The 56,195-nt window shown below is 69.8% G+C and carries 52 protein-coding genes (1 of these 52 running past the window's edge); 34 read left to right on the forward strand and 18 right to left on the reverse strand.

Features of this window, described 5'->3' with window-relative positions; genetic code table 11:
- Positions 1-245: hypothetical protein (locus PIQ37_RS04995; RefSeq protein WP_342072622.1), on the reverse strand; the 245-nt coding region annotated here is incomplete at its 3' end.
- A 49-nt stretch (positions 246-294) separates the two neighbouring features.
- On the opposite strand from PIQ37_RS04995, the gene thrC reads away from it, so the two are divergent.
- Entirely contained in the window at positions 295-1,596 is a 1,302-nt protein-coding gene (gene thrC / locus PIQ37_RS05000) for a threonine synthase (protein WP_342072623.1), read from the forward strand.
- 39 nt (positions 1,597-1,635) lie between these two features.
- Here thrC and PIQ37_RS05005 read toward each other — a convergent pair whose 3' ends face one another.
- Together PIQ37_RS05005 and PIQ37_RS05010 are read right to left on the reverse strand one after the other, a co-directional pair.
- Positions 1,636-1,950, reverse strand: coding sequence for a hypothetical protein (locus tag PIQ37_RS05005; RefSeq protein WP_342072624.1), 315 nt, complete (start codon positions 1,948-1,950; stop codon positions 1,636-1,638).
- Positions 1,951-2,250: 300 nt separating this feature from the next.
- Positions 2,251-3,006, reverse strand: a complete 756-nt coding sequence (locus PIQ37_RS05010) for a Crp/Fnr family transcriptional regulator (protein ID WP_342072625.1) — start codon at positions 3,004-3,006, stop codon at positions 2,251-2,253.
- A 111-nt stretch (positions 3,007-3,117) separates the two neighbouring features.
- Between PIQ37_RS05010 and hisS the strand changes: the two genes are divergently transcribed.
- Positions 3,118-4,518 (forward strand): histidine--tRNA ligase, encoded by a 1,401-nt coding sequence (hisS, locus tag PIQ37_RS05015; RefSeq protein WP_043091906.1) that lies wholly within the window; start codon positions 3,118-3,120, stop codon positions 4,516-4,518.
- Between the two features lie 118 nt (positions 4,519-4,636).
- Here the strand turns inward: hisS and PIQ37_RS05020 are convergent, their stop codons facing one another.
- Positions 4,637-5,860, reverse strand: a complete 1,224-nt coding sequence (locus PIQ37_RS05020; protein WP_342072626.1) for a thioredoxin domain-containing protein — start codon at positions 5,858-5,860, stop codon at positions 4,637-4,639.
- A gap of 208 nt (positions 5,861-6,068) precedes the next feature.
- On the opposite strand from PIQ37_RS05020, the gene PIQ37_RS05025 reads away from it, so the two are divergent.
- The 10 genes from PIQ37_RS05025 (at position 6,069) to PIQ37_RS05070 (ending at position 15,187) form a co-directional block, all read left to right on the forward strand.
- Positions 6,069-6,395: a YerC/YecD family TrpR-related protein gene (locus tag PIQ37_RS05025; RefSeq protein ID WP_017908286.1), complete on the forward strand. Its 327-nt coding sequence runs from the start codon at positions 6,069-6,071 to the stop codon at positions 6,393-6,395.
- Positions 6,396-6,404: 9 nt separating this feature from the next.
- Positions 6,405-7,319: an ATP phosphoribosyltransferase gene (gene hisG, locus PIQ37_RS05030; RefSeq protein WP_017908285.1), complete on the forward strand. Its 915-nt coding sequence runs from the start codon at positions 6,405-6,407 to the stop codon at positions 7,317-7,319.
- Complete coding sequence (gene hisD, locus PIQ37_RS05035) at positions 7,316-8,611, forward strand: histidinol dehydrogenase (protein ID WP_342072627.1); 1,296 nt, start codon at positions 7,316-7,318, stop codon at positions 8,609-8,611. Before hisG ends, hisD begins: the two co-directional genes overlap by 4 nt.
- Complete coding sequence (hisC, locus tag PIQ37_RS05040; protein WP_342072628.1) at positions 8,608-9,708, forward strand: histidinol-phosphate transaminase; 1,101 nt, start codon at positions 8,608-8,610, stop codon at positions 9,706-9,708. The genes hisD and hisC overlap by 4 nt, the downstream gene beginning before the upstream one ends.
- The gene (gene hisB, locus PIQ37_RS05045) at positions 9,705-10,778 is read left to right on the forward strand and encodes a bifunctional histidinol-phosphatase/imidazoleglycerol-phosphate dehydratase HisB (RefSeq protein WP_342072629.1); all 1,074 of its coding nucleotides are present in this window, start codon (positions 9,705-9,707) and stop codon (positions 10,776-10,778) included. The genes hisC and hisB overlap by 4 nt, the downstream gene beginning before the upstream one ends.
- A gap of 31 nt (positions 10,779-10,809) precedes the next feature.
- Positions 10,810-11,412, forward strand: coding sequence for an imidazole glycerol phosphate synthase subunit HisH (gene hisH / locus PIQ37_RS05050; protein ID WP_342072630.1), 603 nt, complete (start codon positions 10,810-10,812; stop codon positions 11,410-11,412).
- Positions 11,409-12,143, forward strand: a complete 735-nt coding sequence (hisA, locus tag PIQ37_RS05055; protein ID WP_342072631.1) for a 1-(5-phosphoribosyl)-5-[(5-phosphoribosylamino)methylideneamino]imidazole-4-carboxamide isomerase — start codon at positions 11,409-11,411, stop codon at positions 12,141-12,143. The genes hisH and hisA overlap by 4 nt, the downstream gene beginning before the upstream one ends.
- Positions 12,137-12,913: an imidazole glycerol phosphate synthase subunit HisF gene (gene hisF / locus PIQ37_RS05060; protein WP_184448029.1), complete on the forward strand. Its 777-nt coding sequence runs from the start codon at positions 12,137-12,139 to the stop codon at positions 12,911-12,913. The genes hisA and hisF overlap by 7 nt, the downstream gene beginning before the upstream one ends.
- On the forward strand, positions 12,903-13,526 hold the full coding sequence (gene hisIE / locus PIQ37_RS05065) for a bifunctional phosphoribosyl-AMP cyclohydrolase/phosphoribosyl-ATP diphosphatase HisIE (RefSeq protein WP_152238864.1): 624 nt from the start codon (positions 12,903-12,905) through the stop codon (positions 13,524-13,526). Before hisF ends, hisIE begins: the two co-directional genes overlap by 11 nt.
- Before the next feature lie 77 nt (positions 13,527-13,603).
- Positions 13,604-15,187 (forward strand): calcineurin-like phosphoesterase family protein, encoded by a 1,584-nt coding sequence (locus PIQ37_RS05070; RefSeq protein WP_342072632.1) that lies wholly within the window; start codon positions 13,604-13,606, stop codon positions 15,185-15,187.
- A gap of 225 nt (positions 15,188-15,412) precedes the next feature.
- On the opposite strand, the gene PIQ37_RS05075 is transcribed toward PIQ37_RS05070, so the two are convergent.
- From PIQ37_RS05075 to PIQ37_RS05105, 7 genes are all read right to left on the reverse strand, one after another.
- Positions 15,413-15,886 carry an STY0301 family protein gene (locus PIQ37_RS05075; protein ID WP_342072633.1) on the reverse strand — a complete coding sequence of 158 codons (474 nt, stop codon included), beginning with the start codon at positions 15,884-15,886 and terminating at the stop codon, positions 15,413-15,415.
- A 337-nt stretch (positions 15,887-16,223) separates the two neighbouring features.
- The gene (locus PIQ37_RS05080) at positions 16,224-17,303 is read right to left on the reverse strand and encodes a C13 family peptidase (RefSeq protein ID WP_407136531.1); all 1,080 of its coding nucleotides are present in this window, start codon (positions 17,301-17,303) and stop codon (positions 16,224-16,226) included.
- 34 nt (positions 17,304-17,337) lie between these two features.
- The gene (gene mtnC, locus PIQ37_RS05085) at positions 17,338-18,036 is read right to left on the reverse strand and encodes an acireductone synthase (protein ID WP_342072635.1); all 699 of its coding nucleotides are present in this window, start codon (positions 18,034-18,036) and stop codon (positions 17,338-17,340) included.
- A 3-nt stretch (positions 18,037-18,039) separates the two neighbouring features.
- Positions 18,040-18,606: a 1,2-dihydroxy-3-keto-5-methylthiopentene dioxygenase gene (locus PIQ37_RS05090; RefSeq protein WP_342072636.1), complete on the reverse strand. Its 567-nt coding sequence runs from the start codon at positions 18,604-18,606 to the stop codon at positions 18,040-18,042.
- A gap of 93 nt (positions 18,607-18,699) precedes the next feature.
- Complete coding sequence (locus tag PIQ37_RS05095) at positions 18,700-19,341, reverse strand: methylthioribulose 1-phosphate dehydratase (RefSeq protein WP_017912143.1); 642 nt, start codon at positions 19,339-19,341, stop codon at positions 18,700-18,702.
- A gap of 302 nt (positions 19,342-19,643) precedes the next feature.
- Positions 19,644-21,077, reverse strand: a complete 1,434-nt coding sequence (locus tag PIQ37_RS05100; protein WP_342072637.1) for an amino acid permease — start codon at positions 21,075-21,077, stop codon at positions 19,644-19,646.
- 85 nt (positions 21,078-21,162) lie between these two features.
- Complete coding sequence (locus PIQ37_RS05105) at positions 21,163-22,635, reverse strand: amino acid permease (protein WP_017912141.1); 1,473 nt, start codon at positions 22,633-22,635, stop codon at positions 21,163-21,165.
- Between the two features lie 169 nt (positions 22,636-22,804).
- Here PIQ37_RS05105 and PIQ37_RS05110 point away from each other — a divergent pair, with 169 nt between their 5' ends.
- Positions 22,805-23,386, forward strand: a complete 582-nt coding sequence (locus PIQ37_RS05110) for an NUDIX hydrolase (RefSeq protein ID WP_342072638.1) — start codon at positions 22,805-22,807, stop codon at positions 23,384-23,386.
- A 206-nt stretch (positions 23,387-23,592) separates the two neighbouring features.
- Here the strand turns inward: PIQ37_RS05110 and serA are convergent, their stop codons facing one another.
- Positions 23,593-24,834, reverse strand: coding sequence for a phosphoglycerate dehydrogenase (gene serA / locus PIQ37_RS05115; RefSeq protein WP_342072639.1), 1,242 nt, complete (start codon positions 24,832-24,834; stop codon positions 23,593-23,595).
- A 261-nt stretch (positions 24,835-25,095) separates the two neighbouring features.
- Here serA and PIQ37_RS05120 point away from each other — a divergent pair, with 261 nt between their 5' ends.
- The 3 genes from PIQ37_RS05120 to PIQ37_RS05130 all read left to right on the forward strand — a co-directional run bounded on the left by PIQ37_RS05120 (position 25,096) and on the right by PIQ37_RS05130 (position 28,839).
- On the forward strand, positions 25,096-26,484 hold the full coding sequence (locus tag PIQ37_RS05120) for an FAD-binding oxidoreductase (RefSeq protein ID WP_342072640.1): 1,389 nt from the start codon (positions 25,096-25,098) through the stop codon (positions 26,482-26,484).
- A gap of 118 nt (positions 26,485-26,602) precedes the next feature.
- Positions 26,603-26,920: a DUF2388 domain-containing protein gene (locus PIQ37_RS05125; RefSeq protein ID WP_010341821.1), complete on the forward strand. Its 318-nt coding sequence runs from the start codon at positions 26,603-26,605 to the stop codon at positions 26,918-26,920.
- Entirely contained in the window at positions 26,917-28,839 is a 1,923-nt protein-coding gene (locus PIQ37_RS05130) for a DUF4105 domain-containing protein (RefSeq protein WP_342072641.1), read from the forward strand. Before PIQ37_RS05125 ends, PIQ37_RS05130 begins: the two co-directional genes overlap by 4 nt.
- Positions 28,840-29,372: 533 nt before the next feature.
- On the opposite strand, the gene PIQ37_RS05135 is transcribed toward PIQ37_RS05130, so the two are convergent.
- The 6 genes from PIQ37_RS05135 to PIQ37_RS05160 form a co-directional block, all read right to left on the reverse strand.
- Positions 29,373-29,810, reverse strand: coding sequence for a hypothetical protein (locus PIQ37_RS05135; RefSeq protein ID WP_342072642.1), 438 nt, complete (start codon positions 29,808-29,810; stop codon positions 29,373-29,375).
- A gap of 4 nt (positions 29,811-29,814) precedes the next feature.
- The gene (yeiP, locus tag PIQ37_RS05140; protein WP_017912214.1) at positions 29,815-30,381 is read right to left on the reverse strand and encodes an elongation factor P-like protein YeiP; all 567 of its coding nucleotides are present in this window, start codon (positions 30,379-30,381) and stop codon (positions 29,815-29,817) included.
- Between the two features lie 109 nt (positions 30,382-30,490).
- Entirely contained in the window at positions 30,491-31,261 is a 771-nt protein-coding gene (locus PIQ37_RS05145; RefSeq protein WP_342072643.1) for an SDR family oxidoreductase, read from the reverse strand.
- A 112-nt stretch (positions 31,262-31,373) separates the two neighbouring features.
- Positions 31,374-32,270 (reverse strand): hydroxymethylglutaryl-CoA lyase, encoded by an 897-nt coding sequence (locus PIQ37_RS05150; protein ID WP_342072644.1) that lies wholly within the window; start codon positions 32,268-32,270, stop codon positions 31,374-31,376.
- 136 nt (positions 32,271-32,406) lie between these two features.
- Complete coding sequence (locus PIQ37_RS05155) at positions 32,407-32,811, reverse strand: VOC family protein (RefSeq protein ID WP_342072645.1); 405 nt, start codon at positions 32,809-32,811, stop codon at positions 32,407-32,409.
- Positions 32,808-33,596: an enoyl-CoA hydratase-related protein gene (locus PIQ37_RS05160; RefSeq protein ID WP_342072646.1), complete on the reverse strand. Its 789-nt coding sequence runs from the start codon at positions 33,594-33,596 to the stop codon at positions 32,808-32,810. Before PIQ37_RS05160 ends, PIQ37_RS05155 begins: the two co-directional genes overlap by 4 nt.
- A gap of 124 nt (positions 33,597-33,720) precedes the next feature.
- Between PIQ37_RS05160 and PIQ37_RS05165 the strand changes: the two genes are divergently transcribed.
- From PIQ37_RS05165 to PIQ37_RS05250, 18 genes are all read left to right on the forward strand, one after another.
- Positions 33,721-33,972 (forward strand): FeoA family protein, encoded by a 252-nt coding sequence (locus tag PIQ37_RS05165; RefSeq protein ID WP_026144392.1) that lies wholly within the window; start codon positions 33,721-33,723, stop codon positions 33,970-33,972.
- Entirely contained in the window at positions 33,969-35,828 is a 1,860-nt protein-coding gene (gene feoB, locus PIQ37_RS05170) for a ferrous iron transport protein B (RefSeq protein ID WP_342072647.1), read from the forward strand. The genes PIQ37_RS05165 and feoB overlap by 4 nt, the downstream gene beginning before the upstream one ends.
- A gap of 1 nt (position 35,829) precedes the next feature.
- On the forward strand, positions 35,830-36,084 hold the full coding sequence (locus PIQ37_RS05175) for a DUF6587 family protein (protein WP_342072648.1): 255 nt from the start codon (positions 35,830-35,832) through the stop codon (positions 36,082-36,084).
- Positions 36,085-36,158: 74 nt separating this feature from the next.
- Positions 36,159-37,367 carry an aminotransferase-like domain-containing protein gene (locus PIQ37_RS05180; protein ID WP_267124316.1) on the forward strand — a complete coding sequence of 403 codons (1,209 nt, stop codon included), beginning with the start codon at positions 36,159-36,161 and terminating at the stop codon, positions 37,365-37,367.
- 21 nt (positions 37,368-37,388) lie between these two features.
- Entirely contained in the window at positions 37,389-38,105 is a 717-nt protein-coding gene (locus tag PIQ37_RS05185) for an MOSC domain-containing protein (RefSeq protein ID WP_342072649.1), read from the forward strand.
- A gap of 578 nt (positions 38,106-38,683) precedes the next feature.
- Positions 38,684-39,400 carry a 4-hydroxy-tetrahydrodipicolinate reductase gene (gene dapB, locus PIQ37_RS05190; protein ID WP_081613344.1) on the forward strand — a complete coding sequence of 239 codons (717 nt, stop codon included), beginning with the start codon at positions 38,684-38,686 and terminating at the stop codon, positions 39,398-39,400.
- Between the two features lie 162 nt (positions 39,401-39,562).
- On the forward strand, positions 39,563-40,717 hold the full coding sequence (gene carA, locus PIQ37_RS05195; RefSeq protein ID WP_342072650.1) for a glutamine-hydrolyzing carbamoyl-phosphate synthase small subunit: 1,155 nt from the start codon (positions 39,563-39,565) through the stop codon (positions 40,715-40,717).
- A complete protein-coding gene (locus PIQ37_RS05200) occupies positions 40,717-41,142 on the forward strand; it encodes a four helix bundle protein (RefSeq protein WP_342072651.1) in 426 nt (141 codons plus the stop codon). The genes carA and PIQ37_RS05200 overlap by 1 nt, the downstream gene beginning before the upstream one ends.
- Before the next feature lie 3 nt (positions 41,143-41,145).
- Positions 41,146-44,388, forward strand: a complete 3,243-nt coding sequence (gene carB, locus PIQ37_RS05205) for a carbamoyl-phosphate synthase large subunit (RefSeq protein ID WP_342072652.1) — start codon at positions 41,146-41,148, stop codon at positions 44,386-44,388.
- A gap of 8 nt (positions 44,389-44,396) precedes the next feature.
- Positions 44,397-44,861: a transcription elongation factor GreA gene (gene greA, locus PIQ37_RS05210; protein WP_026143501.1), complete on the forward strand. Its 465-nt coding sequence runs from the start codon at positions 44,397-44,399 to the stop codon at positions 44,859-44,861.
- Between the two features lie 4 nt (positions 44,862-44,865).
- Positions 44,866-45,786 (forward strand): phosphoglycerate mutase, encoded by a 921-nt coding sequence (locus PIQ37_RS05215; RefSeq protein WP_342072653.1) that lies wholly within the window; start codon positions 44,866-44,868, stop codon positions 45,784-45,786.
- Positions 45,783-47,519, forward strand: coding sequence for a single-stranded-DNA-specific exonuclease RecJ (gene recJ, locus PIQ37_RS05220; protein WP_342072654.1), 1,737 nt, complete (start codon positions 45,783-45,785; stop codon positions 47,517-47,519). The genes PIQ37_RS05215 and recJ overlap by 4 nt, the downstream gene beginning before the upstream one ends.
- A 563-nt stretch (positions 47,520-48,082) precedes the next feature.
- Positions 48,083-51,004 carry a VIT domain-containing protein gene (locus PIQ37_RS05225; RefSeq protein ID WP_342072655.1) on the forward strand — a complete coding sequence of 974 codons (2,922 nt, stop codon included), beginning with the start codon at positions 48,083-48,085 and terminating at the stop codon, positions 51,002-51,004.
- Positions 51,005-51,054: 50 nt separating this feature from the next.
- Positions 51,055-51,951 carry a LytTR family DNA-binding domain-containing protein gene (locus tag PIQ37_RS05230; RefSeq protein ID WP_342072656.1) on the forward strand — a complete coding sequence of 299 codons (897 nt, stop codon included), beginning with the start codon at positions 51,055-51,057 and terminating at the stop codon, positions 51,949-51,951.
- 68 nt (positions 51,952-52,019) lie between these two features.
- A protein-coding gene (gene prfB / locus PIQ37_RS05235) for a peptide chain release factor 2 (protein ID WP_100224025.1) occupies positions 52,020-53,145 on the forward strand; the annotation gives its coding sequence in 2 pieces (ribosomal slippage) (positions 52,020-52,094 and positions 52,096-53,145; 1,125 coding nt in all).
- A 94-nt stretch (positions 53,146-53,239) separates the two neighbouring features.
- A complete protein-coding gene (lysS, locus tag PIQ37_RS05240; RefSeq protein ID WP_017917554.1) occupies positions 53,240-54,757 on the forward strand; it encodes a lysine--tRNA ligase in 1,518 nt (505 codons plus the stop codon).
- 147 nt (positions 54,758-54,904) lie between these two features.
- A complete protein-coding gene (locus tag PIQ37_RS05245) occupies positions 54,905-56,041 on the forward strand; it encodes a response regulator (RefSeq protein WP_043086876.1) in 1,137 nt (378 codons plus the stop codon).
- 1 nt (position 56,042) lies between these two features.
- On the forward strand, positions 56,043-56,195 hold the 5' end (the start) of the coding sequence (locus tag PIQ37_RS05250) for an ATP-binding protein (RefSeq protein ID WP_342072657.1). It continues 2,031 nt past the right edge of the window; the window shows 153 of its 2,184 coding nt (coding positions 1-153); it begins with the start codon at positions 56,043-56,045; the stop codon falls past the right edge of the window.

The following is a 56,195-nucleotide window of genomic DNA, read 5'->3' on the forward strand; positions in this document are numbered from 1 at the left end:
CACGACGGGCATTTTTCGACGGCACATCCATGTGCCGGCGAAAAACGACGCGCATCCTGCGCGTCGCCCTTCGGGTATTCGCCCGCCGTGGCTGCCGCGCCGAGGGGACCCCGGGTGAAGCAAAACAGCCAAAGCAAAAGCCACAGCCACAGCCACAGCCACAGCCAAAGCCAAAGCCAAAGCCAAAGCCAAAGCCAAAGCCAAAGCAACAGCCAAAGCAACAGCCAAAGCAACAGCAACAGCAACAGCTAAGAACGACAGTGCGATCGAATTCCCCCTGTTAACGGAACCACCATGAACTTCATCTCCACCCGTAACGCCGCTCCCGCCGTGTCGCTCAGCCAGGCCATCGCCGCCGGGCTCGCCCCCGATGGCGGCCTGTACGTCCCCGAGCGCCTGCCCGCCGCCCGCGACCTGCGCGCCGGCGCCAGCCTCGCCGAGACCTCCGCGGACCTGCTGGCGCCGTTCTTCGATGGCGACGATCTGGCTGAGGAACTGCCGGCCATCTGCGGCGAAGCCTTCGACTTCGCCGCGCCGCTGCAGCCGCTGGCCACGCCTGGCGATCATGCATTGGAGCTGTTCCATGGCCCGACCGCCGCGTTCAAGGACTTCGGCGCCCGCTTCCTGGCTGCCTGCCTGACCCGGCTGCGGCGGGGGGCGCAAACGCCGTTGACCATCCTCGTCGCCACCTCCGGCGACACCGGTGCCGCGGTCGCGGCCGCGTTCCATCGCCAGCCCGGGCTGCGCGTGGTGGTGCTGTATCCGGACGGGCGCGTGTCGCCGCGGCAGGCGCACCAACTCGGCTGCTTCGGCGACAACATCCACGCCCTGCGCGTGGCCGGCTCGTTCGACGATTGCCAGGCGCTGGTCAAGCAGGCGCTGAACGACGCCGACCTGCAGGCGCAGGCGCCGTTGAGTTCGGCCAACAGCATCAGCCTGGGGCGCTTGCTGCCGCAGATGAGCTACTACGCGCATGCAGCCCTGCAGCACCATGCCGCGCATGCGCAGCCGCTAAACCTGGTGGTGCCCACCGGCAACCTGGGCAATGCGCTGGCCGCGATCCTGGCGCGTGCGCTGGGCGTGCCGCTGGGCCAGATCGTGCTGGCGACCAACGCCAACCGCGTGCTGCCGGACTTCTTCGCCGGCGCCGATTACGTGCCGCAGCCCAGCGTGGCGACCCTGGCCAATGCGATGGACGTCGGCGCGCCGAGCAATGTCGAGCGCCTGCGCTGGCTGTACCAGGGCGACGATGCCACGCTGCGCACCCAGTTCCAGGCGTACTCGGTGGACGATGCGCAGATCCGCCAGACCATCGGCGAGCGGTTCCGCCGCTACGGCGAGGTGCATTGCCCGCACACTGCCACCGCGCTGCACGTGCTGCAGCAACTGCGCGCCGAGGGCGCGGAGGCCGACGCCGGCGACTGGGCGGTGGCGGCCACCGCGCATCCGGCCAAGTTCGAAGGGGTGGTGGAGCCGCTGATCGGGCAAGCGGTGGCGGTGCCACCGGCCTTGGCGGCGCTGCTGCAGCGGCCGGCGCAGGCCGAGCCGATCGCGCCGGACTACGCGGCGCTGCGCGCGCGGCTGCTGGCCGGCTGAGCGGCACGGGCCGGGGCGCGCGCGAGCGCGTCCGACGGCTCAGTCGGACGGCTGCAGCCGCTGCCAGGCGGCCAGGACGATGCCGCGTACCTGCAGCCAGTCCAGGCGCGAGCGCGGATGGTCGCGCAGGAACACGTCGCGCAATTGCGCGACCACCTCTTCCACGCGCTGGCCGTGGTACTTGAGGTAGGCGTCGTAGGCCAGCTTCAGCGCCGGCTCGTAGTCGTGGAACGCGTAACCGGGCTGATGGAAGCTGCTGTGTGCGTAATGCGCCTTCCAGAACTCCAGTTCGCGCTCGCGGTCCAGCATCACGCAGGCGCGCGAGGCGTGTTGCATCTCGATGGCGACGGCCATGTTGGCCCTCCGAGTGGTCCCCCCCACCGGCACCGCGGCGGCGCCGCAGGTGTGTTGCGCACTCAGTCTATGCCGGTCGGGCGTCGCCGCCGCGATGGCCTGCTGAAGCGTTCAGAGCTGGCGGTGCGGCAGTGCTGCACGCGGCAGTAAACCGGTGATCGGTTGGCTGCCAGCGGTCGCTGCACGGTTGTCCACACGCGATGTGGAGCGTTGCTCTGGAATCCTGTGGATAAGTGGCCGGGCACCGCATGGCGTCAGTGCCTGGAGCGGCATGGCGAAAAAATCGCCACGCCGGTCCGCTCAGTCTTCGTCCGACGCCAGCCGGTGCAGCGCGGCGAAGTCGCGGATCTCCACCACGTGCAGTTGCGGCAAGGCGATCAGGCCCTGCTGGCGCAGCTTGGTGAAGGTGCGGCTGACCGTCTCCATGGTCAGGCCGAGATGGTCGGCGATGTCGCCGCGGCCCATCGGCAGCACCACCTTGTTGCCGGCATCGCCCTGGCGCGCCGCGCGGGCCGCCAGCTTGAGCAGGAAATCGGCCAGTTTCTCGGCCGGCTGCAGCCGCGCCAGCGACAGCGCCGCGTCCTGCGCCGCATCCAGCTCCAGGCAGGCGCGTTGCAGCAGCTTGCGCTCCAGGTGCGGGAACTGCGTGCGCAACTGCTGCATCTGCGCCACCGGCACCCGGCACACCCGGCTGTCGGCGATGGCTTCGATATCGTGGCGGTGCCTGGCCGATTCGCTCAGGCCGACGTAATCGCCGGGCAGGACGAAACCGGCCACCTGGCGGCGTCCGTCGGCGAGGGTGCGGACCAGGCGCAGCGCGCCGGCGGTGACGGTGTAGACCGCCTGCCGCGCCTCGCCGGTGCGCGCCAGGGTGGCGCCGGCGGCGTAGTGCAGCGAGGTCGTGGCCCGTTCCAGCGCCTGCACCTCGTCGCAGGCCAGCGCCGAGCAGATCGCCAGGTGGCGGACCGCGCAACGCAGGCACTCGTTGCCGCGCGGTTCGCGCGGGGCGGACGCGTCGGCGTAGGGCAGGGCGAATCCGGAAGGAGGCCTGTTCATGGGCGTGGCAGCGGCTTCGGCACCGGCGAATGATACGCCGATGCGGCCGCGCGTGGCCGGTGCGGCTAGAATTGGCGTCCCGCTCGCCCCCGAATCGCAGGAGTTCCGCACGTGATCAAGCCCCGTACGCCGCCCGGCATCATGGAATTGCTGCCACGCGAGCAGATCGCGTTCCAGCGCATGCTGGACGTCATCCGCCGCAATTACGAGCGGTTCGGGTTCCTGCCGGTGGAGACGCCGGTGTTCGAGCTGTCCGACGTGCTGCTGACCAAGTCCGGCGGCGAGACCGAGCGCCAGGTGTACTTCGTGCAATCCACCGGCGCGCTGGCCAATGCCGCGGCCGAGGGCGGCGAGGGCGGGCTGCCGGAGCTGGCGCTGCGCTTCGACCTGACCGTGCCGCTGGCCCGCTACGTGGCCGAGCACGAACACGAGCTGAGCTTCCCGTTCCGGCGCTACCAGATGCAGCGCGTGTACCGCGGCGAACGCGCCCAGCGCGGCCGCTTCCGCGAGTTCTACCAGTGCGACATCGACGTGATCGGCAAGGATGCGCTGAGCATCCGCTACGACGCCGAGGTGCTGGCGGTGATCCACGCGGTGTTCGCCGAGCTGGGCATCGGCGATTTCGCGGTGCAGTTGAACAACCGCAAGCTGATGCGCGGTTTCTTCGAGAGCCTGGGCGTGGCCGAGGGCGAGCGCCAGCTCGCGGTGCTGCGCGAGGTCGACAAGCTGGACAAGCGCGGCGCCGACTATGTGCGCGAGACGCTGGCCGGCGAGGGCTTCGGCATTCCCGCCGAGCAGGTGCAGCGCATCCTCGACTTCGTCGCGGTGCGCTCCAGCGGCCACGACGACGCGCTGGCGCGACTGCAGGCGCTGGAGGCCGATGCGGCGTCCAGTGCGACCCTGCGCGAGGGCGTGGCCGAACTGCGCGAGGTGCTGGCCCTGGTCAAGGCGCTGGGCGTGCCGGAAACCGCCTACTGCCTCAATTTCTCCATCGCCCGCGGCCTGGACTACTACACCGGCACCGTCTACGAGACCTTGCTGACCGACTACCCGCAGATCGGCTCGATCTGCTCGGGCGGCCGCTACGAGGACCTGGCCAGCCACTACAGCAAGTCCAAGCTGCCCGGCGTGGGCATTTCCATCGGCCTGACCCGGCTGTTCTGGCAGTTGCGCGAGGCCGGGCTGATCGATGGCATCGCCTCCAGCAGCGTGCAGGCGATGGTGGCGCTGATGGACGAGGCCAAGCTGGACGACGCGCTGGACATCGCGCGGCGCCTGCGCGCCGGCGGCATCAACACCGAAGTGCAGATGGAGCCGAAGAAGATCGGCAAGCAGTTCCAGTACGCGGCCCGTGCCGGCATCCGCTTCGTGGTGCTGGCCGGCGACGACGAACTGGCGCGTGGCGTGGTCGCGGTCAAGGACCTGCTGCGCGAGCAGCAGTTCGAGATCGCCCGCGACGAACTGGCCAGCACGCTGCAGGTGGAACTGGAGCAGGCCAAGGTGATGGCCTGAGTCTGGTGGCGGCGGCCGGCGACGGCCGCCGCGCTGTGCGAGATCTTGGTAGGAGCGGCTTCAGCCGCGACCGGCATGGCCGGTAACCCCGGCCACGGCTGATCCCAAAAACGCAAACTTACAGCAGGCCCGCACCCTGCAGCATCGCCTTGAGCGCACGCCGCTGCGCGCCATCGTCCGCCGGCCAGCCCTGCACTTGCGCGACGACCTTGCCGTCGCGCACCAGGAAGAACGTCGGCATGCGCCACTCGCGCGGCAGCAGCGGCCACTCTTCCACATCGTAGAGCGGATGCAGCGGCGTCTGCGGATGCGTGCGGTTCCAGGCGCGCAGTGCGTCCAGGTTCTCGCTGCCGGGCGGCAGGCTCAGCCATAGGGCATGGCGGCGGAACACCGGCCCAAGCTCGGGATCGGCGGCGATGGCGGCTGCGGCGTCGGCGGCGAAATGGCAGCCGGCGGTGACCAGGAGTTGGGTCGGCCGCAGATCGATCCGCTGGCGGCGCAGGGTGCGGCCATCGGTGTCCAGCGACCATAGCGTCGGTCCTTGCGCGCCCGTGTCCAGGCGGTCGTCGATGCGCAGCCAGTGGGGCCAATCCGCACTGCCGCCCGCGGCAACGAGCGCCCTGGCATCCTCGACGCGGTGCGCCAGCAGCAGTGCGTTGCCGGCAGCCTCCAGTTGCGTGGCAGTGGCCTGGCCGCGCAGGCGCAGCTGTGCCAGCAGTTGCAGTTGCGCGTCCAGTCCGGCCGGGATCGGGCGCAGCGCGTAGGCGGCGGCCACGGCCCGATACAGCAGTTCCAGCGCAGCAGCGTCCAGGTGGGTGATGGCGGTGGGGTCGAAGGCTTCGGGCAAGGCGCTGCGCAATACCGGCCACGGGTCGCCCTGCGTGTGGCGTGCGCCGCGCGGATCCCGGTTGTAGCGGTTGTAGCGGCGCTCGAGGTCGCCGATCGGGGCGGCGGGATCGCTGACGCGCGGTTGCGTCGCCCAGTGCGGCAAGCTTTCCGCGTAGCGCTCGACCCCGAACAGCGCCAGCAGCGCCCGGCCCTGCGTGCGGGTCAGCTGCGGCAGGTCCTGCGTATCGAATCCACCCAGGCCATTGCGGCCGAACACCAGGCCGTCGAGGAAGCGTTCGTGGGCGCCGGGCGTGAGCGCGTCCAGCGGCGTGCGTTGGCCGGCGTGGGCGCGCAGGTAGGCGGCGAGCTGGGCGCTGGAGCGGATCGGCAGGCCTGCCGCAGCAACGGTGTCGCCACTTGCGGCCACCTGGGCAGGTGGTGTCGGAGACGGAGGCTGCGCCAGCGCATGCGTCGCCAGGCACAGGGCAACACTGGCAAAACATGCGTAACGCATGCGGCGCTCCTGCGGCGGCGGGTGAGCCGATGCTAGCGGTCATCGGACGGCGCTGCCAAAGGCTGAAGCCGCCATCTTCCGCGATGGGGTCGCGACTGGGGCGCCTGGGCAGCGTGGGCATCCAGCGCGGACGCCGAATGGCTGAACCGCGGACCAGCGCAACCTGCACAAGCTTGACCTTGTAATAGCGTGCTATTACATTAGCGCAATGAAACAACGTCCCGTCCCTGCAGAAGACCGCGACAGCGACGCCTCGTTCAAGGCGTTGGCGCGTACCCTGGCCCAGCTCGGCAAACCGCAGGAAGTGGCGGCGTTCCTGCAGGACCTGTGCACGCCGGCCGAGCTGGAGGCGATGGCGGACCGCTGGCGCGTGGTGCCGCTGCTGCTCAAGGGCGTGCCGTACCGCGAGATCCACGACCTGACCCAGGTCAGCGTCACCACCATCGGCCGTGTCGCACGGACCCTGGAATACGGCGCCGGCGGCTATGCCGCGGCGCTGCGCCGGCAGACGGCGCGCCCCTCCGATTCCCACTGAGATGTCCTGATGAGTGCTTCCCTGGCAGCACCGGCCCGCGACCGGCTGCGTATCGCGATCCAGAAGAGTGGCCGCCTGGCCGAGCCGGCCCGCGCGGTGCTGGCCGCCTGCGGGCTGAGCTGGCGCGAGAGCCGCGACAAGCTGTTCTGCTACGGCGAATCGTTGCCGGTCGACCTGCTGCTGGTGCGCGACGACGATATTCCCGGGCTGATCGCCGACGGCGTGTGCGATTTCGGCATCGTCGGCCGCAACGAACTCGAAGAGCAGGCCGGCGAGCGCCGCCGCAATGGCCTGCCCGAGGCCTATCGCGCCCTGCGCGGGCTCAACTTCGGACAGTGCCGGCTGATGCTGGCGGTGCCGGACAGTTGGGAGTGGAGCGGCCCGCAGCAGGTGCAGGGATTGCGCATCGCCACCAGCTACCCGGCGGTGCTGGCCGACTGGCTGGACGCGCGTGGCATCGCTGCGCAGGTGGTGGAGCTGTCCGGCTCGGTGGAGATCGCGCCGCGCCTGGGCACCGCCGACCTGATCTGCGATCTGGTCTCCAGTGGCGCCACCCTGGCCGCCAACCAGCTCAAGCCGGTGGAGACGCTGCTGGAGAGCGAGGCGGTGCTGGCCGGTCCGGTGCGTGAACCGGCCGACGCCCGCGCCGGCCTGGCGGCGATGCTGCTGCGCCGGCTCGACGGCGTGCTCAAGCTGCGCGACAGCAAGCTGCTGATGTTCCGCGCCGCGCGCGAGCGCGTCGCCGACCTGGCGCGCTTGCTGCCCGACGCCGAACCGCTGGTGCAACTGCCCGGCGATGCCGATGGCCCGCTGCAATTGCAGACCATGTGCCACGGTGCGATCACCTGGCAGCGCATGGAGGAACTGGAGCGCGCGGGCGCGCAGGGCTTGATGGTGTTGACGGTGGAGCGGTCGCTGGCATGAATCGATTGGAATGGAGCGCGCTCGACGCGCAGGAGCGCAGCCTGGCGCTGACCCGGCCGGTGCAGCGCGTGGCCGAGCAGACCCGCAACGCGGTGGCGCAGGTGCTCAATGACGTACGTAGCCGCGGCGACGTCGCGCTGCGCGAGCTCACCGCGCGTTTCGATGGCGTGGTGCTGGAGACCTTCGAAGTGAGCGCCGCCGAGTTCGCCGCCGCTGAGGCTGCCGTGCCGGCGCCGCTGCGCGCGGCGATGGCCGAGGCGGCGGCGCGGATCGACACCTTCCACCGCGCTGGCATGGCGCAGCCGTATGCGGTCGAGACCGCGCCGGGCGTGGTCTGCGAGCGCGTGGTCCGGCCGATCGGCCGGGTCGGCCTGTACGTGCCGGCGGGCAGCGCACCGCTGCCGTCGACCGCGCTGATGCTGTGCGTGCCGGCGGCGCTGGCCGGCTGCCGCGAGGTGGTGCTGTGCACGCCGCCGCGCGCCGACGGCTCGGCGGATCCGGCGGTGCTGGTCGCGGCGACGTTGTGCGGGGTGGACCGGGTGTTCAAGCTCGGCGGCGCCCAGGCGATCGCGGCGATGGGCTTCGGCACCGAGACCGTGCCGTCCTGCGACAAGCTGTTCGGCCCCGGCAACAGCTACGTCACCGAGGCCAAGCAACAGGTCGCCCAGGCCGGTGCGGCGGCGATCGACATGCCGGCCGGTCCGTCCGAAGTCTTGGTGATCGCCGACGCCGGTGCCGATGCGGCCTTCGTCGCCGCCGACCTGCTGTCGCAGGCCGAGCACGGTCCCGACTCGCAGGTATTGCTGCTGTCCGACAGCGTTGCGCTGATCGAGGCGGTCGAGAACGAACTGGAGCGGCAGCTGGCGACGCTGCCGCGCGCGGCGATCGCCCGGCAGGCGCTGGCCGCGTCGCGGCTGATCCGCGTCGATAGCCTGGAGGACGCCTTCGCCATCAGCAACCGCTACGCCCCGGAACACCTGATCCTGGCGCTGCGTGCGCCGCGCGACTGGCTGGACCGGGTCGAGGCCGCCGGTTCGGTATTCCTCGGCGACTACACGCCCGAGGCGCTGGGCGACTATTGCAGCGGCACCAACCACGTGCTGCCGACCAGCGGTGCCGCGCGTGCCTACAGCGGCGTGAGCGTGGCCAGCTTCCAGAACTTCGTCAGCGTGCAGAGCGCCAGCGCGGCCGGCATCGCCGCGATCGGCGGTTGTGCGGTGTTGATGGCGCGCGCCGAGGGCCTGGACGCGCACGCCAACGCGGTGGCGCTGCGCATGGAGAAGGCCGCATGAGCCAGACTCCAGACGCACGCGCCGTGCTGGCGCTGGTCCGCCCGGACCTGCGCGAGTTCGCCGGCTATTCGTCCGCGCGCAGCAGCGCGCTGCAGGGCGAGATCTGGCTCAATGCCAACGAATCGGCCTGGGCCAACGCCGCCGACGGCGACGCCGGCAACCGCCGCTATCCCGATCCGCAGCCGCCGGCGTTGCGCGCCGCACTGGCGCAGCTGTATGCCTGCGCCCCGGAACAACTGCTGCTCGGCCGTGGCAGCGACGAGGCCATCGACCTGCTGCTGCGCGCCCTGTGCGAGCCGGGCCGCGACGCCATCGTCATCACCCCACCGGTGTTCGGCATGTACGCGGTGTGCGCGCGGCTGCAGAACGCGCGCGTGGTCGAGGTGCCGCTGCGCGATACGACCGACGGCCTGCTGACCGACGTGGACGCGGTGGTGGACGCCGCATTGAGCCAGATGGCCAAGCTGGTGTTCCTATGTTCGCCGGGCAACCCAGGCGGTGCGTCGATCGCCCTGGCCGACATCGCTCGCGCTGCCGAGCGCCTGCAGGGACGTGCGGTGCTGGTGGTGGACGAAGCCTATGGCGAGTTTTCCGACGAAGCCTCGGCCACCAGCTTGCTCGCGCGCCACGCCAACCTGGCGGTGCTGCGCACGCTGTCCAAGGCGCATGCGCTGGCGGCGGCGCGGATCGGCTGCGTGATCGCCGATCCGGCGCTGATCGCGGTGCTGCGCCGCTGCCAGGCGCCGTATCCGATTCCGGCGCCGTGCACGCAACTGGCGCTGGCCGCGCTGCAGCCCGAACCGCTGCGGCAGACCGCGGCGCGGGTGCAGGAGGTGCGGGCAGAGCGTGCGCGCATGCAGGCGGCGCTGGCGGCGTTGCCGGGCGTGCGCCAGGTATATCCGTCGCAGGGCAATTTCCTGCTGCTGCGCTTCGACGACGCCGAGGGCGCGTTCCAGGCGCTGCTGGCCGCCGGGGTGGTGGTGCGCGACCAGCGCGCCGCGCCGGGCCTGGGCGATGCGCTGCGCATCACCCTGGGCACGCCGGCGCAGAACCAGCGCGTGCTCGGCGCCTTGCAGGCGTGGAGGGCGGCGGCATGACCCCGATCCTGTTCGTGGACCGCGACGGCACCTTGATCGAAGAGCCGGCCGATTTCCAGATCGATGCCTACGAGAAGCTGCGCTTCGTGCAGGGCGTGATCCCGGCGATGCTCAAGCTGCGCGACGCCGGCTACCAGTTCGTCATCGTCACCAACCAGGACGGCCTCGGCAGCGAGGCCTACCCGCAGGCCGCCTTCGACGGCCCCAACGACCTGATGCTGCAGATCTTCGCCAGCCAGGGCATCGTGTTCCGCGAGGTGCTGGTCGACCGCAGCTGGCCGGCCGACAACGCGCCCACGCGCAAGCCCGGCATCGGCCTGATGCTGCCGTACCTGCAGGACCGGAGCATCGACTGGGCGCGCTCGGCGATGGTCGGCGACCGCGTCACCGACATCCAGTTCGCCGAGAACCTGCGCATCCGCAGCTTCCAGTTGCGCACCGCGCAGTTCGGCGGCGAGTGGGACTGGGCCGGCATCGCCCACGAACTGGCCGATGCGCCGCGGCGCGCGCGGGTGCAGCGCGACACCAAGGAAACCCGCATCGCGGTGGAGCTCGACCTGGACCTGGCGCGCGACCCGCACTGCGCCACCGGCCTGCCGTTCTTCGACCACATGCTCGAGCAGATCGGCAAGCACGGCGGTTTCGCCCTGGACGTGCGCGCCGAGGGCGACCTGCACATCGACGAACACCACACCATCGAGGACACCGGCCTGGCCTTGGGCCAGGCGTTGCGTCATGCGCTGGGCGACAAGCGCGGCATCGGCCGCTACGGCTTCACCCTGCCGATGGACGAGACCCTGGCCAGCGCCGCGCTGGACTTCAGCGGGCGCCCGTACTTCGTGTTCGAAGGCGAGTTCAAGCGCGAGCGGGTCGGCGACATGCCCACCGAACTGGTGCCGCACTTCTTCCGCTCGTTGTGCGATGCGGCCGGGCTGAACCTGCACCTGAGCGTGCGCGGCGACAACGACCACCACAAGGTCGAGGCCTGCTTCAAGGCGCTGGCCCGCGCCTTGCGCCAGGCGCTGAAGCGCGAGGGTGCGGCGCTGCCCTCGACCAAGGGCGTGCTGTGAAGCGGCGCGTCGTGGATACGCGGAGGCTGCGATGAGCACGGTGGCCTTGATCGACGCCGGCGGCGCCAACCTCGGTTCGGTGCGCTATGCGCTGCAGCGGCTCGGCGTGGAGCCGCGGCTGGTGCGCGACGCGGCCGGTCTGCAGGGCGCGGAGCGGGTGATCCTGCCGGGCGTGGGGGCGGCGCCAAATGCGATGGCGCGGCTGCGCGAGCAGGGCCTGCTCGAGCCACTGCGCGCGCTACAGGTGCCGCTGATCGGCATCTGCCTGGGCATGCAATTGCTGTTCGAGCATTCCGAGGAAGGCGATGTCGACTGCCTGGGCCTGCTGACCGGCGTGGTCCGGCGCATGCCGGCGGCGCTGGGCATCCGCGTGCCGCACATGGGCTGGAACCGGCTGCTGCCGCTGCGGCCGTCGTCGCTGCTGGCGGGCGTGCCGGATGGCGCCAGCGCCTATTTCGTGCACGGGTATGCCGCGCCGGTCACCGCCGACACCGTCGCCGCCTGCGATCATGGCGGCCTGTTCACCGCGGTGGTGCAGCGTGGCCGCCGCTGCGGCGCCCAATTTCATCCCGAGCGCTCGGCGGACACCGGCGCGCGCATCCTGCGCAACTTCCTCGAGACCGACTTCCCATGAGCTTCGTCGTCTATCCCGCCCTGGACATCCGCGACGGCCGCGTGGTGCGACTGGCGCAGGGCGACTACGCCCGCGAGACCCACTACGGCGACGATCCGCTGCGCCGCGCGCAGGCCTTCGCCGAGGCCGGTGCGCAGTGGATGCACCTGGTCGACCTGGATGCGGCCCGCGCCGGCGGCTATACCCTGGCGCCGCTGCTGCAGCGGATCCGCAACGAGACCGGGCTGCAGGTGCAGACCGGCGGCGGCGTGCGCTCGCGCGCCGACGTGCAGCGCCTGCTCGATGCCGGCGCCAGCCGCGTGGTGATCGGTTCGCTGGCGGTGCGCGATCGTGAGTCGGTGCTGGAGTGGCTGGCCGAGTTCGGTCCCGACCGCATCACCGTGGCGCTGGACAGCCGCCAGGACGCGCACGGCGTCTGGCGCTTGCCCGTGCATGGCTGGACCGAAACCTCGTCGCTGAGCCTGGACGCGCTCGCCGGCGAATACGCCGCGGCCGGGCTGATCCACCTGCTGTGCACCGACATCGCCCGCGACGGCATGCTGTCCGGGCCGAACCTGGCGCTGTACGCGCACCTGCGCCAGCTCGCGCCGGCGTTGGCGGTGCAGGCCTCCGGCGGCATCCGCAACGCCGCCGACGTGCGCGGTGCGCGCGAGGCCGGCTGCGCCGGTGCCGTGCTCGGCAAGGCCTTGCTGGAAGGGCGGCTGCGCCTGGACGAGGCGATGGCATGCTGAGCCGGCGCATCATTCCGTGCCTGGACGTGCGCGAGGGGCGCGTGGTCAAGGGCGTCAAGTTCCGCGACCACGTGGACATGGGCGACATCGCCGAGCTGGCGCTGCGCTACCGCGACCAGGGTGCCGACGAACTGGTGTTCTACGACATCGGCGCCAGCCCGGAAGGACGCTCGGTGGACTACGCCTGGGTCGAGAAGGTGGCGCGGTTGCTGGACATCCCGTTCTGCGTGGCCGGCGGCATCCGCGACGTCGCCACCGCGCGCGCGGTGCTTCACGCTGGTGCCGACAAGATCTCGATAAATTCGCCGGCGCTGGAGCGGCCGGCGCTGATCGCCGAGCTGGCCGAGGCGTTCGGCGTGCAGTGCGTGGTGGTCGGCATCGATTCGATCCGCGAGGACGACGGGCAGTGGCGCGTGCGCCGCTTCACCGGCGACCCCAGCAAGACCCAGGCGCTGCGCATGCGCACCCTGGACTGGGTGGTGGAGGCGCAGCGCCTGGGTGCCGGCGAGATCGTGCTCAACTGCATGGACAGCGATGGCGTGCGCCGTGGCTACGACATCGCGCAACTGCATGAGGTGCGCGCCCTGTGCAAGGTGCCGCTGGTGGCGTCCGGTGGCGCTGGCGAGATGCAGCACTTCGCCGACGTGTTCGAGCGTGCCGACGTGGACGGCGCGCTGGCCGCCAGCGTCTTCCACAGCGGCGCGATCGCCATTCCCGAACTCAAGCGCTTCCTGCGCCAACAACAGATCGAGGTGCGCGATGGCGCATGAACACTCCCACGACGCGGATGCCGCCGACGCGGCGCTGGACTGGGGCAAGGGCGACGGCCTGCTGCCGGTGGTGGTGCAGGACGCCGCGACCCTGCGCGTGCTGATGCTGGGCTACATGAACCAGGAGGCGCTGGCGCAGACGCGCCGCAGCGGCCAGGTCACCTTCTACAGCCGCAGCAAGCAGCGCCTGTGGACCAAGGGCGAAAGCTCCGGCAACGTGCTGGACGTGGTGGCGATCGACACCGATTGCGATCGCGACACCCTGCTGGTGCTGGCGCATCCGCGCGGGCCGACCTGCCACCTCGGCCGCGACAGCTGCTTCCCGCAGGCGCCGGGCCAGTTCCTGGGCGCGCTCGACCGGCTGGTCGCGCAGCGCGAGCGCGAACGGCCTGCGGGCAGCTACACCACCCAGCTGTTCGAGAAAGGCACGCGGCGCATCGCGCAGAAGGTGGGCGAGGAGGGCGTGGAGACCGCGCTGGCCGGTGTCGCCCAGGGCGACGAGGAGTTGCTCGGTGAGTCCGCCGATCTGCTCTACCACCTGACCGTGCTGCTGCGCGCACGCGGCCTGGGCCTGGCCGACGCGGTGGCGGTGCTGGAAGCGCGACACCGCTGAGCCTGTCCGGCGCGGTCATCGTCGCGTCGATGTCGTTGGATACAATCGGGGGCCCTCGGCTTCTCCGGATGTTCCGCATGCTGCGCACCGTCGTCCTTGCCTGCCTGTTGGCCACCGCCGCTCCCGCCGTGGCGCAGACCGCGACGATCAGCGGCAGCGTCTACCAGGAACGCGACAACGCCCTGGGCCGCGGCCCGGGCGATGCCGGCATCGCCGGCGTGCAGGTGTCCGACGGTGTGCACATCGTCCGCACCGACGCGCAGGGTCGCTACCGCTTGGACGTGGAACCCGGCCGCACGGTGTTCGTGATCAAGCCCGACGGCTACAGCTTCGCCAGCGCCGGCAACGGCCTGCCGGACTACTGGCGGCATTACGCGCCCGCCGGCTCGCCCAAGCTCAAGTATCCGGGCATCGCGCCCACCCGCGGCGCCACCGACCACTGGGACTTCGCGTTGCGCGCGCAGCCCAAGGCCGACAGCACCGAGGTGCTGGTGTTCGCCGATACCCAGACCGCGTCGATGACCGATGTCGGCTACTACGCCCGCGATATCGTCGCGCCCTTGCGCGGCAAGACCCATGCGCGCATCGGCACCACCCTGGGCGACGTGGTCAGCGACGACCTGTCGCTGTATCCGGCGCTGAATGCGGAAACCGCAAAGCTTGGTGTGCCGTGGTTCCATGTGCCGGGCAACCACGACCTCAACTTCGACGCGACCGACGACGTCGATTCGCTGTCGAGCTGGCGTGCGGTCTACGGTCCCGACACCTACGCGGTGGAAGAGGGCGGCGCCAGCTTCGTGTTCCTGGACGACGTGGTCTACCAGCCGACGCAACAGCCCAAATACATCGGCGGCCTGCGCGCGGACCAGTTCGCGTTCCTGCAGGCCTACCTGGCCAGCGTGCCCAAGGATCGACTGGTGGTGTTGGGCCTGCACATCCCGCTGTTCGATGCGGCGCCGGGCAAGGAGACCTTCCGCCATGCCGATCGCGCGCGGCTGTTCGCGCTGCTGCAGGCGTTCCCGCATGTGCTGGTGCTCAGCGGCCACAGCCACACCCAACGCCACTATTACCACGGTGCCGACGAGGGCTGGCACGGTGCGCAGCCGCTGCACGAATACAACGTCGGCGCGGCCTGCGGCGCGTTCTGGTCCGGGGTCAAGGATGCCGAGGGCATTCCCGCCGCGACCATGGCCGACGGCACCCCGAACGGCTATGCACTGTTGACCGTGCGCCGCGACGGCGGCTATGCGCTGGCCTACCACGCCGCGCGTGCCGCCGACGACACCCAGATCGGCCTGCATGCGCCGAAGGTGTTGCGCCGCGGTGCCTATCCGGCCTGGGGCGTGTACGCGAACGTGTACATGGGCGAGGACGACACGCGCGTCGAGTACCGCGTGGACGACGGCGCCTGGAAGCCGATGCAGCGGGTCGAACAGCCGGATCCGACCCTGCTCGCCGAGAACGCGCGCGACGATGCCGCCGACGCGTTGCGCGGCTACGATCGGTCGCCGGAAGCGATTCCGTCGCAACACCTGTGGCGCGGCGCCTTGCCGACCGATCTGAGCGTGGGCGCGCACCGCATCGAGGTCCGCGCGTTCGACCGCTGGCGCGGCGAGCAGCACGCCAGCGGCAGCTATCGATTGCAGGACGCCTCTCCCTGATCGCGCCGCGGTTGCGACGCTGGCGTCGCGTCTCGGCGACGCCAGGTCAGTCGCGATCTAGGTTCTTTTGATCGCCGCCTGGGCTGTGCCCGGCGCACGCGCTGGGCGAAGTAGAACCGGCTGTTGTCGTTGGCGATGACGCCGATGAGCCGATCGGCGCCGGCATTGGCGAATGTGCCGCCGTTTGTCCAGTTCGGCGCGCCGTCCCAGGAGCCGTGCCAGCTTTCATCTGCAAGTTACTTGAAGGACATGCTTTGCATTGATTGAATAACTGCACTGCTCCACACGGTTCGCCAGTTTGACGTCATGCGTTTGCTTGTCCGCGTACCTGCAGCGTACGGTAACGAATCGGCCCTCATCGTAGATGTAGCCCAGAACCCAGTGGCCGTATCGCTCCTTTGCCACGTCGGGCTCAAGAGTTGCGAGATCCTGTGGTTCTCCATCGAATGCATCGATGGAGCGAAGTGGCTGATCCTGTCGAATGGGGCAGACTGAAGGCGCGGCGAGCACGGTACTCCAGCCAAAAAGGCAAAGTAGAAGAGCGGCAACTCGCTTGCTCAATGACATAGACGTTGTTTCCATTGTTTGCCGCTCGTATCTGCGCTGCCGTGCCTGCGGATCCGTCAGTATCAAGTCGGGTGCGGCGAAGGCCCATTCTTCATCGGATACGTCGGTTGGATAGAGGCGTGGTGGCTTCATCGCCTACGATAGCCGACGGTTGTGGACCATCGCCGCGGCGCGGTCCGGCGTACTACCGGTCTGGAGTCGGCATGAAACAAAAAAACCTCCATGAAGGAGGCCTATAAAACGCGAGGATCCTGGCTGGCGAGCGAAGGCTGGCGGGCGGGCGGATCGGTGCGCAGCTGGCTGGCGAAAGGCTGGCGGGCTTGCTGCGGGACGGAGTGTAACGGCTGCATGCGATTGGCGATCGAATGCGAATTACTCTCATCTATGGGGTTGCTGCGAATTCCTGCTCCAGGCCCCAGGCGCACCGAGTGTGGGGTCTTACGCGCATTGCTCGACGGAGCAGGGCGGCTCACTGCGTGGGAGTGGCAGTCGATGGCGGTAGCGCCCGTTTTGCGGGCGTCGGGGGAACAGTGGTTTGCGTGGTCCCGGGCGCGTGGTCCGGTTCGCCATCGGTCGCAGTCACTGCGTCGTCCGCATCGGGTTCCGGATACGGATAGACCGGTGCGGCGGCGTTCGGCAACTGCGCACGCCAGTGCTGCAGCCACGCGCCGATGCGCGCACCCACGTACAGCTGCGGGTACGACGGCGCCTCGCCTTCGGCCTGCTCGCGTGCGCTGATCTCGGCGCTGGCCAGGCGATAGCTGTCGACCAGGTCGGTGGTGCGCGCCAGCGCGTCGATCAGCCAGGCGCGGCCGAAATAGGTGGCGCTGGCGGTGTTGCCGCAGCCGAACGATGGCCGGTCGCGACGCGCGGCGGTGATCACCAGGGTGTCGGCGGTCTTCAGTGCGGGCACGAAGCCGCCCGAGTAGCAGGCGGAGATCACGATGATGCGGTTGCGGATTCCGGTGTCGTCGAGCAGGCGGCGCAGTTCCTGCGGCGTGATGGTGTCGTACTCGGCATCCTCGCCGGGGCCGAACTGCAGATACAGCTCGTGCTGGTCGGTGCCGTGGCTGGTCAGGAACAGCAGCAGCGCGTCCTCGCGCTTGTCCATCAGCTTGCCGATGCGGTCCAGCGTATCGGCCAGGTTGTCGTACGAGGCCTGCGGCGCGTAGGCGTGCGCGCCGAGATTGTCGCCGTGGTTGATCAGGATGGCGATGCGCCCGGCCGCGCCGAAGCGCTGCGCGAACATCTGCCGCAGGTACAGCACTTCGTTGCGGAAGACGTCCTCGCTGGCGTCGCCGGCGAAGCCCACCACGTACAGGTCGGGGATGCCCGGGCGCTGCGCCTGCAGCGACCCCAGCGCCTGGCGCAGCTGCGCCTGGTCGACCGGATCCTGCGCCGCCTCGTCCTGCGCGGTGTCGGCCGCGCCGGCCGGCATGGCGCCGGCATCGGAATGGCAGGCGGGCAGCGCCAGCGCCAGCAGCGCGGCGGGCAGCAGTCGGCCGCGCACCACGGCAAGCGGGCGCCGCATCGCCGCCAGGGCGGCCATCAAGGCAGCGACAGGCCTGCGCATGCGCGGGGACTCAGAAGCCCAGGTCGGCGAAGCTCTCCGCGCGGCGGTGGCCGTTGCAGGCCTCGCCCTGGCGCGGTTGCGGGTAATCGTCGCGGCGGTCGATCAGCACCGTGTCCAGGCCGGCGGCGCGGGCCGCATCCAGTTCGGCCACCACGTCGGACAGGAACACGATCTGCGCCGGCGCCATGCCGATCGCCTCGGCGATGCGCGCGTAGCTGGGTTGCTCGCGCTTGCCGCCGATCTCGGTATCGAACCAGCCGGAGAACAGGCCGCGCAGGTCGCCGGCGTCGCTGTGGCCGAAGAACAGTTTCTGCGCCGGCACCGAGCCGGACGAGTACACGTACAGTGCCCGGCCGTCGGCATGCCAGCGGCGCAGCGCCGGCGCGGCATCGGGATAGATGTGTGCGGTGAAGTCGGCATCGCGGTAGCCGGCTTCCCAGATCATGCCCTGCAGCGCCTTCAGCGCGGTGTGCTTGCGGTCCTCGTCGATCCAGCCCTGCAGGGTCTCCACGATCACCGCATCGGTGCAGATGCCGCCGCATTCGCTGGCGACCGCATCCAGCCACTGCCGCACCTGCGGCTGCTGGCCGTGCTCGCGCACGAAGCCGGGCAGGGCGCGGCGCGCATAGGGGAACAGCACGTCCTTGACGAAGGAGATGCTGCTGGTGGTGCCTTCGATGTCGGTGAGTACGACGCGCGGATCGGTCATCGCTCAGTGCGCCTCGCCGCGCAGCTTCGCCTCGTAGCGCGGGAAGCGCTGGGCGATGTCGGTGCCGGTGAAGTGGCCGACCCAGCCGTCCGGCTCGGTGAAGAAGCGGATCGCGACGAAGCGCGGCTCCGGCCCCATGTCGAACCAGTGGTGGGTGCCGTCGGGCACGGCGATCAGGTCGTCCTGCACGCATTCGATCTCGTAGACCTTGCCGTCCACGTGCAGGGTGAACAGGCCGGAGCCGGCGACGAAGAAGCGCACCTCGTCTTCCTTGTGGAAGTGCTCGTCGAGGAACTTCCTGCGCATCTCCTCGCGCTGCGGGTTGTCCGGGGCGATGCTGACCACGTCCACGGTCTTGAAGCCGTTGGCGGCGACCAGGCGGTCGATGTCGGCCTTGTAGGCGGCCATGACCGCGTCCGGCGAGGCGCCGGGCTCGATCGGCTGGTTGGCCTGCCAGCGCTCGAAGGTGACGCCGATCTTGCGCAGTTCGGCGGCGATCGCGTCGCCATCGCGGCTGTCGAACAGCGGCGTGTCGGGAGTGGTGTCGGCGAAGATGCGGAGTCGGCTCATGGCGGCGGGCGAAAGCGTCAGGGGGACGAAAAGGGTAGCAGGTGCGCGGCCGGCGGCCGTTGCGGCGCTGGAACGCTGTCGCGCCGGGACCGGTCAGCCGGCGGCGCGCAGCTTGCGCAGCTCCAGCTCGCAGTGCAGCAGGAACTCGAAGGCCTCCAGGTGGCGGCGCGCCTCGGCCATGTCGCGGCCCCAGGCGTACAGGCCGTGGCCGTCGATCAGGTAGCCCCACAGCGGCGTGCGGTCGAGCAGGGCGTCGACCTGCGCCGCCAGCACGGTCATGTCCTGGGTGTTGGCGAACACCGGCAGGTCCACCGCGGTCTCGTGGGTCTGGTTGCCGTGCAGCGCCTTCAGCAGCTCGTAGCCTTCCAGGCGGATATGGCCCTGCGGCGCATACAGGCGCGAGGCGATGGTCTGCACCGGCGAGTGCGTGTGCAGAATGCAGCCGACCTCGGGGAAGCGCCGGTACAGCTGGGTGTGCAGCAGGGTTTCGGCGGACGGGCGCAGCGGCCGGCCGACGGCCTGGCCGTCGAAGTCCACCACCATGATGTCGTCCTCCACCAGCCGGCCCTTGTCGCGACCGGACACGGTGATCGCGGCATGGCGATCGTCCAGGCGGTGCGAGAAGTTGCTGCTGGTGGCAGGCGTCCAGCCGGCCTGCGAGAGCTCGCGGATGTTGTCGATCAGCAGGTGCGCCAGCGTGCGCAGGCGCTCGGAATCGTAGGGCAGTGCGTTCATGCGCGTAGTGTAGGGCTTGGGGGTTGGATTGGGATGACAGGTGGCTGCACCCAGGAGCATCTCCTCATGCCGTAGCCTCACACAAACCTCTCTCCAGACGGATCACGAGCGGTCGGACCCTCACCCCAACCCCTCTCCCGGAGGGAGAGGGGCTTTGGCTGTTCCCTTCTCCCGCCGGGAGAAGGTGCCCCGCAGGGGCGGATGAGGGTCCGGGCGCAGCCTCGTGTTGCCAGATGGGTGCAGCGCTTCGCGCTCCGTACCCCCACCCCAACCCCCTCCCGGCGGGAGAGGGGCTCTAAGGCTCAGCCTTGGCTGCGGCGCAGGCGGCTGTGGCGGTAGCCGTAGCCGAAGTAGATCCCCAGGCCGATCACCGTCCAGCCGGCCATCAGCATCCAGTTGTGCGCGGTCATCGCCGACAGCAGCGCCAGGCAGCTGAGCACGCCGGCGATGCAGATCGGCCAGGCGAACGGGATGCGGAACGGGCGCGGCAGGTCCGGCTGGGTGCGACGCAGGATCAGCACGCCGGCGCAGACCGCGGCGAAGGCGATCAGGGTGCCCATCGAGGTCAGTTCGCCGAGCACGTCCAGCGGGAACAGCGCCGCCAGCAGGGCGATGCCGATGCCGGTGATCACGGTGTTGACGTGCGGGGTGCGGTAGGTCGGGTGGATCTTGGTGAACACCGGCGGCAGCAGGCCGTCGCGGGCGATGATCATGAAGATGCGTGGCTGGCCGATGATCATCACCAGCACCACCGAGGACAGGCCGATCAGCGCGCCGATCTCCACCACCACGCGCAGCCAGGCCAGCTGCGGATGCGCCGCCACCGCGGTCACCACCGGCTCGTCGGTGCCCAGTTGGGTGTACGGCAGCAGCCCGGTCATCACCGCGGCCATGGCGATGTACAGCACGGTGCAGATCACCAGCGACAGGATCATGCCGATCGGCAGGTCGCGCTGCGGTCGGTGCGATTCCTGCGCCGCCACCGACACCGCCTCGAAGCCGATATAGGCGAAGAACACCATCGCCGCGCCGCGCAGCACGCCGTCCAGGCCGTACTTGCCCGGGCCTTCGTTGGCGGGGATGAACGGGTGCCAGTTGGCCGGGTCCACGTACTTCCAGCCGGCGGCGATGACCAGGACGATCAGGCCGCTCTTCAGCACCACCATCGCCATGTTCATCGCCGAGGACTTGCGGATGCCGACGTAGCACAGCCAGGTCAGCAGCAGCACGATGCCGGCGGCAGGCAGGTTGGCGATCGCGCCGGTCGGCTGCAGCTTGCCGTCCAGTGGCGCGTTGACCAGGGCCGCGGGCAGATGGATGTCGAAGTGGTCGAGCAGGCTGAGGAAATAGCCGGTCCAGCTCACCGCCACCGCGGAGGCCGACACGCCGTACTCCAGCACCAGCATCCAGCCGATGAACCAGGCCGCCAGCTCGCCGAAGGTGGCGTAGGTGTAGGTGTAGGCGCTGCCGGAGACCGGCACCATCGCCGCGAACTCGGCGTAGGCCAGCGCGCAGAACGCACAGCACACCGCGGCCAGCACGAACGAGAGCATGATCGCCGGTCCGGCGTGGTTGGCCGCCGCCTGCCCGGTGATGACGAAGATGCCGCCGCCGATCACCGCGCCGATGCCGAGCGCGGTCAGGCCCCAGGGGCCGAGCGCACGTTGCAGGCCCAGCCCGCCGGCGTCCTCGTGGCTGGCATGGGGGTGTTTAGTGGCCAAGAGTTGTTTGAGCATCGAGCGGTTCCAGCCGGGCGCGGCGTGCGAGGAAGAGGGGACGAACGCGAAGACCGGCGCGGACGCCGGTCTTCTGGGGGACGGATCAGGCCTTGGCGGCCAGGCGGCTGTTGCGGATGCCGTAGAAGAAGTAGATGCACAGGCCGATCAGGGTCCAGCCGACGAACACCTTCCAGTGTTCCTGGAATGCCTGGAAGAACAGGCCCACGCAGAACAGCGCGCCCAGCGGGCACACCGCCCAGAACAGCGGCACCCGGAACGGACGCGGCAGATCGGGACGGGTGAAGCGCAGCACCATCACGCCGACGCACACCGTGGCGAAGGCCAGCAGGGTGCCCATCGACACCAGTTCGCCGAGCACGTCCAGCGGGATCAAGCCGGCCAGCAGCGCGGCCAGCACGCCGACCACCACGGTGCCGACGTAGGGCGTGTGGAAGCGGCGATGGACCTTGCCGAACAGCTTCGGCAGCAGGCCGTCGCGCGCCATGGTGTAGAAGATGCGCGGCTGCGCCATCAGCATCACCAGCACCACCGAGGACAGGCCGGCGATGGCGCCGATCTCGACGAAGGTCTTCAGCCAGGCCAGCTGCGGGTAGTGCTCCAGCGCGGTGGCCACCGGCTTGGCGGTGCCGAGCTGGGTGTAGGGCAGCAGGCCGGTCAGCACCGCGCAGACGATGATGTAGATGACGGTGCAGATGGCCAGCGACACCAGGATGCCGATCGGCATGTTCTTCTGCGGGTCCTTGGTTTCGCCGGCGGAGGTGGAGACCGCATCGAAGCCGATGTAGGAGAAGAACACGATGGAGGCGGCGCGGAAGATGCCGCTCCAGCCGAATTCGCCCGGGCCGGTGTTTTCCGGGATGAACGGGTGCCAGTTGTCCGGGTTGATGTAGAAGATGCCGACGCCGACGAACAGGCAGATCACCAGCACCTTGATCGCCACCACGATGGCGTTGACGAAGGCCGACTGGGTGACGCCGACGTAGCACAGCGTGCTGACCGCGGCCACGATCAGCACCGCCGGCAGATTGACGATGTTGCCGGAGGCGACGAAGGCGTGGCCGGTCCAGGTCAGCGGCGCGCTGGCCAGTTCCGCGGGGAAGGGCAGGCCCAGGGTGCCGGTGACGAAGCTGATCAGGTAGGCCGACCAGCCCACCGCGACGCTGGAGCCGGCGAACAGGTATTCCAGCACCAGGCACCAGCCGATGAACCAGGCCACGCCTTCGCCGAGCGTGGCGTAGGAGTACGAGTAGGCGCTGCCGGAGACCGGCAGCATCGCCGCGAATTCGGCGTAGCACAGGCCGGCGAAGGCGCAGGCCAGGCCGGCGAACACGAACGACAGCATCACCGCCGGGCCGGCATGATTGGCCGCGGCCTGGCCGGTGAGCACGAAGATGCCGGCGCCGATCACCGCGCCGATGCCGAGCAGGATCAGGTGTCTGGCGGTGAGGGTGCGTTTGAGGGTGGCTTCGCCCTCCAGACTGCCTTCGAACGGTTCGCCGGCATCGACGTGACCGGCCGGTTCGATCGGCTTGACCCTCAGCAGAGACTTGAGCATTCGGTGCATCCCCAGGTGGCGGTACGGGGCAAGTGGCCCCGGCAATGGCGAAGCGCCGGGCCCGCAGCGGGCGACGCAAGCGTCGTACCATGCCAAAGCCGGCCGGCCGCCACAAGCCGCGCTGCACCGTGGACGGCGATAATGGCCACCCCCGAATGCGAGAACGCCGATGCCGGAGTCGTCCCTACGCCAGCAGTTGCAGGCCCATGCCGGGCAGTGCCCGGACCAGGCCGAGGTCGCCGCGCAGTTCCTGGCCTTGCTCGACGATGCCGCCGATCCCTTCGTGCGCGCCCGCCTGGACGGCCATTTCACCGGCTCGGCCTGGCTGGTCAGCGCCGACGGCACGCGCACCTTGCTGACCCATCACCGCAAGCTGCAGCGCTGGCTGCAACTGGGCGGCCACGCCGACGGCGACCGCGATCTGGCGCGGGTGGCGTTGAAGGAGGCCGAGGAAGAATCGGGGCTGCCCGGCCTGGCGCTGGAGGATGGCGCGATCTTCGACCTGGACCGGCACTGGATTCCCGCCCGCGGCGAGGTGCCGGGGCACTGGCATTACGACGCACGCTACGTGGTCCGCGCCGGCGCCGATGAAGCCTTCGCGATCAGCGCCGAGTCGCTGGCCCTGGCCTGGCGCCCGATCGCCGAATTGCTGGACGAAGCGGATCTGGATCCGTCGCTGCGGCGCATGGCGCAGAAGTGGTTGAAGCGCAGCGCATCAGCCCCTCTCCCCCCGGGAGAGGGGTTGGGGTGAGGGTGCGGGCGCGCAGCGCATGCGATGTTTCAGCTGCACGAGGCTGCGCCCGAACCCTCATCCGCCCCTTCGGGGCACCTTCTCCCGAGGGGAGAAAGAAAAGCCGGCTCCGGCTGGATGGCTTAGCCCCTCTCCCCCCGGGAGAGGGGTTGGGGTGAGGGTCCGGGCGCGCAGCGCCCCCACGAATCCCCAATCCCCAATCCCCGCTAGTAAAGAATGCGCGTCCGCAACGTCCCCGCCACCTGCGCCAGTTCGTCCTTCAGCACCGCGGCCAGTTCCTCGCTGGCGGCGACGTCGATCACCACGTAGCCGACCTTGGGGTCGGTGCGCAGGAACTGGCCGTCGATGTTGACGTTGTGGCGCGAGAACAGTTCGTTGATCTGCGACAGCACGCCCGGCACGTTGCGGTGGATGTGCAGCAGGCGCAGGCTCTCGGCATGCTCGGGCAGGGTGACTTCGGGGAAGTTCACCGCCGACAGGGTGCTGCCGTTGTCGCTGTAGCGCACCAGCTTGGCCGCCACTTCCACGCCGATGTTGTCCTGCGCCTCCAGCGTGCTGCCGCCGACGTGCGGGGTCAGGATCACGTTGTCGTGCGCGGCCAGCGGCGATTCGAACAGGTCGCCGTTGCCCTTTGGTTCGATCGGGAACACGTCCACCGCGGCACCGCCGATGTGGCCGCTGCGCAGCGCCGCGTCCAGGGCGTCGATGTCGATCACCGTGCCGCGCGAGGCGTTGATCAGGTGCGCGCCCGGCTTCATCTGCGCCAGTTGCGTGGCGCCGATCATGTTGCGGGTGGCCGCAGTTTCCGGCACGTGCAGGGTGACCACGTCGGCGCGCGCCAGCAGGTCGTCCAGGTCGGTGGCGGTGCGGGCGTTGCCCAGCGACAGCTTGGTCTCGATGTCGTGGAAGATCACCTGCATGCCCAGCGACTCGGCCAGCACGCCGACCTGGGTGCCGATGTGGCCGTAGCCGACGATGCCCAGCACCTTGCCGCGCGTCTCGTGGCTGCCGGCGGCCGACTTCGACCAGCCGCCGCGATGGCATTCGGCGTTCTTCTGCGGAATGCCGCGCAACAGCAGGATGGCCTCGGCGATCACCAGCTCGGCGACGCTGCGGGTGTTGGAGTAGGGCGCATTGAACACCGGAATGCCGGCCAGTTCGGCGGCGTCCAGGTCGACCTGGTTGGTGCCGATGCAGAAGCAGCCGACCGCGATCAGGCGCTTGGCGTGGGCCAGCACCTCGGCGCTGAGCTGGGTGCGCGAGCGGATGCCGACGATGTGCGCCTCGGCGATGCGCTGCTTGAGCTCGTCTTCCGGCAGCGATTTGGCGTGCAGTTCGATCTGCGAGTAGCCGGCCGCGCGAAACACGTCGACGGCGGTCTGGCTGATGCCTTCGAGCAGCAGCACGCGGATATCCTGCTTCGGAAACGAGGTCTTCTTGGGCGACATTGCGGCGAGGGAGCGATGGCCAACGGGCCGGTCACTATGCCAGATGGCTTCGCGCTTTGGTGCGCCGCAATAGGATGCCGGGAGACCGTGGATGCAACGCCGATGGACGGTTTCAGCTGCATCGATTGGCGGCGGCCGGTGGTGGATTCGGGAGTGGGGAGTGGGGATTCGCGAAAGCAGCGGCCTGCTGGCAGCGAACTGGACGCCGTTGCACAACGCTGGCACGCTTGAACGATTGTCTACGCTTCGACCTCTCCACTTATGACCGACCCGCGCCTGGATGCCCTGGCCCTTGCCGTTCCCGGCCTGCGCCTGAAGACCGATCCCGCCGACCTGGAGCACTACGGTCGCGACTGGACCCGGCGCTGGACCCCGGCGCCGCTGGCGATCGCGCTGCCGGCGACGGTGGAGGAGGTGCAGGCGGTGCTGCGCTGGGCCAACGACCACGCGGTGGCGGTGGTGCCCTCCGGCGGTCGCACCGGCTTGTCCGGCGGCGCGGTGGCCGCGCACGGCGAACTGGTGCTGAGCCTGGAGCGGATGAACAAGGCGCTGGCCTTCGATCCGGTCGACCGCACCCTCACCGTGCAGGCCGGCATGCCGCTGGAAGCGGTGCACAACGCGGCGCGCGAGCAAGGTCTGCTGTATCCGGTGGACTTCGCCGCGCGCGGGTCGTGCTCGATCGGCGGCAACATCGCCACCAATGCCGGCGGCATCCGCGTGATCCGTTATGGCAACACCCGCGAGTGGATTGCCGGATTGAAGGTGGTCACCGGCAGCGGCGAGCTGCTCGAGCTCAACCGCGGGCTGATCAAGAATTCCAGTGGCTACGATTTCCGCCAACTGCTGATCGGCTCCGAAGGCACCCTCGGCATCGTGGTCGAAGCCACCCTGCGGCTCACCGACCCGCCGCCGCCGAGCAACGTGATGTTGCTGGCGCTGCCCTCGTTCGAGGTGCTGATGCAGGTGTTCGCCGCGTTCCGCAGCCGGCTGCAGCTGGAGGCGTTCGAGTTCTTCACCGACCGCGCGCTGCAGCACGTGCTCGCGCATGGCGCGCAGGCTCCGTTCGACACGGTGTATCCGTACTACGTGGTCACCGAGTACGCCAGCGGCAACGAGGCGCAGGAGGCCGCGGCGCTGGCCGCATTCGAGGCCTGCATGGAGCAGGGCTGGGTGCTGGACGGGGTGATCAGCCAGAGCGAGGCGCAGGCCGCGCAGTTGTGGCGCCTGCGCGAAGGCATCACCGAAGCGGTGGCGCGCTACACCCCCTACAAGAACGACGTGTCGGTGCGGATCTCGGCGATGCCGGCGTTCCTGGCGCGGACCCAGGCGCTGCTCGGCGAGGCCTACCCGCAGTTCGAGGTGGTGTGGTTCGGCCACATCGGCGACGGCAACCTGCACATCAACGTGCTCAAGCCCGACGCCACCACACCGGCAGATTTCATCGCCGCCTGCGAGCAGGTGACCAAGCTGCTGGCGCAGGTGCTGGCCGAGCACGGCGGCAGCATCTCCGCCGAGCACGGCATCGGCCTGGTCAAGAAGCCGTATCTGGACAGCACCCGCAGCGCCGAGGAGATCGCGCTGATGCGCGCGGTCAAGCGCGTGTTCGATCCGTCCGGGTTGCTCAATCCGGGCAAGCTGTTCGATCCCTGAGCGCGGCCGTGCACCGCTGCCGCGCGGCCCGTTCAGGCGCTGCGCGGGGCGGACCGCTAGGCTATGCGGCGCGGCGCTGGCCGTCCCCTTTTTCACGATCCCGTTTGGAACGATTGCAATGACCCGAGTGACCGCGCGCTGCGCCCTGCTGTTCGCCCTGATCCTGCCCGCGTTCGCGCAGGCGTCCAGCTTCGCCGGCAGCTCCGCCGGTTCGGCCTCGGCCGGCTCGGCCGGCAGCTCGGCGTCCTCGGACAGCAGTTCCAACAACGACAAGGTGGTGCTGCAGGCGCGCGACGACGCGGCCGGCTTCGTCGCCAGCGCCGGCCGCATCCGCGGCGTGCAACTGGAAGCGGCGCTGCGCGTGCTGCGCGAGCGCAACCCGCAGGCGCAACAGGCCAGTGATCTGGAACTGGCGCAGGCGATCCTGGCGCTGTGATCCCGCGCCGGCCACGGCGCCTGCGCGCGCGGTGGCTGGCGTTGCTGGCGCTGGCCGCTGCGGTGCACGCAGCGGCCGCGCCGCTCGCTGTCGATGAGACAGGGCTGAGCCCCGCCGAGCGTACGGCCAGCGAGGCCGTGCTGAGCGTAGCGCAGGCGCGACTGCCGCCGGCCTGGACCGCGGCGCTGCCCGCAGGGCTGCCGCTGCAGTGGCGCGACGATCTCCCCACGCAGGTGCACGGGCGCGCGCAGGCCAGGCGCCTGCTGTTGAACAAGCGCTTGCTGCGCGACTGGATGGCGGCGCCAGGCAGCGACACCGATCCGGTCGCCGACCCGGCACGGCGCCCGGCACTGGCCGCCTTGCTGCACGAACTGGCGCACTTCTACGACCGCTCCACGGCCGGGCATCTCTCGTCCGATCCGCGGCTGCTGGATCTGGCCGGCTGGCAGGTCAGCCCGATGCGCCTGGGCCTGCGTCGCGGCCAGAACCGGTTCACCGAGCGCAGCCCGGATCCCTACGAATTGCAGTCGCCGGCCGAGTTCGTGGCGGTGAATCTCGAGCACTTCCTGCTCGATCCGGACTACACCTGCCGGCGGCCGGCGCTGGCCCGCTACTTCGCCGCACGTCTGGCATGGACGCCGCCGTCGAACGCATGCGCGCCCGGCCAGGTCTTCGTGCAGGATCCGCTGGCCGACGCCGCCGCCTTGCTGCAGGTGGATCCGGCGCGGATCTACGCGGTGGACTACCTGCTGGCCGAAGGCAATGCGCAGCCGATGAGCCACTGGGGCCACAGCATGCTGCGCCTGGTGATCTGCGCGCCGGGGCGGCCGCTGGGGCCGGCATGCCGACTGGATCTGGCCGAGCACCGGGTGCTGTCGTTCCGCGCCTTCGTCGACGACGTGCAGATTTCCAACCTGCGCGGGCTCACCGGCTCCTACCCGTCGCGGTTGTTCGTGCTGCCGCTGCGCCAGGTGGTGGACGACTACACTCAGGTGCAGTTGCGCGGCCTGCAGTCGCTGCCGCTGCGGCTGTCGCGCGAAGAGATCGCCGCGCTGCTGGAGCGCGCCGCGCAACTGCACTGGAGCTACGACGGCCGCTACTACTTCCTCAGCAACAACTGCGCGGTGGAGACCTACGCCTTGCTGCACGACGGCGTGCCGCGGCTGGCGGCCGCGCATCTGTCCGGGATCAGCCCGACCGGCCTGCGCCGGCGCCTGGTACGGGCCGGCATCGCCGATGCGTCGGTGTTCGACGACGCCGATGCGGCGGTGCGCAATGGCTACTTCTTCCCGGCGGCGAGCGCGCATTTTGAGGAGATGTTCGCGGTGGCACGCGGTTCCTTGGCGCTGCCTGCCCGCAATGCCGACGCGTGGCTGGACCTGCCGGCCGCACAGCGTGCGCCGTGGCTGCAGCGTGGCGACCTGCGTGCCAGTGCCGCCTTGCTGCTGCTGGAGAACGCCGCCCGCCGCCGCGCCGAGCAGCGTGGGCGCGAAGCCTTGAAGCGGCGCTATCTGGGCAAGCCGTTGCCGTCCGCGATGGCGGGTGCGAGCGAGCGCGATGCGGGTGCCGATACGCGCGATGCTGCCAGCGCTGTGCGTGCGGTGCTGGCCGAGCAAGGGCTACTGAGCCAACCGGCGAGCCTGCTGCAGGGGCAGCCGGGCTATGGCCTGCCGCAGGCGCAGGAGCGCGCCTGGCTGCAGGTGCAGGGACAGGCACGGATCGCGGCGCTGCACGACGACGGCGCTGCGCTGCAGACGCGCCTGCGCGGGTTGCTGCCGGCGTCGCTGCAGGCGGACCTGGCGCAGATCGATGCCAACCTGGCGACGCTAGGCGCACGTCTGCGTACGCTCAATCGCGAAGGCGGTGGGTTGCAGTTGCGGTCGCCTTCTGTGTTGCAGCCGCGTGGTGAGCAGCCGTAGTGCGGCATGCGGGTTTGCTAGGCGAAGCTATCGAAGGCAGATGTATCGCGCGTGCGGTAGACGGCGGCGCGGTCGCGGCTGAAGCCGCTCCTACGGCGCTGCTCGCGGGGTGAGTCCGCAGCACCTGTTTGCCGCAGGCGCAGCCGTGTCGGCGTGAAGCAAGACCGATAGCTCCATGCGTCGGGACTGAAGTCCTTCCCACAGAAACGCGGCGCCGCTCCCATGTATCGCACGTGCGGTAGACGGCGGCGCGGTCGCGGCTGAAGCCGCTCCTACGGCCGCTGCTCGCGGCGAGTCCGCAGCACCTGTTTGCCGCAGGCACAGCCGTGTCAGAGTGAAAGAAGACCTATAGCTCCATGCGTCGGGACTGAAGTCCCTCCCACAGAAACGCGGCGCCGCTCTCAACCCAATCATGTAGGATCGGCTTCAGCCGCGACGAACGAAGGCGCGAAGCCGGCAGATGTCGACGGCCGTCAGGGCCGACGCCCATCCTCGCAAGGGCACCACCCAACCTACCCGCCGGCAAACCGCCATCACGGCAGCTCGAGGCCGACATCCTTGCCGTAGCGGCGCAGCCAGGCGTCGCGTGGTGGGTCCTGGCGGTACTGCGCGCGCAGCTTCGCCCAGGTCTGTTCATTGCCGTCGCAGTACTTGGCCATTGCCTTTTCCAGTTCGCGCCGTCGCGCCGCGTCGTAGGCCTCTTCGCCGGCGAAGTGGTTGCAGGTGTCCTGGCGCGCAACGAAGGCGCGGATCGGCTCGGGCAGCGTGCAGAAACCGTCGTGGTGCTCGGGATCGACCGCGTCCGGAATCGTGCATGCGGGCTTGGCCGCGGCCGCCTTGGTCGCCGCGGCCGGCGTCACCGGCGCGGCGAGCGCCAGCACCGGCAAGGCCAGCAGGCCGAGGCAGGCGCGCCGTGGCGCATGCGCGGCGCTGCCTGTGCGGGAGACGTGGGTGACACGGCGCCCGCGCATGGGCTCAGTCGGCGCGACCGGCGAACTCGCCGGTGGTGGTGTTGACCAGCACGCGCTCGCCGTTGCCGATGTACTCCGGCACCATGATCTCGATCCCGGTGTTGAGCTTGGCCGGCTTCGGGCGCTTGGTGGCGGTGCCGCCCTTGAGCTCCGGCGGGGTTTCGATCACTTCCAGGGTCACGCTCTGCGGCAACTGGATCGCCACCGGCTGGTCGTCGATGACCTGCACGTAGATGCCGCTGAGGCCGTCGGTGATGTAACCCGCATCGGTGCCGATCGCATCGGCGTCCAGGGTGTAGGGGGTGTAGTCCTCGTCGTCCAGGAACACGAAGGCCTCGCCGTCCTTGTACGAGAAGGTGGACTGGCGGCGCATCAGCTCGACTTCGCGCAGGTCGTCGTCGCCGTCGAAGCTGGCATCGAGCTTGTTGCCGCCCGGCACGCTGTACATCACGAAGCGGAAGCGCACGTTGCCGCCGCGGCCCTGCGGCGAGCTGCGCTCGATGTCGCGGATCTGGTACACGCCGTTGTTGTACTCGACGACGTTGCCTTTCTTGATTTCGTTGGCTTTCATGGGTGTGGGGCCGGGATTGGGGATTAGAGATTGGGGATTGGAAAGCGCCGGGCAGGGACGCGGGACGGGGAGCGCTTGCGAATCCCCAATGCCGAATCCCCAATCCCGGCTACTTCGGCGCCAACCGCACCGCGCCGTCCAGGCGGATGGTTTCGCCGTTGAGGTAGCGGTTGCGCAGCAGGAACATCACCGTGTCGGCGAATTCGTCCGGGCGGCCGAGACGCGAAGGATACGGGATCGAGGCGGCCAGCGACTGCTGCACGGCCTCGGGCATGCCGTCGACCATCGGGGTCCAGAAGATGCCCGGGGCGATGGTGTTGACGCGGATGCCGAAGCGCGCCAGTTCGCGGGCCATCGGCAGGGTCATCGCCACCACGCCGCCCTTGGACGCGGCGTAGGCGGCCTGGCCGATCTGGCCTTCGTAGGCGGCGACGCTGGCGGTGTTGACGATGACGCCGCGCTCGTCGTCCTCGCCCGTGGCGTTGTGCTGCATCAGGTCGGCGGCGGCCTTGGCGACGTTGAAGCTGCCGACCAGGTTGACCATCACCGTGCCCTGGAAGGTGGCCAGCGGCATCGGCGCCTCCTTGCCCAGCACGCGGCCGGCGCCGAGGATGCCCGCGCAGTTGATCGCGGCATTGAGGCCGCCGAGGAAGCCCTGCGCTGCGCCGAGCTGCGCGGCCACCTGGGCCTCGTCGCTGACGTCGGTGCGTAGGTAGCAGGCCCGGTCCGCGCCCAGGGCGGCGACCGCGGCCGCGCCCTTGTCGTCGTTCAGATCGAACAGCGCGACCTTGCCGCCTTCGGCCACGATGCGTTGCGCCACCGCCAGGCCGAGGCCGGACACGCCGCCGGTGACCACCGCTTTCAGATCGGCAAGCTGCATGGATGTTCCCTCCCAGGAAAACGCCCAGTTTAGAGGCTGCCGCCCCATCGCGGCGAGATCGGCGACGGGCCGCGGCGCGCAGGTCTGTCGCCGGGTGAGTAACTGCTGCGGCTCAGGCCTCGGCGGCCAGCGCCTGGCCGACCTTGCTGCCGGTCGGCCGGCCCAGTTTCTGTGCCAGCCAGCGGCCGGTCGCGGCCAGCGCGGGCAGGTCGATGCCGGTCTCCACCCCATTGCCGTGCAGCAGGTAGACCACGTCCTCGCTGGCCACGTTGCCGCTGGCACCCTTGGCATACGGGCAGCCGCCGGCGCCGGACACCGCGGCATCGACCACGCGCACGCCTTCTTCCAGGCAGGCGGCGATGTTGGCCAGGGCCTGGCCGTAGGTGTCGTGGAAGTGCACCGCCAGCGCCGCCATCGGCACCGCCGCGGCGACCGCGCGCAGCATCGCCCGCGCCTTGCCCGGCGTGCCCACGCCGATGGTGTCGCCCAGCGAGATCTCGTAGCAGCCCATCGCATGCAGCCGCTGCGCTACCCGCACCACGTCGGCCAGGGGGACGTCGCCCTGGTAGGGACAGCCGAGCACGGTGGACACGTAGCCACGCACCTTGACCCCATCCGCCGCCGCGCGCTCCAGCACCGGCGCGAAGCGCGCCAGCGATTCGTCGATGCCGGCATTGGTATTGGTGCGGTTGAAGGTCTCCGAGGCGGCGGTGAACACGGCCACCTCGCGCACGCCGACCGCGGCCGCGCGCTCGTAGCCCTGCAGGTTCGGCACCAGTACCGGATAGTCCACGCCCGGCACCTGCGCGATGCCGGCGTAGACCTCGGCCGCATCGGCCAGCTGCGGGACCCATTTCGGGCTGACGAAGCTGGTCGCCTCGATGCTGCGCAGGCCGGTGCGCCCCAGTCGCGCGATCAGCTCGATCTTGTCTTCCGTGGCGACCCAGGCCTTCTCGTTCTGCAGGCCGTCGCGCGGGCCGACTTCGACGATGCGCACGCGGTCGCTCATTCGCGGGATTCCTGCGCTGTTGGCCGGGCGCTGCGCACGAAGCGGGAAGCAAAGAGGGTCATGGGATTCCTGATGAAGAGAGGCGGTGAAACAGCCGCAGGCAGGGTCGGCGCCAGGTGCGCCGGGGCAGCGCGGATCAGCCCGCTGCTGGGCGGTGGCAGACCGCTTCGATGTTGTGGCCGTCCGGATCCAGCAGGAAGGCGCCGTAGTAGTCGGGGTGATAGTGCGGGCGCAGGCCCGGTGCGCCGTGCTCGCGGCCGCCGGCGGCCAGGCCGGCACGATGGAACGCGTCCACCTGCGCGCGGCTGGCGGCGACGAAGGCCACGTGCACGCCATTGTCGCCGGCGTCGCGGCCGCCGTCGGCGATCCAGAAGCTGGGCTTGCCGTCGCGACCGAAACCGACATGGCGCTGGCCGCCGCTTTCCTCGGCGCTCACCTGCATCACCACGTCCAGCTCCAGCGCGGCCAGGGCGGCACGGTAGAAGGTCAGGCTGCGGTCGAGGTCGCTGCAGCGCAGGCCGAGATGGTCGATCGGGTTCATGGGCTGGCCCTCCAGGCCGGTTCGCGTTTCTCCAGAAACGCATTCAGCCCTTCCTGGCCTTCGGCCGAGACCCGCAACTGCGCGATCAGGGCGGCGTTGGCCTGGTCCAGCGCATCGCGCTCGCCGCCGGCGGCGACCCGCCGCACCAGCGCCTTGGCGCCGGCGGCGGCCAGCGGCCCGGCCTGGCAGAGCAGGGCGACCTGGCGTTGCACCGCCGCGTCCAGCGCCTCCGGCGCCACCGCCTGGTGGACCAGGCCGATCTGCGCCGCGGTGGCGGCGTCGAAGGTTTCCGCACTGGCGAACCAGCGCCGCGCCTGGCGCGCGCCGATCGCCGCGATCACGTATGGCGAGATCACCGCCGGCAGCAGGCCCAGCCGGCTTTCGCTGAGCGCGAAGCGCGCATCGGTGGCGGCCACGGCGATATCGCAGCAGGCGACCAGGCCCACCGCGCCGCCGAACGCGGCACCCTGCACCCGCGCCACCGTGGGCTTGGGCAGTTCGTCCAGCAGGCGCATCAGCCGCGCCAGGGCCAGCGCATCGTCCAGGTTCTCCTGTTCGCCGGCGCCGGCCATCGAGCGCATCCACTGCAGGTCGGCGCCGGCCGAGAACGCCGCGCCCGCACCGGCCAGGACCAGCACCTGCACCTGCGGATCGGCGCCGATCTGCAGCAGGGCGTCGCTGAGCTGGGCGATCAGCGCGGCGTCGAAGGCGTTGCGGACCTCGGGTCGGTTCAACTGCAGGGTCAGGACCTTGCCGGATCGTTGCAACAACAGGGCATCGCTCATCGAACACGCTCGTACAAAGGGGAAACGGCAGCCATACGGCGATCATAGCCGGCCGTGCCCGCGCCGCCATGACGCGCCGCGGCGATGCTACAATTGATAACCATTCTTATCGACGGAACGTGCTGTGACGTTGTCCGACATGCCGTTGCGCAGCAGCGCCCTCGTGGAATCCGTGCACGACCGCCAGGCCAACGACGCCATTGCGCGGCGTCTGCGCGAGCTGGGCTTCGTCGCCGGCGAACAGGTGCAGGTGCTGGCCAGCGGGCCGATCGGTGGCGAACCGCTGCTGGTGCAGGTGGGCTATACGCGCTTCGCGCTGCGGCGCAGCGAGGCGGCGCGGGTGCAGGTGAGCGCACTGGACGAGGTGCGCTCGTGAGCGCGGTGGCCGCACCGCTGCGCCTGGCCCTGGTCGGCAACCCGAACTGCGGCAAGACCGCGCTGTTCAACCAGTTGACCGGCAGCAAGCAGAAGGTCGCGAACTACGCCGGCGTCACCGTCGAGCGCAAGGAGGGCCGCTTCCGCGCGCCGTCCGGGCGCGAGTTCGCGGTGCTGGATCTGCCAGGCGCCTACAGCCTGCAGCCGGCCAGCCTGGACGAGGCGATCACCCGCGACCTGTGCCGCGGCTTCTACCCGGGCGAGCCGGCGCCGGACGTGCTGGTCTGCGTGGTCGACGCCACCAACCTGCGCCTGCACCTGCGCTTCGCGCTGGAACTGCGCGAGCTGGGCAAGCCGATGCTGGTGGCCTTGAACATGGTCGACGCGGCGCAGCGCCGCGGCATCCAGATCGACCGCCAGGCGCTGGAACAGGCGCTGGGCGTGCCGGTGATCGAAACCGTGGCGGTGCGCCGCAACGGCGCCCGCGCTCTGGTCGAGCGGCTGGATGCGCTGGCGCCGGCATTGCCGCCGGCGGTGGCGCCGAGCGAGGGGCAGGGCGACTACCACCAGCAGGTGCGCGCGATCCTGGCGGCGGCGGTGTCGATGCCGACCCGCACCTCGCGCGTCGACGACGCACTGGACCGTTGGTTGCTGCACCCGGTTGCCGGCCTGCTGACCCTGGTGCTGGTGATGTTCCTGATCTTCCAGGCGGTTTTCGCCTGGGCGCAGCCTGTGATGGACCTGATCGACGGTGGGACCAAGGCGCTGGGCGCCTGGGTCGGCGGAACCCTGCCGGAGGGACCGTTGAGCAGCCTGCTGGTGGACGGCATCATCGCCGGCCTCGGCGGGGTGGTGGTGTTCCTGCCGCAGATCCTGATCCTGTTCGCCTTCATCCTGGCGTTGGAGGAATCCGGCTATCTGCCGCGCGCGGCCTTCCTGCTCGACCGCATGATGGCCGCCGCCGGTCTGTCCGGGCGCTCGTTCATCCCGCTGCTGTCCAGCTTCGCCTGCGCCGTGCCTGGGATCATGTCCACGCGCAGCATCCAGGACCCGCGCGACCGCCTGGCGACCATCCTGGTGGCGCCGCTGATGACCTGTTCGGCGCGCCTGCCGGTGTATACCTTGCTGATCGCCGCGTTTGTGCCGCAGAAGCAGGTGTGGGGCGTGCTCAATCAGCAGGGCCTGGTGTTGTTCGGCCTGTACGTGGCGGCGATCGTCAGTGGGTTGGCGGTGTCGTGGACGATGAAGAAGTGGCGCCGCGACAAGGGCGAGCATCCGCTGCTGCTGGAGCTGCCGTCCTACCGCGTGCCGCACCTGCGCGATCTGGCGCTGGGGCTGTGGGAGCGCGCGGCGATCTTCCTCAAGCGCGTCGGCGGCATCATCCTGGCGCTGACCATCCTGCTGTGGTTCCTGCTGAACTTTCCGGCGCCGCCGGCCGATGCCACCCTGCCGGCGATCGACTACAGCTTCGCCGGCCGCATCGGCCACGCCATGACCACGGTGTTTTCGCCGCTGGGCTTCAACTGGCAGATCTGCATCGCGCTGATCCCCGGCCTGGCCGCGCGCGAAGTGGCGGTGTCGTCGCTGGCGACGGTGTACGCGCTGTCGGCGGCCGACGACGATGCCGCCGCGCAGGCGCTGTCGCCGCTGATCCACGACGGCTGGTCGCTGGCCACCGCGCTGTCGCTGCTGGTCTGGTACATCTACGCGCCGATGTGCATTTCCACCCTGGCCACGATCAAGCGCGAGACCAACTCGTGGAAGCAGATGAGCTTCGCCGCGTTCTACCTGTTCGCGCTGGCGTATCTGGCCTCGCTGGTCACCTACCAGGTCGCGGTGGCGCTGGGAGCCGGCTGAGATGAGCGCCTCGCTGCTGCTGCAGTACCTGGTGATCGCGCTGGCGGTGCTGGTCAGTGCCTGGGTGGTGCTGAAGAAGCAGTTCCCCGGCACCGCGCGCAAGCTGTGCAGCGGCATCGCCGTGCGCCTGCTCAAACCGGGCCGCGCGGCGTGGCTGCAGGCCCTCGGTCGCCGTATCGCGCCTGCGCCTACCGCGGGCGCGGGCGCCTGCGGCGGTTGCGACAGCTGCGGGCCGACGCCGCCGCGGCGGCACTGAGCCGCGGCGCCCGTTGCCGGCCGGCGCACCGCTTGTGCGCCGCACATGCGCGCCGCGATGGCGGCGACTATCCTATGCCGATGACCAGCCCATTCCAGTTCTCCCGCCGTGCGCAGGCGCTGACCAGTTCGGCGATCCGCGAAATCCTCAAGGTCACCGAACGCCCGGAAGTGATCTCCTTCGCCGGCGGCCTGCCGTCGCCGGATACCTTCCCGGTCGAGCGCATGCGCGAGGCCTGCGACAAGGTGCTGCGCGACGCACCGCAGGCGGCACTGCAGTACGGCCCGACCGAAGGCTATCTGTTGCTGCGCGAATGGGTCGCGGCGCGGCTGAGTCGCGACGGCGCCCACATCCGTCCCAGCCAGGTGCTGATCACCACTGGTTCGCAGCAGGGCCTGGACCTGCTCGGCAAGGTGTTCATCGACGAAGGCAGCAAGGTGTTGGTGGAAACGCCCAGCTATCTCGGCGCGCTGCAGGCGTTCTCGCTGTTCCAGCCGGCGTTCGCGGCGATGCAGTCGGACGACGACGGCGTGGTGGTGGACGCGCTGGACGATGCGCAACTGGCCGGCGCGCGCTTCATGTACGTGCTGCCGAACTTCCAGAATCCGACCGGGCGGCGCCTGCCGCTGCACCGGCGCCAGGCGCTGGTGGCGCGTGCGGCCGCGGCCGGCGTGCCCATCGTCGAGGACGATCCCTACGGCGAGCTGTGCTACAGCGGCGACACGCTGCCGAGCCTGCTGTCGATGAACCCGGACGGCGCCATCTACATGGGCTCGTTCTCGAAGGTGTTCGCGCCCGGCCTTCGCCTGGGCTACCTGGTCGCGCCGGAGGCGGTGCACGCCAAGCTGGTGCAGGCCAAGCAGGCGGCGGATCTGCACACGCCCTCGTTCAGTCAGCGCATCGTCTACGAGGCGGTGCAGGACGGTTTCCTGGATGCGCATATCCCCGGCATCCGCGCGCTGTACGCCAGCCGTTGCGAGCAGATGCTGGCCGCCCTGGCCAAGTATTTCCCGGCGCAGGTGCGCTGGAACCGCCCGGCCGGCGGCATGTTCATCTGGGTCGAACTGCCGGAGGGCATGGACGGCGGCGCGCTGCTGAGCAAGGCGATCGAGCGCAACGTGGCCTTCGTGCCGGGCGCGCCGTTCTTCGCGGTCGCGCCGCAGCGCAATACGCTGCGGCTGTCGTTCGTGACCGTGCCGGCCGAGCGCATCGAGACCGGCGTGCGCATCCTCGGTGCGCTGCTGCAGGACGAGGTCGCCGCGCACCGACGCGCGACGGCCTGAGTCCGTGTGTCGCGTCCGTCGATGACGTCGTCCGATTCCACCGTCGGGTCCTGGACCATCGACGCAGTCCTGGTCGGCCGCGCGCAGGCGTTCACCCGCCCAGGCAGCCGCAGCGCGATCGACAAGCGGCCGCAGGCCGGGCGGCTGCGCATCGGCCTGGAGGGGCTGGAACTGGACGAGCAGGGCGACCGCCGTGTGCATGGCGGCCCCGACAAGGCCTTGCACCATTATCCGCGCGACCATTACCCGGCCTGGCGCGAGGAATTGGGCGCGCATGCCTTGCTGGACGCGCCCGGTGCGTTCGGCGAGAACCTCAGCAGTAGCGGCGTGACCGAAGCCGACCTGTGCCTGGGCGACAGGCTGCGCCTGGGCACGGCCGTGGTCGAGGTGTCGCAGTCGCGGCAGCCGTGCTGGAAGCTGTCCGATCGGTTCGGCGTGGCCGCGCTGGCGCGGCGCGTGCAGGACAGCGGCCGCACCGGCTGGTACTACCGCGTGCTGCAGCCCGGCGAGGTCGCCGCCGGCGACAGTCTGGTGTTGCTGGAGCGTCCGTATCCGCAATGGTCGCTGGCACGCCTGGTCGGCCTGCTGTACCGGCGCGAGATCGACCCGGCGCAACTGCAGGAGGTGCTGGCGCTGCCGCTGGTGCCGAACTGGCGCACCCTGTTCGAGCGGCGCCTGGCGCAGCGTGCGGTGGAGGATTGGGACAAGCGCTTGCTGGGGCAGGCGGTAGCCGAGTAGGGCGGTTGATCGATCCGGCGAGTGTGCTCCCCTCTTGGCGGGAGCGGTGGCGTCGACAGGTGCATGCCCGATTGGGTGGGTGCAATGCGTCGGGGCTGAAGCCCCTCCTACAATGCCTGCTCAGCGACGTCGTTGATCCTCCGTAGGAGCGGCTTCAGCCGCGACGAACAAGGCCTCGTTGTATCCAAAGCAGGGTGCCGCCCGCATCGAACATGCTCCGTGCAAAGCGAGGCGGGTGCAGCGTCGGTCGCGCAACGGCAGCAGGGCGCCGCGCGAGATCGGGCGGTACGGCGTCGGGGCTGAAGCCCCTCCCACAGGGGTGCCCGATCGGCTGCGATGTCTCTTGCTATCGGCGCCAAGTGCCAAGTGCCAAGTGCTAGGTTCCAGGTGCTGAGTGCCTCGCCCGCCAACCTTTCGGTCGCTTCAAGGGCCGTCATGCCCTTGTGGGAGCGGCTCCAGCCGCGACGCGTGAAGCATCGCCACGTCCGGAGCGGCGCACTGGTGGCGCGTCGGGCGCTTGCGTCTCTCACGCACCCGCCCCCTGTCGCACCCGCGCGCAAACCGCTAGCCTTGTGTCGATGACGACTTCTCCGCTGCGTGTGTTGATCCATGGTGCGTCCGGCCGGATGGGCCAGGCGTTGTTGCGGCTGGCCGCGCAGGACCCGGCGCTGCAGGTGGTGGCCGCGGTGGTGCGGCGCGCGCCGGCGCAGCGGGTGATCGACGGCGTGCCGTACTTCGCCGCCGCCGAGTTGGGCGGGGTGCCGGCCTTCGACGTGGCGATCGATTTCAGCCTGCCGCAGGGCTTCGACCCGGTGCTGGCCCTGTGCACCGCACGCGGTGCGGCGCTGGTGTCCGGCACCACGGGGCTGGAGGACGCGCAGCGGCAGGCGCTGGCCGCTGCCGCCGAGCGCATTCCGCTGATCTGGGCCTCGAACTTCAGCCTGGGGGTGGCGGTGCTGCACGATCTGGTCGAGCGCGCCGCCGCGGCGCTGCCGGGCTGGGACTGCGACATCGTCGAATCCCACCACGTGCACAAGCAGGACGCACCCTCCGGCACTGCGCTGACCCTGGGCGACGCGGCCGCGCACGGCGGCGCTACTCCGCGCTACGCCAGCCTGCGTGCCGGCGACATCGTCGGCGAGCATCTGGTGCAGTTCGCCGGACTCGGCGAGCGGGTCGAACTGGTGCACCGCGCCAGCAACCGCGACATCTTCGCCCGCGGCGCGCTGCATGCGGCCGCGCGCCTGCCGGGGCGTGCGCCCGGGGCCTACCGGCTGCGCGACCTGCTCGGCTGAACGCGGTTTTCACATAAACGGCTGGCGCGGACCGCCCCGCGCCGGTACAATTCTCGCTCGCCTGTTACCCATCGCCACGGACCCGGAGAAGCGCCGAGTTCGCGGTTTCTTGCAGCCTGCAAGTTGGTGGGGCAGGGTTCCTCTCTCCCCAAGGCGAACCCCGTGACTCAACCCGCAATCCTTGTCCTTGAAGACGGCACCGTGTTCGAGGGCGAATCCGTAGGCGCTGCCGGCCTGTCCGTCGGCGAAGTGGTGTTCAACACCGCCATGACCGGCTACCAGGAGATCCTCACCGATCCCTCCTACGCCCGCCAACTGGTCACGCTGACGTATCCGCATATCGGCAACACCGGCTGCACCGACCAGGACGACGAGGCCGCCCAGGTCTGGTCGGCCGGCCTGATCGTGCGCGACGTGCCGCGCCGCCCCAGCAACTGGCGTAACCAGGTGGCGCTGCCGGACTGGCTGATCCAGCGCGGCGTGGTCGCCATCGCCGGCATCGACACCCGCAAGCTGACCCGCATCCTGCGCGAGAAGGGCTCGCAGAACGGCGCGCTGATGGCCGGCGAGGTCAATGTGGACACCGCGCTGGAAGCGGCGCGCAAGTTCCCGGGGCTGAAGGGCATGGACCTGGCCAAGGTGGTCTCCACCGACACCGCCTATCCCTGGCGCGATGGCCAGCTCGACCTGGACAGCAACGTCTTCGTCACGGCCGAGCCCAAGTTCAAGGTCGTCGCCTACGACTACGGGGTCAAGCACAACATCCTGCGCATGCTCGCCGAGCGCGGCTGCGAGGTGACCGTGGTGCCGGCGCAGACGCCGGTCGCCGAGGTGCTGGCGATGAACCCGCACGGCGTGTTCCTGTCCAACGGCCCCGGCGACCCGGCGCCGTGCGACTACGCGATCGCCGCGATCAAGGAACTGCTGGCGCGCAAGATCCCGACCTTCGGCATCTGCCTGGGCCACCAGCTGCTGGCGCTGGCCGCCGGCGCGCAGACCCTGAAGATGGGCCACGGCCACCACGGCGCCAACCATCCGGTGCAGGACCTGGACAGCGGCCGGGTGATGATCACCTCGCAGAACCACGGCTTCGCGGTGGACGAGGCGACCTTGCCGGCCAACGTGCGCGTCACCCATCGCTCGCTGTTCGACGGCAGCAACCAGGGCATCGCGCTCACCGACGCACCGGCCTTCAGCTTCCAGGGGCACCCGGAAGCTTCGCCGGGTCCGCGCGACGTGGCGCCGCTGTTCGATCAGTTCGTGTCACTGATGCGGGACCCGGGACCCGGGACCCGGGGATCGGAAAAGGCCGCGTAATGGCGGTCTCCCATTTCCGGGATCTCGAAGTCTGGCAACTGTCCATGCAGCTCGCCGAAGCAGTCTATTCGTTCACAGCGTCATTGCCGCACGTCGAGCGTTACGGATTGACTTCGCAGTTGCAGCGTTCCGCGGTATCGATTCCTTCAAACATCGCTGAAGGCAACGCACGCGGCGCCACACGGGACTATGCGCGTTTTGTAGCGATCGCAACAGGATCGTGCGCCGAGCTACAAACGCAGTTGCTGCTGGTCGAGCGGCTTGGGATGGGCGAACACGAAGAACTTAGCGTTGTGCTGCAGCTCTGCGAGCGCGTCAGCCAAATGCTTTCCAGATTGCAACAATCATTGCAGCGTCGGCTTGAATCCGGGTCCCGGGCCCCGGGTCCCGGGTCCCGCATTTCCGAGAACGTCGAGGATTACTGAACCATGCCACGTCGCACCGACCTCCAAACCATCCTCATCATCGGCGCCGGCCCGATCGTCATCGGCCAGGCCTGCGAGTTCGACTACTCCGGCGCGCAGGCGTGCAAGGCGCTGCGCGACGAGGGCTACCGCGTGGTGCTGGTCAACAGCAACCCGGCCACGATCATGACCGACCCGAACATGGCCGACGCCGTGTACATCGAGCCGATCAACTGGCAGACGGTCGAGAAGATCATCGCCAAGGAAAAGCCCGACGCGCTGCTGCCGACCATGGGCGGGCAGACCGCGCTGAACTGCGCGCTGGACCTGGCCGACCACGGCGTGCTGGAGAAGTACGGCGTCGAGCTGATCGGCGCCAAGCGCGAGGCCATCCGCATGGCCGAGGACCGCGAGCTGTTCCGCGTGGCGATGGGCGAGATCGGCCTGGAGTGCCCGAAGGCGGCGGTGGCGCACACGCTGGAGGAGGCGCTGGAGATCCAGGCCACGGTCGGCTACCCGACCATCATCCGCCCCAGCTTCACCCTGGGCGGCAGCGGCGGCGGCATCGCCTACAACCGCGAAGAACTGATCGAGATCGTCGGCCGCGGCCTGGAACTGTCGCCGACCAGCGAAGTGCTGGTCGAGGAGTCGGTGCTGGGCTGGAAGGAGTTCGAGATGGAAGTGGTCCGCGACACCGCGGACAACTGCATCATCGTCTGCTCGATCGAGAACCTCGACCCGATGGGCGTGCACACCGGCGACTCGATCACCGTGGCCCCGGCGCAGACCCTCACCGACAAGGAATACCAGCGCCTGCGCGACGCCTCCATCGCCGTGCTGCGCAAGATCGGCGTGGACACCGGCGGCTCCAACGTGCAGTTCGGCATCAACGCGCAGACCGGCCGCGTGGTGGTGATCGAGATGAACCCGCGCGTGTCGCGCTCCTCGGCGCTGGCCTCCAAGGCCACCGGCTTCCCGATCGCCAAGGTCGCGGCCAAGCTGGCGGTGGGCTACACCTTGGACGAACTCAAGAACGAGATCACCGGCGGGCTGACCCCGGCCTCGTTCGAGCCGTCGATCGACTACGTGGTCACCAAGATCCCGCGCTTCGCCTTCGAGAAGTTCCCGCAGGCCGACGCGCGCCTGACCACGCAGATGAAGTCGGTGGGCGAGGTGATGGCGATGGGCCGCACCTTCTCCGAATCGCTGCAGAAGGCGCTGCGCGGTCTGGAGACCGGCAAGATCGGGCTGGATCCGACCGGCCTGGACCTGAGCAGCGAAGACGACCTGGCCACGCTCAAGCGCGAGCTGAAGGCGCCCGGTCCGGAGCGGCTGTTCTATGTCGCCGATGCGTTCCGCGCCGGCATGAGCGTGGAGCAGGTGCACGCGCTGTCGTTCATCGACCCCTGGTTCCTCGACCAGATGGAAGACCTGATCGCGCAGGAAGCGCAACTGGCCGCCGACGGCCTCGGTGCGCTGGACGCCAAGCGCCTACGCACGCTCAAGCGCGCCGGTTTCTCCGATGCGCGCCTGGCCGAACTGTGCGGCACCAACGAGGCCGCGGTGCGCGCGCTGCGCCGCGCGCACAAGGTGCGCCCGGTATACAAGCGCGTGGACTCGTGCGCGGCGGAGTTCGCCACCAGCACCGCCTACCTGTACTCGACCTACGAGGACGAGTGCGAGGCCGCGCCGAGCGACCGCGACAAGATCATGATCCTGGGCGGCGGCCCCAACCGCATCGGCCAGGGCATCGAGTTCGACTACTGCTGCGTGCACGCGGCGCTGGCGCTGCGCGAGGACGGCTACGAGACCATCATGGTCAACTGCAATCCGGAGACCGTGTCCACCGACTACGACACCTCCGATCGCCTGTACTTCGAGCCGCTGACCCTGGAAGACGTGCTGGAGATCGTCGAGCTGGAGCAGCCCAAGGGCGTGATCGTGCAGTACGGCGGGCAGACCCCGCTGAAGCTGGCGCGCGCGCTGGAGGCCAACGGCGTGCCGGTGATCGGCACCTCGCCGGATTCCATCGACCTGGCCGAGGACCGCGAGCGCTTCCAGCAACTGGTCGACAAGCTCGGCCTGAAGCAGCCGCCGAACCGCATCGCCCGCAACGCCGACGAGGCGCTGGTGCTGGCGCGCGAGATCGGCTATCCGCTGGTGGTGCGCCCGAGCTACGTGCTCGGCGGCCGCGCCATGGAAATCGTCTACGGCGAATCCGACCTGGCGCGCTACGTGCGCGACGCGGTCAAGGTCTCCAACGATTCGCCGGTGCTGCTGGACCGCTTCCTCGACAACGCGGTGGAAGTGGACGTGGACATCATTGCCGACCAGGACGGGCAGGTGCTGATCGGCGGCGTCATGGAGCACATCGAGGAAGCCGGCGTGCATTCGGGCGATTCGTCCTGCTCGCTGCCGCCGTACTCGCTGTCGCCGGCGACCCAGACCGAGTTGCGCCGCCAGGTGGTCGAGCTGGCCAAGGCGCTGAACGTGGTCGGGCTGATGAACACCCAGTTCGCGGTGCAGGTGAACGACGCCGGCGACGACATCGTCTACCTGCTCGAAGTGAACCCGCGCGCCTCGCGTACCGTGCCGTTCGTGTCCAAGGCGATCGGCGTGCCGCTGGCCAAGATCGCCGCACGCTGCATGGCCGGCAAGACCCTGGCCGAGCAGGGCGCGCTGAAGGAGATCGTGCCCGACTACTACTCGGTGAAGGAGGCGATCTTCCCGTTCGCCAAGTTCCAGGGCGTCGATCCGATTCTCGGCCCGGAGATGCGTTCCACCGGTGAGGTGATGGGCGTGGGCCGCAGCTTCGGCGCGGCGTTCGCGCGTGCGCAGGAAGCCGGCGGCATCAAGGCGCCGCCGCTGGGCAAGGCCTTCGTGTCGGTGCGCGATCCGGACAAGCAGCGCGTGCTGCCGGTGGCGCAGGCGCTGGTCGAGCGCGGCTACACCCTGGTCGCCACCCGCGGTACCTGCGCCTGGCTGCAGCAGCACGGCCTGCAGTGCGAGCAGGTGAACAAGGTCGCCGAGGGTCGCCCGCATATCGTCGATCTGATCAAGAACGGCGAAATCGTGTATATCGTCAACACCACCGAGGGCCGGGCGGCGATCTCCGACTCGTTCTCGATCCGCCGCGAAGCCCTGCAGCATCGCGTCACCTATTCGACCACGGTCGCCGGCGCGCGTGCGCTGGTGCATTCATTGGAATTCCGCGGCACCGGTCCGGTCTGGGCGCTGCAGGAACTGCACAAGGAGCTGGAAGCGTGAGAGCCCCGATCACCATGCAAGGCGCGCAGCGGTTGCGCGAGGAACTGGATCACCTGAAGTCGGTCAAGCGTCCCGAGGTCATCACCGCGATCGCCGAGGCGCGCGCACACGGCGACCTCAAGGAGAACGCCGAGTACCACGCCGCGCGCGAGCAGCAGGGTTTCATCGAAGGCCGCATCAAGCAGCTGGAGAGCGAGCTGTCGCACGCCGAGGTCATCGACGTCAGCAAGCTGGCGGTCGGCAGCAAGGTGGTGTTCGGCGCCACCGTGACCCTGGCCGATGTGGAGACCGACGAAGAGAAGCGCTACCAGCTGGTCGGCGACCTCGAAGCGGACATCAAGCTGGGCCTGATCGCGATCTCTTCCCCGCTGGCGCGTGCGCTGATCGGCAAGATGGAAGGCGACAGCGTCAGCATCGACGCCCCGGCCGGACGCCGCGAGTACGAGATCGTCAGCGTCGCCTACGTCGGCTGATCCGATGGCGGTCGCCACCTTGCTGTTGCCGGAGCGGGTCCGCCTGGCCGGCGCCGTGCTGGCCGGCGAGGTGGCGCGCGCGTTCGGCCGCGCCGACCGCACGCAGGCCGCGCCCGGCGGCGAGGCGCAGTTGCGCCGCCATTTCGTGCTGGCGGAAGCATCGCTGCCGGCCGCGGCGCTGACCCGCCAACTGGACGCCGGCGATGCCGGCGACGGCCTGTGGCTGCGCGCCGATCCCGCCTACGTGGTGCCGGACATGCAGGGCGCGCGGTTGATGGCGCATGGCGACATGCTGCCGCTCGACGCGGTGGACCTGGACGCGCTGTTGCCGGCGGTGCAGGGCGTGTTCGCCGAGAGCGGGCTGACCCTGGACGCGCCCGATCCCACGCGCTGGTATCTGCGGCTGCCGGCCGACAGCGTGCTGCCGGTATTCGCGGCGCCGGCGCAGGTGCTCGGGGCGGACCTGTTCGATCATCTGCCGCAGGGCGAGGACGCGCGCCGCTGGCGTGCCCTGCTGACCGAAGTGCAGATCGTGCTGCACCAGCATCCCTGGAACCGCGAACGCGTCGCCCGCGGCCAGCCGGCGATCAACTCGCTGTGGTTCTGGGGCGGCGGCCGCTTGCCGGCCACGGTCGGCACTGCGCATGCGCAGGTGCGCAGCCGCGATCCGCTGTTGCGCGCGTTGGCCCAGGCCGCCGGCGTCGCCGATGCGCAGGCGCCGCGGGTTGACGCGCTGGTCGACCTGCGGCAGTTGCGCGCGCCCGAGCAGTTCGTCGGCGAGGTGGTGCAGCCGCTGCTGCACGCGCTGCGCGATGGCGAGCTGCAGCAACTGCAGCTGGATTTCGAGGACGGCACCTGTTTCCGTATCGCCCCTGCGCAACGCTGGCGCCTGTGGCGGCGGCCGCTGTCGCGCCTGGACGCATGAGCTCCATCGCGCGCATCGTGCGGCGGCCCGCGGCGGCTGCGGCCGGCCCGTGGCATGAGGCGACGTTACCGTTGCTGCGGCGTATCTACGCCGCGCGCGGCGCGCACGACAGCGGCCTGGCGCAGCCCAAGCTGGCGCAACTGCTGCTGCCGGATGCGCTGAGCGGTATCGACGCCGCCGTGGCCTTGCTCGCCCAGGCGATCGCCGCGGGCAAGCGCATCCTGGTGGTCGGCGATTTCGATTGCGACGGCGCCACCGCCTGCGCGGTGGCGGTGCGTGGATTGCGCCTGCTCGGTGCCGCGCAGGTGCTGCACGCGGTGCCCAACCGCATGGTCCATGGCTACGGGCTGTCGCCGGCGCTGGTGGCGGAACTGGCGCCGTTGCAGCCGGACCTGCTGGTCACGGTGGACCACGGCATCGCCTGTCATGCCGGCGTCGCCGCGGCCAAGGCGCTGGGCTGGCAGGTGCTGGTCACCGACCACCACCTGCCGGGTCCGGCGCTGCCGCCGGCCGATGCCATCGTCGATCCGAACCTGGCCGGCGACGCCTTCCCGAGCAAGATGCTGGCCGGCGTCGGGGTGATCTTCTACGTGCTGCTGGCCTTGCGCCGGCACCTGCGTGTGCGCGGCACGTTCGCGGCGGCGCCGCCGCCGGACCTGAGCGTGCTGCTCGACCTGGTCGCGGTCGGCACCGTCGCCGACCTGGTGCCGCTGGACCCGAACAACCGTGCGCTGGTCTCGGCCGGCCTGCGCCGTCTGCAACGCGGCGAGGGCTGCATCGGCCTGCGCGCCTTGATCGAAGCCAGCGGCCGCGACCCGGCGCGGCTCAGCGCCAGCGACATCGGCTTCGCGCTGGCGCCGCGGCTCAATGCCGCCGGCCGGCTCGAGGACATGGCCCTGGGCATCGAGTTGCTGCTGTGCGAGGACCCGCAACAGGCGCGCACGATCGCCGCGACGCTGGAGGAGATCAACGCCGAGCGCCGTGCCGTGCAGCAGCAGATGACCGACGAGGCCGAGGCGGTGGTGGCGCAGGCGCTGCTGGCCGCGCCCGAGCAGCCGCCGGTGGCGGTGTGCCTGTTCGATGCGCAGTGGCATCCCGGCGTGATCGGCCTGGTCGCGTCGAAGATGAAGGACCGCCTGCATCGGCCGGTGATCGCCTTCGCCCCGGCCGAGCCGGGCAGCACCCAGTTGCGCGGCTCGGCGCGTTCGATTCCCGGCTTCCACATCCGCGACGCGATGGCGGCGGTGGAGGCGCAGCGGCCGGGCCTGATGGAGAAGTTCGGCGGCCACGCCATGGCCGCGGGCCTGAGCCTGCCGCAGGGCGCGCTGGCCGAGTTCGAAGAGGTGTTCCGCGCGCATGCGCTGGCCAGCCTGGACGCGGAACTGCTGCAGGCCGAGCTGCTCAGCGACGGCGCGCTGGACCCGCACGAGCTCGACCATCGCCATGCCGAGGCGCTGCGCCGGGGTGGGCCATGGGGGCAGGGGTTTCCCGAGCCGCTGTTCGATGGCGAATTCGAGGTGCTGCAGTGGCGCGTGCTGAAGGAGCGCCACCTCAAGCTGAGCCTGCGTTGCCCCGGTCGTGCCGAACCCTTGAACGCGATCCATTTCAACGGCTGGCACGGTCGCGAACCGGGCCGCCGTGTGCACATCGCCTATCGGTTGGTCACCGACGACTACCGCGGCGGCGATGCGGTGCAACTGGTGGTGGAGCACTGTCTGCCGTTGGATGGCTGAGCAGTTGGCGGTCTGACACTACGCTTGGTGCCGCACCCTCACCCCAACCCCTCTCCCGGAGGGAGAGGGGCTTCGCTTTCCCTTCTCCCCCGGGAGAAGGTGGCCCGCAGGGCCGGATGAGGGTAGGGCGCAGCCTCGCGTCGTCTGTTGCATCGCGCCTTGCGCCGCACCCTCACCCCAACCCCTCTCCCGTAGGCAGAGAGGCTTCGCGTTCCCTTCTCCCACCGGGAGAAGGTGGCCCGCAGGGCCGGATGAGGGTAGGGCGCAGCCTCGCGTCGTCTGTTGCATCGCGCCTGTGCCGGACCCTCACCCCAAACCCCTCTCCCGGAGGGAGAGGGGCTTCGCTTTCCCTTCTCCCCTCGGGAGAAGGTGCCCCGCAGGGGCGGATGAGGGTACGGGCGCAGCCTCGCATCGCCAAAGCGCCGCGCCTTGCGCCGCACCCTCACCCCAACCCCTCTCCCGGTGGGAGGGGCTTGCGCGTCGCCTGAGCCTGGACGCACACAAGCAACCCCATCGCGTCACAGCGGACGTTCAAGCCATACCGTCCCAGCAAGGAGCGATCCATGCCGTCCACCATGCGCAGCAACGTGTGCGTGTTGTTGCTTTCGTTGTCGTTACTCGCCGCGGTGCCGGCAGGGGCGCAGTCCGCGCCGCAGCGGCAATTGGTCGCGCCGTTGCTGCACACCGACGCTGGCGAACGTCCGGTCGAGCTGCGCTCGGCGACCGTGCGTGCGCATGCCGCCGCAGGCCTGGCCGAAACCACGGTGGAGCTGGAGTTCTTCAATCCCAACGCACGCGTGCTGGAGGGGCAGCTGACGTTCCCGCTGCGCGAGGGGCAGCAACTCAGCGGTTTCGCCCTGGACGTCGACGGGCAGATGCGCGACGCGGTGCCGGTGCCCAAGGCGCGCGGGCGCCAGGTGTTCGAAGCGGTCGAGCGGCGCGGCGTGGATCCGGGCTTGCTCGAGCAGACCGCCGGCAACCAGTTCCGGCTGCGCGTCTACCCGCTGCCGGCGCATGGCAGCCGCCATGTGCGCCTGGTCTATCGCGAATCGCTACAGCGCACCGCCGCCGGCTGGCAGTGGCGCTTGCCGCTGACGTATGCGGTCGGCGCGCGGTCGCTGCAGGTAGCGCTAAGTAGCCAGGCCGCGCCTGATGAACGCGCGGCGACCCCCAGCATGCGGCTGCTGCCGACGGCGGACGGCGGCTACGCCGCGTCCTGGTCCGGCAGCCCGGCGCAGTTGCCGCCGGAGCTGGTGCTGTCGCTGCGCGCGAGCGCCACGCCGCGCGTGGCGACCGGCCTCCACGATGGCCAGCGCTACTTCCAGGCGCTGGTGCCGATCGCCGACCTGCACGGCCCGCGCCCGCTGCCGCAGCGTATCGGCCTGCTCTGGGATGCGTCCGGTTCGGCACGGCAGCGCGACATTCCGGCCGAACTCGCCTTGCTGCAGCGCTATTTCGCTGCGGTCGGCACCGCCCAGGTCGATCTGATCGTGCTGCGCGACCGTGCCGCGGCGCCGCGCAGGTTCCAGGTGCGCAACGGCGACTGGAGCGCCTTGAAGGCGGCGTTGCAGGCCGAGCAGCCCGACGGCGCCAGTGCGCTGGGCGCCTGGCAACCGGCGGCGCAGGTGCAGGAGTATCTGCTGTTCAGCGATGGCCTGGGCAACTACGGCGCGCAGACCATGCCGACGCTGGCGCCGGGACAGCGCCTGTATGCGATCGACTCGGCCGGCGTGCACGCCGATGCCGCGCATCTGGCGGCGATCGCGGAAGCGCGCGGCGGACGCGCGATCGCGTTGCAGGGCCTGCCGGGCGTGCAGCTCGCCAGCGAGCGGCTGTTGCAGCGTGGCGGCGAACTGGTCGCGCTGGACGGCAGCCAGGTCGCCGATCTGGTCGCCGATTCGCGCGACGCCGACGATGGTTACCTGCGCATCGCCGGGCGCCTGCTCGGCGCGGATGCAACGCTGCACCTGGAGATCGCCACCGCCGCTAGCACCCGACGCCTGCGCCTGCCGTTGCGCGAGGCGCAGGACGTTCCAGGCGACCTGGTGCCGGGCGCATGGGCGCGGGCCATGCTGCGCAGTCTGTCCGCCGATCCGCAGGAATCGGCCGCGCGCCGCCAGGCGCTGGCGACGCGCTTCGGGCTGGTCAGCGCCGACACCTCGTTGCTGGTGCTGGAGAACGCCGACGACTACGCCCGCTATGGCATCCCGGCACCCCCGGCGCTGCGTGCGGCGGTGGCGGGTGCGCAGGTGCGGCAGCAGAAGCTGCAGGACGACACGCGCAAGCGACGCATCGACGCGATCGCCGACGCGTTCGCGCAGCGTGTCGCCTGGTGGCAGCGGCGCTTTCCCAAGGACGCGCCGCCAGTGGCGATCGCCGCCGCTGACACTGCCGAGCAGCGCATGCAGGCCCCGTCGGGCCCGCAACGGTCCATGGCCCTCGCAGCGCCTGCGCCGATGCCTGCTGCCTCGTCTGCACTCGCGCCACTGGAGCTGGACATCGTCGGCGGTTCGTCCGGCGCGCCCAGCGAGGCGGCCGCGTCGGCGACTGCGCGCGAGCGTGTGGCGGCTCCGGCCACGATCTCCCTGGCCGTGCAGCCCTGGCAGCCGGATTCGCCGTATGCGCGGCGCCTGCGTACGGCCGCGGCGGACGCGGTGTATCCGTTGTATCTGAGCGAACGCGCGGCGCACGCCGACAGCGTGGCGTTCTACCTGGATGTGGCCGATGTGCTGTTCGAGCGCGGCCAGCGCGACCTGGCCCTGCGGGTGCTGTCCAACCTGGCCGAGCTGCAACTGGAAAATCGCCACGTGCTGCGCGTGCTCGGCTACCGGCTGCTGCAGGCCGGTCGCGCCGACCTGGCGGTGCCGGTGTTCGAGCAGGTGCTGCGGCTGGGCGAGGAGGAGCCGCAGAGTTTCCGCGACCTGGGCCTGGCCTATGCCGCGCGCGGCGACGCGCAGGCGGCGATCGCGCAGCTGTACCAGGTGGTGGTGCGCGACTGGGACACGCGCTTCGACGGGGTGAGCATGATCGCGCTCAACGAACTGAACGCGATCGTGGCGCGGGCGCCGCGGCCGCTGGACACCGGCTTCGTCGATCCACGGCTGCTGCGCAACCTGCCGCTGGACCTGCGCGTGGTGCTGAACTGGGACAGCGACAACAGCGACATGGACCTGTGGGTGACCGACCCCAATGGCGAGCGCTGCTACTACGGCAATCGCGCGACCTACCAGGGCGGCCAGCTGTCGCCGGACTTCACCGGCGGCTACGGGCCGGAGGAGTTCTCGCTGCGCAGCGCCAAACCCGGCAAGTACAAGGTGGAAGCGAACTTCTTCGGCGAGCGCCAGCCGCTGGTCACCGGTGCCACCACCTTGCACCTGCAACTGAGCACGGGCTGGGGCACGGCCGCGCAGCGCGACCAGCAGGTGACGCTGCGCCTGACCGAGCGCAAGGAGACGGTGCTGGTCGGCGAGTTCGACGTGCGCTGATCCGCCCATGGCGCGCCGGCGCGGTCATGCCGGCGCGCTACACTTCGACCATGTCCGATCCGTCCGGCGCCAGCGCCTATTCCCGTTTCCAGCCCTGGCGCCGCAGCTTCGAAATCGGCTTCTGGGTCGCGCTCACCCTGATAAACGCCATTGCCAACAGCGCCACGGTGCTGATCGACATCCGCAACACCGGGCTGCATTTCGCCGCATGGGAGCCGGTGGTCTGGGAGTGGTCCAGCCAACTGATGTTCCTGCTGATCGTGCCGTTGGTGGTGCTGCTGACCCGGCGCTACCCGCTGCACTGGGACACCTGGCGGCGCCGGCTGCCGGGCTACCTGCTGGGCAGCGTCGCGTTGTCGGTGCTGCACGTGGTGGGGATGGTCGCCCTGCGCAGCCTGGTCTACCGCCTGCAGGGCCAGCAGTACGACTTCGGTCCTTGGCCGCAGGGCCTGGCCTACGAATATCTCAAGGACGTGCGCAGCCTGGCTTCGATCGCGCTGTGCGTGCAGATGTACCGGTTCCTGTTGCGGCGCTGGCAGGGCGAGGCGGCGCTGCTCGGCGCGCCCGACGCCGGCCCGCCGGTGGGCTCGCTGGAACGGCCGGAGCGCTTCCTGGTGCGCAAGCTGGGCCGCGACTTCCTGGTCGCCGCGGCCGACATCGAGTGGCTGCAGGCCGCCGGCAACTACGTCAACCTGCGCGTGCGCGGCCACGACTACCCGCTGCGCAGCACCATGGCCGCGATCGAGGCGCGGCTGGACCCGGCGCGGTTCGTGCGCATCCACCGCAGCTACATCGTCAACCTGGCCAGCGTGGTCTCGATCGAGCCGTTGGAGGCGGGCGAGGCGCGGGTGCACCTGCGCGACGGCAGCCAGGTGCCGTGCAGCCGACGCTATCGCGCCGCGCTGCGCGTGGCGGCCGGGGAGGGCGAGGCGGCGACCATCGAGTAGGCCGGCGGCGCTGTGGCGCGGCGGCCGGAATTGCTAGAATCGCGCTCTTGTCTGCCGGAAACGCCGCAATGATCGAACTCAATCCGATTCGCCACCGCATCGCCGATCTGTCCGATCGGGTGCTGTCGCTACGGGGGTTTCTTTGACTACGACGCCAAGAAGGAGCGTCTAGAGGAAGTCACCCGGGAGCTGGAAAGCCCCGACGTCTGGAACGACCCCGAGCGCGCCCAGGGCCTGGGCCGTGAACGCGCAAGCCTGGAGAAGACCGTCGGCGGCATCGCCAGCGTGCTCGATGGCCTGAACGAATCCCTGGAATTCCTGGAACTGGCCGAGAGCGAGAACGACGAGGCCACCGCGCAGGCGGTGCTGGCCGACGTCGACCGCTTCCAGGCGCAGGTGGAGAAGCTGGAATTCCAGCGCATGTTCTCCGGGCAGATGGACGCCAGCAACGCCTTCGTCGACATCCAGGCCGGCGCCGGCGGCACCGAGGCCCAGGACTGGGCCGAGATCCTGCTGCGCATGTACCTGCGCTGGTGCGAGTCGCGCGGCTGGAAGACCGAGCTGATGGAAGTCTCCGGCGGCGAAGTGGCGGGGATCAAGTCCGCCACGCTGCGCGTGGAAGGCGACTTCGCCTACGGCTGGCTGAAGACCGAGACCGGCGTGCACCGGCTGGTGCGCAAGTCGCCGTTCGACTCGGACAACCGCCGCCATACCAGCTTCACCTCGGTGTTCGTGTCGCCGGAAGTGGACGACAACATCGACATCGACATCAATCCGGCCGATCTGAAGACCGACGTGTACCGGTCCTCCGGCGCGGGCGGCCAGCACGTCAACAAGACCGAGTCGGCGGTGCGCATCACCCACGTGCCCACCGGCATCGTGGTGGCCTGCCAGACCGGGCGCAGCCAGCACCAGAACCGCGACAACGCGATGAAGATGCTCGCCGCCAAGCTCTACGAGCTGGAGATCCAGAAGCGCAACGCCGAGCGCGATGCGGTGGAGGCGACCAAGTCCGACATCGGCTGGGGCAGCCAGATCCGCAACTACGTGCTCGACCAGAGCCGGATCAAGGACCTGCGCACCGGCGTGGAGCGCTCGGACACCCAGAAGGTGCTCGACGGCGACCTGGACGAGTTCGTCGAGGCCAGCCTCAAGTCCGGCCTGGAAGCCGGCGCGAAACGCAGCGACGCCTGAACCGGCGGCCTCCGTCCTGGCGACGGAGGCCGTGCGGCGGCACACGGCCCGCCGACTGGTGCATTCTTTCCCTTCCTCACGCATCCCCCATCCCATGACCGAGCAGACCCCCGCGCCGTCCCTTCCCGTCGACGAGAACAGCCTCATCGCCGAACGGCGCGCCAAACTCGCCGCGCTGCGCGCGCAGGGCGTGGCCTATCCGAACGATTTCCGCCGCAGCGACTTCGCCGGCGATCTGCAGGCCGAGTTCGCCGACACCGAGCGCTGGACCGCCGAAGCGCTGGAGGCCCAGGGCCGCAGCCTGCGCCTGGCCGGGCGCCTGCTGGCCAAGCGGGTGATGGGCAAGGCCAGCTTCGTGCAGCTGCAGGACGAGTCCGGGCGCATCCAGCTGTTCCTGCAGGCCAACGCCTTGGGCGAGGCCTACGACGCCTTCAAGGGCTGGGACATCGGCGACATCATCGGCGTGGAAGGCGGGCTGACCCGCACCAAGACCGGCGAGCTGTCGGTCAAGGCCACCGGCCTGCGGCTGCTGACCAAGGCGCTGCGGCCGCTGCCGGACAAGTGGCACGGCCTGTCCGACGTGGAGCAGCGCTACCGCCAGCGCTACGTCGACCTGATCGTGTCGCCGGAGGCGCGCGAGGTGTTCGTCAAGCGCTCCAAGATCATCCGCGCCATGCGCGCCTGGCTGGACGCGCGCCGCTTCCTGGAAGTGGAGACGCCGATGATGCATTACATCCCCGGCGGCGCCACGGCCAAGCCGTTCACCACCCACCACAACGCCCTGGACCTGGACCTGTACCTGCGGGTGGCCCCGGAGCTGTACCTGAAGCGCCTGGTGGTCGGCGGCCTGGAACGGGTCTACGAAATCAACCGCAATTTCCGCAACGAAGGCGTCAGCACCCGGCACAATCCGGAATTCACCATGATGGAGCTGTACGAGGCCTACGCCACGTACCACGAGGTGATGGACCTGACCGAGAACGTCATCCGCGACGTCGCCCGCGAGGTGCTGGGCACCACCCAGGTCCACTGGGACGGCGCCGACATCGACCTGGCGCCGGCGTTCCGCCGCTGGCGCATGGACGAGGCGGTGCGCCACCACAACCCGGAGATCAGCGCCGCCGACTGCACCGACCGCGAGGCCCTGCTGCGCCATTGCGAGCGGCTGAAGATCCGCACCAAGCCGTCCTATGGCTGGGGCAAGCTGCTGCTGGAGATCTTCGAGGCCACGGTCGAGCACACCCTGATCCAGCCGACCTTCATCACCGACCACCCGGTCGAGGTGTCGCCGCTGGCCCGTTCCAGCGACACCGAGCCGGGCTATACCGACCGCTTCGAACTGTTCATCAACGGCAAGGAAATCGCCAACGGCTTCTCCGAACTCAACGACCCGGAAGACCAGGCGGCGCGGTTCCAGGCACAGGTGGCGGCGAAGGACGGGGGGGACGACGAGGCCATGCACTTCGACGCCGACTACATCCGGGCGCTGGAAGTCGGGCTGCCGCCGACCGGCGGCCTGGGCATCGGCATCGACCGACTGGTAATGTTGCTTACCGGCAGCAGCTCGATCCGTGACGTGCTGCTGTTTCCGTACATGCGTCCGGAGGCTTAACCTAGCCGCGGACGAGGTGGCGCGGTTCTTGCACCAGGCGTTGCACGCAAAAGGAAGTGAGGTGGACGGGCCGGGGTGAGTCAGCGCTGGCGCGTTCCCGTTGTCGTCTCAGCAGCCCGCGCAGATGCGACGGGCGGAGGATTGCAGATGCATGATGCCAGCATGAGCCTCTCCGGCGCGTCCTCGAACGGGGACCGTCTCCACTGGGCGGACGGAAGCGACAATCGTTTGAACATCGTCATCGTCGACGATCAGACCTCCGCGCGCACGATGCTGCGGCATGTCATCGAGGACATCGCCCCGGAACTGACCGTGCGCGACTTCGGCGACTCGCAGGCCGCGCTGGCCTGGTGCGAGGCCGGCAAGGTCGACCTGTTGCTGCTCGACTACCGCATGCCGGGCATGGACGGGCTGGAGTTCGCGCGGCGCCTGCGCCGGCTGCCCAAGCACCGCGACATCCCGATCATCCTGATCACCGTGGTCGGCGACGAACCGATCCGCCAGGCGGCGCTGGAAGCGGGGGTGATCGACTTCCTGGTCAAGCCGATCCGCCCGCGCGAGCTGCGCGCGCGTTGCCACAACCTGCTGCAGCTGCGGCTGCAGAGCGAGAACATCAAGCAGCGCGCGATGTCGCTGGAGCAGCGCCTGCTGGCCAGCATGCGCGAGGTCGAGGAACGCGAGCGCGAGACCCTGTCGCGGCTGGCGCGGGCCATCGAGTACCGCGACGTCGGCACCAGCGCCTACCTGGAACGCATGGCCCACGTGGCCGGGCTGATCGCCGAGCAACTGGGCCTGTCCGAGGACGAGGTGCGGGTCATCGAGATGGCCGCGAGCCTGCACGACATGGGCAAGATCGCCATTCCCGACGCGGTGCTGCTCAAGCCGGGCAAGCTCAACGAGGACGAGATGGCGGTGATGCGCATGCACCCGCGCATCGGCTACGAACTGCTCAGCGGCAGCCAGAACCGCTTCATCCAGGTCGGCGCGCTGATCGCCCTGCGCCACCATGAGCGCTACGACGGCAGCGGCTACCCGGACGGCCTGGTCGGCGAGGCGATCCCGCTGGAAGCGCGGATCGTGGCGGTCGCCGACGTGTTCGACGCGCTGATTTCGCCGCGCCCCTACAAGGAAGCCTGGACCATGGATGCGACGCTGGCCTATCTCTACGCCCAACGTGGCCGCCTGTTCGACCCGCGCTGCGTGGACGCGCTGTTCCGCGGCCGCGAGCAGCTGCAGGTGATCTGCGAGAAATTCTCCACCGCCTCGGCGCGACCAGGAGTCTGACATGACCTCGGCGATCACGTGGGTGCGGCAACGGTTCGCGGAGCGCAAGGATACCGAGCACGGCCAGGCGTTCGTCCGCATCTGCATGGTCGCGCTGATCCTGGCGTACGAACTGTCGTTTTCGCACGGTTGGGACATCGCCCCGCGGCAGCGC

Source organism: Xanthomonas protegens, from assembly GCF_038442435.1.
Taxonomy (GTDB): Bacteria; Pseudomonadota; Gammaproteobacteria; order Xanthomonadales; family Xanthomonadaceae; genus Xanthomonas_A; species Xanthomonas_A sontii.

What these genes read in the sequence shown, in the direction of transcription:
- thrC (WP_342072623.1), top strand. Translation starts at nt 295, where the DNA reads ATGAACTTCATCTCCACCCGTAACGCCGCTCCCGCCGTGTCGCTCAGC.
- PIQ37_RS05005 (WP_342072624.1), bottom strand. Translation starts at nt 1,950, where the DNA reads ATGGCCGTCGCCATCGAGATGCAACACGCCTCGCGCGCCTGCGTGATG.
- PIQ37_RS05010 (WP_342072625.1), bottom strand. Translation starts at nt 3,006, where the DNA reads ATGAACAGGCCTCCTTCCGGATTCGCCCTGCCCTACGCCGACGCGTCC.
- PIQ37_RS05020 (WP_342072626.1), bottom strand. Translation starts at nt 5,860, where the DNA reads ATGCGTTACGCATGTTTTGCCAGTGTTGCCCTGTGCCTGGCGACGCAT.
- PIQ37_RS05025 (WP_017908286.1), top strand. Translation starts at nt 6,069, where the DNA reads ATGAAACAACGTCCCGTCCCTGCAGAAGACCGCGACAGCGACGCCTCG.
- hisG (WP_017908285.1), top strand. Translation starts at nt 6,405, where the DNA reads ATGAGTGCTTCCCTGGCAGCACCGGCCCGCGACCGGCTGCGTATCGCG.
- hisD (WP_342072627.1), top strand. Translation starts at nt 7,316, where the DNA reads ATGAATCGATTGGAATGGAGCGCGCTCGACGCGCAGGAGCGCAGCCTG.
- hisC (WP_342072628.1), top strand. Translation starts at nt 8,608, where the DNA reads ATGAGCCAGACTCCAGACGCACGCGCCGTGCTGGCGCTGGTCCGCCCG.
- hisB (WP_342072629.1), top strand. Translation starts at nt 9,705, where the DNA reads ATGACCCCGATCCTGTTCGTGGACCGCGACGGCACCTTGATCGAAGAG.
- hisH (WP_342072630.1), top strand. Translation starts at nt 10,810, where the DNA reads ATGAGCACGGTGGCCTTGATCGACGCCGGCGGCGCCAACCTCGGTTCG.
- hisA (WP_342072631.1), top strand. Translation starts at nt 11,409, where the DNA reads ATGAGCTTCGTCGTCTATCCCGCCCTGGACATCCGCGACGGCCGCGTG.
- hisF (WP_184448029.1), top strand. Translation starts at nt 12,137, where the DNA reads ATGCTGAGCCGGCGCATCATTCCGTGCCTGGACGTGCGCGAGGGGCGC.
- hisIE (WP_152238864.1), top strand. Translation starts at nt 12,903, where the DNA reads ATGGCGCATGAACACTCCCACGACGCGGATGCCGCCGACGCGGCGCTG.
- PIQ37_RS05070 (WP_342072632.1), top strand. Translation starts at nt 13,604, where the DNA reads ATGCTGCGCACCGTCGTCCTTGCCTGCCTGTTGGCCACCGCCGCTCCC.
- PIQ37_RS05075 (WP_342072633.1), bottom strand. Translation starts at nt 15,886, where the DNA reads ATGAAGCCACCACGCCTCTATCCAACCGACGTATCCGATGAAGAATGG.
- PIQ37_RS05080 (WP_407136531.1), bottom strand. Translation starts at nt 17,303, where the DNA reads ATGGCCGCCCTGGCGGCGATGCGGCGCCCGCTTGCCGTGGTGCGCGGC.
- mtnC (WP_342072635.1), bottom strand. Translation starts at nt 18,036, where the DNA reads ATGACCGATCCGCGCGTCGTACTCACCGACATCGAAGGCACCACCAGC.
- PIQ37_RS05090 (WP_342072636.1), bottom strand. Translation starts at nt 18,606, where the DNA reads ATGAGCCGACTCCGCATCTTCGCCGACACCACTCCCGACACGCCGCTG.
- PIQ37_RS05095 (WP_017912143.1), bottom strand. Translation starts at nt 19,341, where the DNA reads ATGAACGCACTGCCCTACGATTCCGAGCGCCTGCGCACGCTGGCGCAC.
- PIQ37_RS05100 (WP_342072637.1), bottom strand. Translation starts at nt 21,077, where the DNA reads ATGCTCAAACAACTCTTGGCCACTAAACACCCCCATGCCAGCCACGAG.
- PIQ37_RS05105 (WP_017912141.1), bottom strand. Translation starts at nt 22,635, where the DNA reads ATGCTCAAGTCTCTGCTGAGGGTCAAGCCGATCGAACCGGCCGGTCAC.
- PIQ37_RS05110 (WP_342072638.1), top strand. Translation starts at nt 22,805, where the DNA reads ATGCCGGAGTCGTCCCTACGCCAGCAGTTGCAGGCCCATGCCGGGCAG.
- serA (WP_342072639.1), bottom strand. Translation starts at nt 24,834, where the DNA reads ATGTCGCCCAAGAAGACCTCGTTTCCGAAGCAGGATATCCGCGTGCTG.
- PIQ37_RS05120 (WP_342072640.1), top strand. Translation starts at nt 25,096, where the DNA reads ATGACCGACCCGCGCCTGGATGCCCTGGCCCTTGCCGTTCCCGGCCTG.
- PIQ37_RS05125 (WP_010341821.1), top strand. Translation starts at nt 26,603, where the DNA reads ATGACCCGAGTGACCGCGCGCTGCGCCCTGCTGTTCGCCCTGATCCTG.
- PIQ37_RS05135 (WP_342072642.1), bottom strand. Translation starts at nt 29,810, where the DNA reads ATGCGCGGGCGCCGTGTCACCCACGTCTCCCGCACAGGCAGCGCCGCG.
- yeiP (WP_017912214.1), bottom strand. Translation starts at nt 30,381, where the DNA reads ATGAAAGCCAACGAAATCAAGAAAGGCAACGTCGTCGAGTACAACAAC.
- PIQ37_RS05145 (WP_342072643.1), bottom strand. Translation starts at nt 31,261, where the DNA reads ATGCAGCTTGCCGATCTGAAAGCGGTGGTCACCGGCGGCGTGTCCGGC.
- PIQ37_RS05150 (WP_342072644.1), bottom strand. Translation starts at nt 32,270, where the DNA reads ATGAGCGACCGCGTGCGCATCGTCGAAGTCGGCCCGCGCGACGGCCTG.
- PIQ37_RS05155 (WP_342072645.1), bottom strand. Translation starts at nt 32,811, where the DNA reads ATGAACCCGATCGACCATCTCGGCCTGCGCTGCAGCGACCTCGACCGC.
- PIQ37_RS05160 (WP_342072646.1), bottom strand. Translation starts at nt 33,596, where the DNA reads ATGAGCGATGCCCTGTTGTTGCAACGATCCGGCAAGGTCCTGACCCTG.
- PIQ37_RS05175 (WP_342072648.1), top strand. Translation starts at nt 35,830, where the DNA reads ATGAGCGCCTCGCTGCTGCTGCAGTACCTGGTGATCGCGCTGGCGGTG.
- PIQ37_RS05180 (WP_267124316.1), top strand. Translation starts at nt 36,159, where the DNA reads ATGCCGATGACCAGCCCATTCCAGTTCTCCCGCCGTGCGCAGGCGCTG.
- PIQ37_RS05185 (WP_342072649.1), top strand. Translation starts at nt 37,389, where the DNA reads ATGACGTCGTCCGATTCCACCGTCGGGTCCTGGACCATCGACGCAGTC.
- dapB (WP_081613344.1), top strand. Translation starts at nt 38,684, where the DNA reads ATGACGACTTCTCCGCTGCGTGTGTTGATCCATGGTGCGTCCGGCCGG.
- PIQ37_RS05200 (WP_342072651.1), top strand. Translation starts at nt 40,717, where the DNA reads ATGGCGGTCTCCCATTTCCGGGATCTCGAAGTCTGGCAACTGTCCATG.
- carB (WP_342072652.1), top strand. Translation starts at nt 41,146, where the DNA reads ATGCCACGTCGCACCGACCTCCAAACCATCCTCATCATCGGCGCCGGC.
- PIQ37_RS05215 (WP_342072653.1), top strand. Translation starts at nt 44,866, where the DNA reads ATGGCGGTCGCCACCTTGCTGTTGCCGGAGCGGGTCCGCCTGGCCGGC.
- recJ (WP_342072654.1), top strand. Translation starts at nt 45,783, where the DNA reads ATGAGCTCCATCGCGCGCATCGTGCGGCGGCCCGCGGCGGCTGCGGCC.
- PIQ37_RS05225 (WP_342072655.1), top strand. Translation starts at nt 48,083, where the DNA reads ATGCCGTCCACCATGCGCAGCAACGTGTGCGTGTTGTTGCTTTCGTTG.
- PIQ37_RS05230 (WP_342072656.1), top strand. Translation starts at nt 51,055, where the DNA reads ATGTCCGATCCGTCCGGCGCCAGCGCCTATTCCCGTTTCCAGCCCTGG.
- lysS (WP_017917554.1), top strand. Translation starts at nt 53,240, where the DNA reads ATGACCGAGCAGACCCCCGCGCCGTCCCTTCCCGTCGACGAGAACAGC.
- PIQ37_RS05245 (WP_043086876.1), top strand. Translation starts at nt 54,905, where the DNA reads ATGCATGATGCCAGCATGAGCCTCTCCGGCGCGTCCTCGAACGGGGAC.